Source organism: Bradyrhizobium sp. Ai1a-2, assembly GCF_000426245.1.
In the GTDB taxonomy this organism is placed as follows: Bacteria; Pseudomonadota; Alphaproteobacteria; order Rhizobiales; family Xanthobacteraceae; genus Bradyrhizobium.
In genome coordinates this window covers 1-45,188 of sequence record NZ_AUEZ01000067.1, presented here as the reverse complement: position 1 = coordinate 45,188, position 45,188 = coordinate 1, and the positions used below count along the sequence as shown (strand labels likewise).

At 63.3% G+C, this 45,188-nt stretch carries 50 protein-coding genes and 1 tRNA gene; 5 read left to right on the top strand and 46 right to left on the bottom strand.

The window, feature by feature from the left end:
- Together K288_RS51015 and K288_RS47175 are read left to right on the top strand one after the other, a co-directional pair.
- Window positions 1-222: ATP-binding protein (locus K288_RS51015; RefSeq protein ID WP_027583277.1), on the top strand; the 222-nt coding region annotated here is incomplete at its 5' end.
- Between the two features lie 56 nt (window positions 223-278).
- Window positions 279-1,643: a HAMP domain-containing methyl-accepting chemotaxis protein gene (locus tag K288_RS47175; RefSeq protein ID WP_084799865.1), complete on the top strand. Its 1,365-nt coding sequence runs from the start codon at window positions 279-281 to the stop codon at window positions 1,641-1,643.
- Between the two features lie 95 nt (window positions 1,644-1,738).
- Here the strand turns inward: K288_RS47175 and rplQ are convergent, their stop codons facing one another.
- The 31 genes from rplQ to rpsL all read right to left on the bottom strand — a co-directional run bounded on the left by rplQ (window position 1,739) and on the right by rpsL (window position 20,744).
- Window positions 1,739-2,155: a 50S ribosomal protein L17 gene (gene rplQ, locus K288_RS0132325; RefSeq protein ID WP_027583276.1), complete on the bottom strand. Its 417-nt coding sequence runs from the start codon at window positions 2,153-2,155 to the stop codon at window positions 1,739-1,741.
- Window positions 2,156-2,303: 148 nt separating this feature from the next.
- Window positions 2,304-3,347, bottom strand: a complete 1,044-nt coding sequence (locus tag K288_RS0132320; RefSeq protein WP_201449754.1) for a DNA-directed RNA polymerase subunit alpha — start codon at window positions 3,345-3,347, stop codon at window positions 2,304-2,306.
- A gap of 99 nt (window positions 3,348-3,446) precedes the next feature.
- Complete coding sequence (gene rpsK, locus K288_RS0132315; protein WP_006021048.1) at window positions 3,447-3,836, bottom strand: 30S ribosomal protein S11; 390 nt, start codon at window positions 3,834-3,836, stop codon at window positions 3,447-3,449.
- A gap of 125 nt (window positions 3,837-3,961) precedes the next feature.
- Complete coding sequence (rpsM, locus tag K288_RS0132310; protein WP_027583274.1) at window positions 3,962-4,330, bottom strand: 30S ribosomal protein S13; 369 nt, start codon at window positions 4,328-4,330, stop codon at window positions 3,962-3,964.
- A gap of 186 nt (window positions 4,331-4,516) precedes the next feature.
- On the bottom strand, window positions 4,517-5,377 hold the full coding sequence (locus tag K288_RS0132305; RefSeq protein ID WP_027583273.1) for an adenylate kinase: 861 nt from the start codon (window positions 5,375-5,377) through the stop codon (window positions 4,517-4,519).
- Window positions 5,378-5,456: 79 nt separating this feature from the next.
- Window positions 5,457-6,788 (bottom strand): preprotein translocase subunit SecY, encoded by a 1,332-nt coding sequence (secY, locus tag K288_RS0132300; protein ID WP_027583272.1) that lies wholly within the window; start codon window positions 6,786-6,788, stop codon window positions 5,457-5,459.
- A 141-nt stretch (window positions 6,789-6,929) separates the two neighbouring features.
- Entirely contained in the window at window positions 6,930-7,418 is a 489-nt protein-coding gene (gene rplO, locus K288_RS0132295; protein ID WP_027583271.1) for a 50S ribosomal protein L15, read from the bottom strand.
- Between the two features lie 20 nt (window positions 7,419-7,438).
- Window positions 7,439-7,633: a 50S ribosomal protein L30 gene (gene rpmD / locus K288_RS0132290; protein ID WP_027583270.1), complete on the bottom strand. Its 195-nt coding sequence runs from the start codon at window positions 7,631-7,633 to the stop codon at window positions 7,439-7,441.
- Window positions 7,634-7,671: 38 nt separating this feature from the next.
- On the bottom strand, window positions 7,672-8,244 hold the full coding sequence (rpsE, locus tag K288_RS0132285) for a 30S ribosomal protein S5 (protein WP_027583269.1): 573 nt from the start codon (window positions 8,242-8,244) through the stop codon (window positions 7,672-7,674).
- A gap of 60 nt (window positions 8,245-8,304) precedes the next feature.
- Window positions 8,305-8,664: a 50S ribosomal protein L18 gene (gene rplR / locus K288_RS0132280; protein ID WP_027583268.1), complete on the bottom strand. Its 360-nt coding sequence runs from the start codon at window positions 8,662-8,664 to the stop codon at window positions 8,305-8,307.
- Window positions 8,665-8,675: 11 nt separating this feature from the next.
- Window positions 8,676-9,209, bottom strand: a complete 534-nt coding sequence (rplF, locus tag K288_RS0132275; RefSeq protein WP_027583267.1) for a 50S ribosomal protein L6 — start codon at window positions 9,207-9,209, stop codon at window positions 8,676-8,678.
- 14 nt (window positions 9,210-9,223) lie between these two features.
- The gene (gene rpsH / locus K288_RS0132270) at window positions 9,224-9,622 is read right to left on the bottom strand and encodes a 30S ribosomal protein S8 (protein ID WP_027583266.1); all 399 of its coding nucleotides are present in this window, start codon (window positions 9,620-9,622) and stop codon (window positions 9,224-9,226) included.
- A gap of 13 nt (window positions 9,623-9,635) precedes the next feature.
- The gene (gene rpsN, locus K288_RS0132265) at window positions 9,636-9,941 is read right to left on the bottom strand and encodes a 30S ribosomal protein S14 (RefSeq protein WP_027583265.1); all 306 of its coding nucleotides are present in this window, start codon (window positions 9,939-9,941) and stop codon (window positions 9,636-9,638) included.
- A gap of 47 nt (window positions 9,942-9,988) precedes the next feature.
- Complete coding sequence (rplE, locus tag K288_RS0132260; RefSeq protein WP_043161296.1) at window positions 9,989-10,546, bottom strand: 50S ribosomal protein L5; 558 nt, start codon at window positions 10,544-10,546, stop codon at window positions 9,989-9,991.
- A complete protein-coding gene (rplX, locus tag K288_RS0132255) occupies window positions 10,539-10,853 on the bottom strand; it encodes a 50S ribosomal protein L24 (protein ID WP_027583263.1) in 315 nt (104 codons plus the stop codon). The genes rplE and rplX overlap by 8 nt, the downstream gene beginning before the upstream one ends.
- A complete protein-coding gene (gene rplN / locus K288_RS0132250) occupies window positions 10,853-11,221 on the bottom strand; it encodes a 50S ribosomal protein L14 (RefSeq protein ID WP_027583262.1) in 369 nt (122 codons plus the stop codon). Before rplN ends, rplX begins: the two co-directional genes overlap by 1 nt.
- A gap of 81 nt (window positions 11,222-11,302) precedes the next feature.
- Window positions 11,303-11,551, bottom strand: a complete 249-nt coding sequence (gene rpsQ / locus K288_RS0132245) for a 30S ribosomal protein S17 (protein WP_027583261.1) — start codon at window positions 11,549-11,551, stop codon at window positions 11,303-11,305.
- 10 nt (window positions 11,552-11,561) lie between these two features.
- Window positions 11,562-11,768 carry a 50S ribosomal protein L29 gene (rpmC, locus tag K288_RS0132240; RefSeq protein ID WP_027583260.1) on the bottom strand — a complete coding sequence of 69 codons (207 nt, stop codon included), beginning with the start codon at window positions 11,766-11,768 and terminating at the stop codon, window positions 11,562-11,564.
- 5 nt (window positions 11,769-11,773) lie between these two features.
- Window positions 11,774-12,187 carry a 50S ribosomal protein L16 gene (rplP, locus tag K288_RS0132235; RefSeq protein WP_027583259.1) on the bottom strand — a complete coding sequence of 138 codons (414 nt, stop codon included), beginning with the start codon at window positions 12,185-12,187 and terminating at the stop codon, window positions 11,774-11,776.
- Window positions 12,188-12,217: 30 nt separating this feature from the next.
- Window positions 12,218-12,916: a 30S ribosomal protein S3 gene (gene rpsC / locus K288_RS0132230; protein ID WP_027583258.1), complete on the bottom strand. Its 699-nt coding sequence runs from the start codon at window positions 12,914-12,916 to the stop codon at window positions 12,218-12,220.
- A gap of 18 nt (window positions 12,917-12,934) precedes the next feature.
- The gene (rplV, locus tag K288_RS0132225) at window positions 12,935-13,321 is read right to left on the bottom strand and encodes a 50S ribosomal protein L22 (RefSeq protein WP_028168159.1); all 387 of its coding nucleotides are present in this window, start codon (window positions 13,319-13,321) and stop codon (window positions 12,935-12,937) included.
- A gap of 10 nt (window positions 13,322-13,331) precedes the next feature.
- The gene (gene rpsS, locus K288_RS0132220; RefSeq protein WP_027583256.1) at window positions 13,332-13,610 is read right to left on the bottom strand and encodes a 30S ribosomal protein S19; all 279 of its coding nucleotides are present in this window, start codon (window positions 13,608-13,610) and stop codon (window positions 13,332-13,334) included.
- A gap of 12 nt (window positions 13,611-13,622) precedes the next feature.
- Window positions 13,623-14,456, bottom strand: coding sequence for a 50S ribosomal protein L2 (gene rplB / locus K288_RS0132215; RefSeq protein WP_027583255.1), 834 nt, complete (start codon window positions 14,454-14,456; stop codon window positions 13,623-13,625).
- A 13-nt stretch (window positions 14,457-14,469) separates the two neighbouring features.
- Window positions 14,470-14,769 (bottom strand): 50S ribosomal protein L23, encoded by a 300-nt coding sequence (locus tag K288_RS0132210; RefSeq protein ID WP_027583254.1) that lies wholly within the window; start codon window positions 14,767-14,769, stop codon window positions 14,470-14,472.
- Complete coding sequence (rplD, locus tag K288_RS0132205) at window positions 14,766-15,386, bottom strand: 50S ribosomal protein L4 (protein WP_027583253.1); 621 nt, start codon at window positions 15,384-15,386, stop codon at window positions 14,766-14,768. Before rplD ends, K288_RS0132210 begins: the two co-directional genes overlap by 4 nt.
- Window position 15,387: 1 nt before the next feature.
- Window positions 15,388-16,107 (bottom strand): 50S ribosomal protein L3, encoded by a 720-nt coding sequence (rplC, locus tag K288_RS0132200; RefSeq protein WP_027583252.1) that lies wholly within the window; start codon window positions 16,105-16,107, stop codon window positions 15,388-15,390.
- A 52-nt stretch (window positions 16,108-16,159) separates the two neighbouring features.
- Window positions 16,160-16,468 (bottom strand): 30S ribosomal protein S10, encoded by a 309-nt coding sequence (rpsJ, locus tag K288_RS0132195; RefSeq protein ID WP_002712302.1) that lies wholly within the window; start codon window positions 16,466-16,468, stop codon window positions 16,160-16,162.
- An 84-nt stretch (window positions 16,469-16,552) separates the two neighbouring features.
- Window positions 16,553-17,743 (bottom strand): elongation factor Tu, encoded by a 1,191-nt coding sequence (tuf, locus tag K288_RS0132190; RefSeq protein ID WP_027583251.1) that lies wholly within the window; start codon window positions 17,741-17,743, stop codon window positions 16,553-16,555.
- Between the two features lie 40 nt (window positions 17,744-17,783).
- Window positions 17,784-19,856, bottom strand: coding sequence for an elongation factor G (gene fusA / locus K288_RS0132185; RefSeq protein WP_027583250.1), 2,073 nt, complete (start codon window positions 19,854-19,856; stop codon window positions 17,784-17,786).
- A 30-nt stretch (window positions 19,857-19,886) separates the two neighbouring features.
- Window positions 19,887-20,357, bottom strand: a complete 471-nt coding sequence (gene rpsG, locus K288_RS0132180; protein ID WP_027583249.1) for a 30S ribosomal protein S7 — start codon at window positions 20,355-20,357, stop codon at window positions 19,887-19,889.
- A gap of 15 nt (window positions 20,358-20,372) precedes the next feature.
- Window positions 20,373-20,744: a 30S ribosomal protein S12 gene (gene rpsL, locus K288_RS0132175; RefSeq protein ID WP_006611834.1), complete on the bottom strand. Its 372-nt coding sequence runs from the start codon at window positions 20,742-20,744 to the stop codon at window positions 20,373-20,375.
- A 671-nt stretch (window positions 20,745-21,415) separates the two neighbouring features.
- Here rpsL and K288_RS47170 point away from each other — a divergent pair.
- Window positions 21,416-22,603 carry an NAD(P)/FAD-dependent oxidoreductase gene (locus K288_RS47170; RefSeq protein WP_152535770.1) on the top strand — a complete coding sequence of 396 codons (1,188 nt, stop codon included), beginning with the start codon at window positions 21,416-21,418 and terminating at the stop codon, window positions 22,601-22,603.
- 3 nt (window positions 22,604-22,606) lie between these two features.
- On the opposite strand, the gene K288_RS0132165 is transcribed toward K288_RS47170, so the two are convergent.
- From K288_RS0132165 to K288_RS0132110, 12 genes are all read right to left on the bottom strand, one after another.
- Window positions 22,607-24,637 (bottom strand): ABC transporter ATP-binding protein, encoded by a 2,031-nt coding sequence (locus K288_RS0132165; RefSeq protein WP_027583248.1) that lies wholly within the window; start codon window positions 24,635-24,637, stop codon window positions 22,607-22,609.
- A gap of 141 nt (window positions 24,638-24,778) precedes the next feature.
- On the bottom strand, window positions 24,779-26,833 hold the full coding sequence (locus K288_RS0132160; RefSeq protein ID WP_027583247.1) for an FAD-dependent oxidoreductase: 2,055 nt from the start codon (window positions 26,831-26,833) through the stop codon (window positions 24,779-24,781).
- A gap of 178 nt (window positions 26,834-27,011) precedes the next feature.
- On the bottom strand, window positions 27,012-31,217 hold the full coding sequence (rpoC, locus tag K288_RS0132155; RefSeq protein WP_027583246.1) for a DNA-directed RNA polymerase subunit beta': 4,206 nt from the start codon (window positions 31,215-31,217) through the stop codon (window positions 27,012-27,014).
- 126 nt (window positions 31,218-31,343) lie between these two features.
- Window positions 31,344-35,462, bottom strand: a complete 4,119-nt coding sequence (gene rpoB, locus K288_RS0132150; RefSeq protein WP_027583245.1) for a DNA-directed RNA polymerase subunit beta — start codon at window positions 35,460-35,462, stop codon at window positions 31,344-31,346.
- 501 nt (window positions 35,463-35,963) lie between these two features.
- Window positions 35,964-36,344 carry a 50S ribosomal protein L7/L12 gene (gene rplL / locus K288_RS0132145; protein WP_027583244.1) on the bottom strand — a complete coding sequence of 127 codons (381 nt, stop codon included), beginning with the start codon at window positions 36,342-36,344 and terminating at the stop codon, window positions 35,964-35,966.
- 56 nt (window positions 36,345-36,400) lie between these two features.
- Entirely contained in the window at window positions 36,401-36,919 is a 519-nt protein-coding gene (rplJ, locus tag K288_RS0132140) for a 50S ribosomal protein L10 (protein WP_027583243.1), read from the bottom strand.
- A 537-nt stretch (window positions 36,920-37,456) separates the two neighbouring features.
- On the bottom strand, window positions 37,457-38,413 hold the full coding sequence (locus K288_RS0132135; protein ID WP_027583242.1) for a 2-hydroxyacid dehydrogenase: 957 nt from the start codon (window positions 38,411-38,413) through the stop codon (window positions 37,457-37,459).
- A 98-nt stretch (window positions 38,414-38,511) separates the two neighbouring features.
- Window positions 38,512-39,204, bottom strand: a complete 693-nt coding sequence (gene rplA / locus K288_RS0132130) for a 50S ribosomal protein L1 (RefSeq protein WP_043161285.1) — start codon at window positions 39,202-39,204, stop codon at window positions 38,512-38,514.
- Between the two features lie 6 nt (window positions 39,205-39,210).
- Window positions 39,211-39,639 carry a 50S ribosomal protein L11 gene (gene rplK / locus K288_RS0132125; protein ID WP_027583240.1) on the bottom strand — a complete coding sequence of 143 codons (429 nt, stop codon included), beginning with the start codon at window positions 39,637-39,639 and terminating at the stop codon, window positions 39,211-39,213.
- A gap of 102 nt (window positions 39,640-39,741) precedes the next feature.
- Window positions 39,742-40,293 (bottom strand): transcription termination/antitermination protein NusG, encoded by a 552-nt coding sequence (gene nusG / locus K288_RS0132120; protein WP_027583239.1) that lies wholly within the window; start codon window positions 40,291-40,293, stop codon window positions 39,742-39,744.
- On the bottom strand, window positions 40,293-40,484 hold the full coding sequence (gene secE, locus K288_RS0132115; protein WP_016840554.1) for a preprotein translocase subunit SecE: 192 nt from the start codon (window positions 40,482-40,484) through the stop codon (window positions 40,293-40,295). Before secE ends, nusG begins: the two co-directional genes overlap by 1 nt.
- A 217-nt stretch (window positions 40,485-40,701) precedes the next feature.
- A tRNA-Trp gene (locus K288_RS0132110) sits at window positions 40,702-40,777 on the bottom strand.
- A 153-nt stretch (window positions 40,778-40,930) separates the two neighbouring features.
- On the opposite strand from K288_RS0132110, the gene K288_RS0132105 reads away from it, so the two are divergent.
- Window positions 40,931-42,151, top strand: a complete 1,221-nt coding sequence (locus tag K288_RS0132105; RefSeq protein WP_027583238.1) for a serine hydrolase domain-containing protein — start codon at window positions 40,931-40,933, stop codon at window positions 42,149-42,151.
- Between the two features lie 143 nt (window positions 42,152-42,294).
- On the opposite strand, the gene K288_RS0132100 is transcribed toward K288_RS0132105, so the two are convergent.
- Together K288_RS0132100 and K288_RS0132095 are read right to left on the bottom strand one after the other, a co-directional pair.
- Window positions 42,295-43,062 carry an SDR family oxidoreductase gene (locus tag K288_RS0132100; RefSeq protein ID WP_027583237.1) on the bottom strand — a complete coding sequence of 256 codons (768 nt, stop codon included), beginning with the start codon at window positions 43,060-43,062 and terminating at the stop codon, window positions 42,295-42,297.
- A gap of 73 nt (window positions 43,063-43,135) precedes the next feature.
- Window positions 43,136-43,843: a histidine phosphatase family protein gene (locus K288_RS0132095; protein ID WP_027583236.1), complete on the bottom strand. Its 708-nt coding sequence runs from the start codon at window positions 43,841-43,843 to the stop codon at window positions 43,136-43,138.
- A gap of 151 nt (window positions 43,844-43,994) precedes the next feature.
- Here K288_RS0132095 and K288_RS0132090 point away from each other — a divergent pair, with 151 nt between their 5' ends.
- Window positions 43,995-44,780: an SDR family oxidoreductase gene (locus K288_RS0132090; protein WP_027583235.1), complete on the top strand. Its 786-nt coding sequence runs from the start codon at window positions 43,995-43,997 to the stop codon at window positions 44,778-44,780.
- Between the two features lie 92 nt (window positions 44,781-44,872).
- Here the strand turns inward: K288_RS0132090 and K288_RS0132085 are convergent.
- The coding region (locus tag K288_RS0132085) for a transposase (RefSeq protein ID WP_027583234.1) at window positions 44,873-45,188 on the bottom strand (316 nt) is incomplete at its 5' end.

The window sequence follows — 45,188 nt, the reverse complement described above, 5'->3', positions numbered from 1 at the left end:
GATCTACTGGAAATCCTCGAGGACCGCCATGGCCGTGCCTCCACCATCATAACCAGCCAACTCCCCGTGGACACATGGCACGAAGTTATCGGAGATCCCACGCTCGCCGACGCCATTCTGGATCGCCTCGTCCACAACGCTCACCGCCTCGAGCTTGCCGGCGAAAGCATGCGAAAACGCAACGCCAAAACCATCACCCTTGACGAGCAGCCGAAACGCTGACCCTATCACCGCCTCGGCCGGAGCGAGTTGCTCACGATCGTCTGAATTCAGCGCTCATGATCGCGCGAAATCGCTGCTCATCATCAGTGAAATATGCAGCCAAGTCCGAAATCCTTGCGCTTGTGCGTGCCTACAAATTGGCCTTCGCCGGATTCCTCGTCGCGCGACAGACGCTTGACGATCAAGTGGAAGACCTTGGTCAGATCTACGATCGCACCCGCCCAAGCCTGGTCAAGGCGGCCGATGCCGCCAATGCGCGGTCCGAACTCGCAGAGCGGAGGGCTTCCGACTTCCGTCAGATGCTGACCTGGCTGACGGGGCTTGCCGCATTCACGCTCGCCCTTCTTGCCATCGTGTTCGGACGACGCGTGGCTGGCCTGATCAGCCGGATGAGCGCCGCTATGCGTGAGTTGGCGGCAGGTCGCTTTGATGTCGTTCTGCCCGGCCTCGATCGAGCGGACGAAATCGGTGAGATGGCGCAGGCCATCGAGACATTCAAGCTCAAGGCAAAAGAGAAGGCTCAATTCGAGCTCGAGGCAAAGCTGGAGGAAGATCGCCGCGCGGCCGATCGACACAGGGCTGAGCTCGCGAGGCTCGCCGGCGCATTTGAAGCTGCCGCAGGCAGCGTGATCGATGCGGTTTCATCCGCATCGGAAGAATTGACCGCGTCAGCCCACAGTCTGAGCAACACCGCGCACCAGACAAGGGAATTGTCGGCCAATGCTGCCGCAGCTTCCGAGGAGGCTTCTGCAAATGTGCAACTGGTTGCTGCCGCGACCGAACAGATGATCGCTTCCGCCGCCGAGACTGGGCGCCAGGTGGAGGAATCGGCCGGCATAGCCAGGCACGCCGTGCATCAAGCCAAGCAGACCGACGATCGCATGGCACGATTGGCGTCCGCGGCTGACCGCATCGGCAACGTCGTTCAGCTCATTGCAACGATCGCCCAGCAAACCAATCTGCTCGCGCTCAACGCGACGATTGAAGCCGCCCGAGCCGGACAGGCAGGCGCCGGTTTTGCGGTGGTCGCGCAGGAGGTAAAAACGCTCGCCAAGCAGACCGCTGACGCAACTGACGAAATCCGCGGGCAGATCGCCGGCATTCAGACCGCAACGCGGGAATCCGTCGATTCGATCTGTGAGATCGTCGATATCATCGGTCGCATCTCCCACATCGCATCGACGGTTGCGACCGCGATTGAACAGCAAGGCAGCGCAACCCGCAGCATCGCCCAGAACATCCAGGGCGCCTCCGAGCGCACGTCCCAGGTCGCCATCAGTATCGGCGAGGTGGCGAACGGCGCCTCCAAAACCGGTAGCGCATCCTCCCAGGTCCTGCAGTCGGCAAGACTGCTTTCAGACGGAAACAACCGCCTCAAGCAGGAACTGGACAAATTCCTCGCCACCATCCGCGCTGCCTGAGACGGGCAAGCGGATCATCCGGGCGGAAGTGCGCCCAAAGAAAAAGCGGCGCCCGATGGCGCCGCTTCCATAAACCTTCGAGGTCGAAAAGCGAATTACGCCGCCTCGGCTTCCTTTTCCTGCACCGGGCCGGAGTCCTGGCCCTTGGCGTCGACGTCGCGGTCGACGAACTCGATCACGGCCATCGCGGCATTGTCGCCATAGCGGAAGCCGGCCTTGATGATGCGGGTGTAGCCGCCCTGGCGGTCCTTGTAGCGGGGCGCCAGAGTGTCGAACAGCTTCTTGACCATGTCGACGTCGCGCAGCTCCGAGATCGCCTGGCGGCGTAGCGCCAGCCCGCCCTTCTTGCCGAGCGTGACGAGCTTCTCGACGATCGGACGCAGCTCCTTGGCCTTGGGCAGCGTGGTGACGATCTGCTCGTGCTTGATTAGGGCTGCCGCCATGTTGGCGAACATCGCGCGCCGATGTTCGGCCGTGCGATTGAGCTTCCGATGAACCTTTCCGTGACGCATGATCTATTCCTTTTCGATTGTCACGACGGTTCGTCGGACATGTTTCTCAGGTGGGCTTCCTGCGTTCGCCCAGGATGGCAAGCAGCGAATAGTGAGAGTCTTGTATTCGCTATTCGCCGCTCCCTATTCGCTCAGTAATGATCCCGGATCAGTAATGATCCTCGAAGCGCTTGGCGAGCTCGTCGATGTTCTCCGGCGGCCAGCCCGGCACTTCCATGCCGAGATGCAGCCCCATCTGGGCCAGCACTTCCTTGATCTCGTTCAGCGACTTGCGGCCGAAGTTCGGGGTGCGGAGCATTTCCGCTTCCGACTTCTGCACGAGGTCGCCGATATAGACGATGTTGTCGTTCTTCAGGCAGTTGGCCGAACGCACCGACAGTTCGAGCTCGTCGACCTTCTTGAGGAACGCCGGGTTGAAGGCGAGATCGGGGATGATCTCCTGCGCGACTTCCTTGCGCGGCTCTTCGAAGTTGACGAACACGTTGAGCTGGTCCTGCAGGATGCGTGCCGCATAGGCCACCGCATCCTCCGGCGTGATCGCGCCGTTGGTCTCGATCGTCATGGTCAGCTTGTCGTAGTCGAGGATCTGGCCCTCGCGGGTGTTCTCGACCTTGTAGGAGACCTTGCGGACCGGCGAGAACAGGCTGTCGACCGGGATCAGTCCGATCGGCGCGTCCTCGGGACGGTTGCGCTCGGCGGGCACATAGCCCTTGCCGGTCGAGACCGTGAACTCCATGCGGATCTCGGCGCCGTCGTCCAGCGTGCAGAGCACGAGATCCGGATTGAGCACCACGACGTCGCCGACGGTCTGGATGTCGCCGGCGGTGACGACGCCCGGCCCCTGCTTCTTCACGACCATGCGCTTGGGGCCTTCGCCCTGCATCTTGATCGAGATGTCCTTGATGTTGAGGACGATGTCGGTGACGTCCTCACGGACGCCTGCAATCGAGGAGAACTCGTGCAGCACGCCGTCGATATGCACCGACTGCACCGCCGCGCCTTGCAGCGAGGACAACAGGATGCGGCGCAGCGCGTTGCCGAGCGTCTGGCCGAAGCCGCGCTCCAGCGGCTCGGCCACGATGGTCGCAAAGCGGGTCGCATCGCCGCCCGGCGTCACCTGCAGCTTGTTCGGTCGAATAAGTTCCTGCCAATTTTTCTGGATCGTCACTGTCTCACCCGTGGTGAAGTCGATTTGGGCCAGTCGACATCAACTTACTGGCGTCGCGGATTAGCCCGCGCGGTCAATTCCAAAGACAATCGCGAGACGGCAATGCCGCCCCGCGACCAACCATCAGACGCGCCGCCGCTTGCGCGGACGGCAGCCATTGTGCGGGATCGTCGTCACGTCGCGGATCGAGGTGACGGTGAAGCCCGCAGCCTGCAGCGCGCGGAGCGCCGACTCGCGGCCCGAACCGGGACCGGCGACCTCGACTTCCAGCGTGCGCATGCCATGTTCCTGCGCCTTCTTGGAAACGTCCTCCGCCGCGACCTGCGCAGCATACGGGGTCGACTTGCGTGACCCCTTGAAACCCATCGTACCGGCGGAAGACCAGGCAATGGTGTTGCCCTGCGCGTCGGTGATGGTGATCGTGGTGTTGTTGAACGACGAATTCACATGCGCGATGCCGGAGGCGATGTTCTTGCGTTCGCGGCGGCGTACGCGGGTGGCTTCCTTGCCCATTCCAAACCTTTCCTATGATCTCAACGCCGCCGTAATGCCAGCGGCTACACCGAAAAGCGAATAGTGAGTAGCGAATGGCGAATGGTTGGTCCCTATTCGCTATTCGCCATTCCCTATTCGCCAAATTACTTCTTCTTGCCGGCGATCGCCTTGGCCGGCCCCTTGCGCGTACGCGCATTGGTGTGGGTGCGCTGGCCGCGTACCGGCAGGCCACGGCGATGGCGCAGGCCGCGATAGCAGCCGAGGTCCATCAGCCGCTTGATGTTGATACCGACCTCGCGACGAAGATCGCCTTCGACGACATAGTCGCGGTCGATCACTTCGCGAATCTGCAGCACTTCCTGGTCGCTCAGCTGGCTGACGCGACGCTCCAGCGGGATCTTGACCTTCTCCATGATGTCGGCTGCATTCTTCTGGCCGATGCCATGGATGTACTGAAGCGCGATCAGCACGCGCTTGTTGGTTGGGATATTCACGCCGGCAATACGAGCCACGGCCTTCTCTCCTGTCGCCGATCCCTGGGATCGGTGCTTCCTAGATCTCTGCTATCTCGGGCAGGTGTCCACAAACGCGAACACGACGCCCTGCCCTCGTTCCTTCGGGGCCCGGCATCGTCATAAAACTATCCGACTTGGATGCGGGGCTTATTAAAGGATTCATGTCGGTTTCGTCAACCGCTCCTAACGCTTAGCTCGCTTTTTCGTGAGCTTTTTTGCGGGCCGTTTGGCAGCCTGCCTTACAGTCTTCTTGGCCTTGCCGACGCCCCTCGCCTTTGCGGCCTTGGATACCGTTTTGCGGGCCTTCCGGGCAGAGGTGGTGGCCTCTTTGGTTCCCTTGCTCGTCCCCTTGGCCTTGGCGGCCGCTTTCCTGCCGGGCGCCTTGGTTCCCTTTCGAGCGGTTCCGGATCCAGAGCGCTTCGCAGGGGCAGCCCGCCGTGCCGCCCTGGGTTCCGTCGCGCCGAGCGCCTCCAGGATCCGGTTGATCTCGCGCGTGACGTGTTCGATGGTCATCATGCCATCTACGGTCAGCAGCTTCCGGCGTTCGGAATAGTAGTGGATCAGCGGCTCGGTCTGCGACCGGTAGCTCGCCAGCCGCTTGGTCAGCACTTCCGGCGTATCGTCGGCGCGCACTTCCTCGCCGCGCGCCCGTGTCTCGCCGGCCCGCTTCTCGACCCGATCGAGCAGCGCGCTTTCATTGACGCGAAGCTCGACCACGGCGTCGAGCTTCAGGTGCTTCTTCTTCAGGAGTTCATCCAGCGCCTCGGCCTGCGGGACCGTGCGCGGAAAGCCGTCGAGGATGAACCCCTTCTTGGCGTCGGGCTCGTCGATTCGGTCGGAGATGATACCGACCACGATCTCGTCCGGCACCAGCCCGCCCGCAGCCATGATGTCCTTGGCCTGCAGGCCGACCGGCGTACCCGCGGCGACCGCGGCGCGCAGCATCTCGCCGGTCGAGAGCTGGACAATGCCGTGTTTCTGAACCAGCCGCTGGGCCTGGGTCCCCTTGCCCGAGCCAGGCGGTCCCAAAAGGATCAATCTCATGATTTTTCGCCCCCCGGCTTGGTGAGCGCGATCCGCACACCACTTGGTTTTGACTTTTGCGCCGCCCGAATGCCGCTTGTCAGCGGCGGCGACCCCTGAGCTTGGACTTTCTGATCAGCCCCTCATACTGATGGGCAAGCAGATAGCCCTGAACCTGTGCCACCGTATCCATGGTCACGCTGACCACGATCAGAAGCGAGGTACCGCCAAAGTAGAACGGCACAGAGGCGTAGGAAATCAGAATCTCCGGGATGAGACATACGATCGCAAGATAGATCGCGCCGACTACCGTGATGCGCGACAGCACATAGTCGATATATTCGGCGGTGCGCTCGCCGGGCCTGATGCCCGGGATGAAGCCGCCATGCTTCTTCAGGTTGTCGGCGGTCTCGGTCGGGTTGAACACGATCGCCGTGTAGAAGAAGGCAAAGAACACGATCAGGGCGAGGTAGAGAATCAGGAACAGCGGCCGGCCGTGGCTGAGCTGTGTGGTGATCCATTGCATCCATTCCGGGCCCTTGCCGGCGTTGAAGTTCGCTACCGTGGTCGGCAGCAGCAGCAGCGAGGACGCGAAGATCGGCGGAATCACGCCGGAGGTGTTGAGTTTGAGCGGCAGATGCGAGGACTGGCCCTCGAACATCTTGTTGCCGACCTGGCGCTTCGGATACTGGATCAGGAGCCGGCGCTGCGCCCGCTCCATGAACACGATGAAGGCGATCACGGCGACCGCCATCACGATCACGACCAGGATCAGCCCAGTCGACATCGCGCCCTGGCGGCCGAGTTCGAGCATGTTGGCGAGCGCCGCTGGCAGTTCCGCGACGATGCCGGACAGGATGATCAGCGAGATACCGTTACCGATGCCGCGCGAGGTGATCTGCTCGCCCAGCCACATCAGGAACATGGTCCCGCCAGTCAGCGTGATCGCTGTCGAGAGGCGGAAGAACATGCCGGGGTCGGTGACGACGTTGCCGGCGCCCTCGAGACCCACCGCGATGCCGTAGGACTGGAACGCGGCCAGGATCACGGTGAGATAGCGCGTGTACTGGTTCAGCGTCTTGCGGCCGGCCTCGCCTTCCTTCTTCAGCGCCTCGAGCTGCGGCGAGACGGTGGTCAGGAGCTGGATGATGATCGATGCCGAGATGTACGGCATGATGTTCAGCGCGAAGATCGCCATGCGGTGGATGCCGCCGCCGGCGAACATGTTGAACATGCCGAGGATACCGCCGGCCTGGGAGCGGAACACCTGCTCCCAGATATTGGGGTCGATGCCGGGCAGCGGGATGTAAGTGCCGAGCCGATAAACAAGCAGCGCACCCAGCGTGAACCAGATGCGCTTCTTCAGCTCTTCGGCTTTGCCGAGCGCTGCGAAATTGAGGTTGGCCGCAAGTTGTTCCGCTGCTGAGACCATGTTTCGGCTTTCTCCCGGAGCCCCCGCCGACGTCCCCCTCGGGACCACCGGCGGACACCGGACATTATTTGGTGCTCGGCTTCGATAAGTCCAACGTTCTCTGCCGTCCTCGCCTGCGCGAGCCAGGCAATGACGCAGATGTTACGCCGCCTCGCCTTCTTCCTTCTTGGCGGGCGCCAGGACCTTCACCGTGCCGCCGGCCTTCTCCACCGCGGCGACCGCGGACTTGGAGGCGCCATGCACCTCGATGTTGAGCTTGGCGGTGAGCTCGCCTCGGCCGAGCAGCCGCACACCGTCCTTGGCGCGGCGCAGCACGCCCGCCTTCACCAGCGCTTCCGCGTTCACGACCACACCAGTGTCGAGCTGCTTGGCATCGACCGCCTGCTGCAGGCGATCGAGATTGATTTCCGCAAACTCGAGCCTGAAGATGTTGTTGAACCCGCGCTTGGGCAGGCGGCGATGCAGCGGCATCTGGCCGCCTTCAAAGCCCTTGATGCGCACGCCGGTACGCGCGGTCTGGCCCTTGCCGCCACGCCCGCCGGTCTTGCCCTTGCCTGAACCGATGCCGCGGCCGATGCGCATGCGCTTCTTGCGCGAGCCGGGATTGTCGGCGATCTCGCTGAGCTTCATCGCCCTTCTCCTTGTCTGTCTTAACCCTCGCCGACGATGCGGACGAGGTGTTGAACCTTGGTGATCATGCCGCGAACCTCAGGGGTATCCTGATGCTCGGCAACCCGGCCGATCTTGTTGAGCTTGAGGCCGATCAGCGTCGAACGCTGCGAATGATGGCGGCGAATCGGGCTGCCGATCTGCTCGACCTTGATCGTCTTTGCGGCCTGGGCCATCTCTTAAAACTCCAGATAGCGCGCTGCATTAGCGCGAGTTATTCAGCCACCACTTCGGCATCGCCGCCGACGCGGCGGGCCTGCAGCGTGGACACCTTGATGTTGCGGCGCGCAGCGACCGAGCGCGGCGAATCCTGGTTCTTGAGCGCGTCGAAGGTGGCGCGGACCATGTTGTACGGATTCGACGAACCGATCGACTTCGCCACCACGTCCTGGATGCCGAGCGTCTCGAAAACCGCGCGCATCGGGCCACCGGCGATGATGCCGGTACCGGCCGGCGCTGCACGCAGGTAGACGCGGCCGGCGCCGTGACGGCCGGCGATGTCGTGATGCAGCGTGCGGCCTTCGCGCAGCGCCACGCGGGTCAGGTTACGCTTGGCGGATTCGGTCGCCTTGCGGATCGCTTCCGGCACTTCGCGCGCCTTGCCGTGGCCGAAACCGACCCGACCCTTCTGGTCGCCGATCACGACCAGCGCCGCAAAGCCGAAGCGCTTACCGCCCTTGACGACCTTCGCCACGCGATTGATGTGCACAAGCTTGTCGACGAACTCGCTGTCGCGCTCTTCGCGCTCCCTGCTCCGTTCGCGTCCGCCGCGTTCGCGTTCTGCCATGGTGTTTTCCAATCTCTAGAAAGGCTTATGCCTCAGTCCTAATATCCGCTCGAAACTTGCTCAGAAGCTCAGTCCGCCTTCGCGGGCCGCATCGGCAAGCGCCTTGACGCGCCCGTGATAGAGATAGGCGCCGCGGTCGAACACGACTTCCTTGACGCCCTTCTGCGTGGCGCGCTCGGCGAGCAGCTTGCCGACGGCCTTGGCTGCATCGATATTCGCACCCGTGTTGCCGCCATCGCGCATCGACTTCTCCAGCGACGAGGCCGACGCCAGCGTCTCGCCCTTCTGATCGTCGATCACCTGGGCGTAGATGTGCTTGGACGAGCGGAACACCGACAGACGCGGACGGCCGCCCCCGGAACGGCGCAGCGCCAACCGCACGCGTTGCTTGCGCCGGGCATTGGTAACCTTGAGTGACATGACCGGCTCCGTTACTTCTTCTTGCCTTCCTTGCGGAAGATGAATTCGTTGGCGTACTTCACCCCCTTGCCCTTGTAGGGCTCCGGCGGACGATAGGCGCGGATCTCGGCCGCGACCTGGCCAACGCGTTGCGGATCGATGCCCGAGACCGTGATTTCGGTCGGCTTCGGCACCGCGATCGAGATACCCTCCGGGATCGCGTAGACGACGTCGTGGCTGTAGCCGAGCGCGAGCTGCAGGTTCTTGCCCTGCATCGCGGCGCGGTAGCCGACGCCGGTGATCTCGAGCTTCTTCTCAAAACCCTTGGTGACGCCTTCAACGAGGTTGGCGACCTGGGCGCGCGCAGTGCCGTACATCGCCTGCGCGCGATTGGTCTTCGCGCGAGGAGCGACCTTGACCTGCCCGTTCTCGAACTTCACTTCGACATCATCATGCACAACGAACTGAAGCTGGCCCTTCGGCCCCTTCACCTTCACCGTCTGCCCGTCGACAGTCGCCGTCACACCCGACGGGATCGCCACAGGCCGCTTGCCAATACGTGACATGGCTCAATCCTTCCTCAGAACACCGTGAAGAGAACTTCGCCGCCGACATTCGCTTCACGCGCGTCGTGGTCGGCCATGATTCCCTTCGGTGTCGACAAGACACAGACGCCGAGACCGTTGTTCACCCGCGGCAGGTTCTTCACCGAGGTGTAGACCCGCCGGCCCGGCTTCGACACGCGCTCGATCTCGCGGATGACCGGCTCGCCGTCGAAATATTTCAATTCGATCTCGAGCTCGCTGCGGCCGGACGAATGCTCGACGCTGGCGTAGCCGCGGATGTAGCCTTCCGCCTTCAGCACCTCGAGCACGTTCTGGCGCATCTTCGAGCCCGGACTCGTGACCTTGGACTTCGAGCGCATCTGCGCGTTGCGGATGCGGGTGATGAGATCGCTGATCGGATCGTGCGTTGACATCTTCCGACCCTCCTTACCAGCTCGACTTCACGAGGCCCGGGATCAGGCCCTTGGAGCCGAGCTCGCGCAGCGCGATACGGGACAGCTTGTTCTTCCGATAGTTCGAGCGCGGACGGCCCGTGAGCTCGCAACGGTTGCGGATCCGGGTCGGCGACGAATTGCGCGGCATTTCCGCAAGCTTCAGGGTCGCCGCGAAACGCTCTTCCATCGGCTTGGTCTTGTCGGCGATGATCGCCTTCAACCGGGCGCGGCCGGCGGCGGCGTTCTTGGCCATCCGCTTGCGCCGGTTGTTCTTCTCGACTGCACTCTTCTTTGCCATGCGTGGCTCCTTACGTTTCCGCGTTTGAGAGGCTGTTCGTCAGCGTCTCACTGCCGGAACGGGAAATTGAAAGCGGTCAACAAGGCGCGAGCCTCGTCGTCGGTCTTGGCCGTGGTACACACGGTAATGTCCATGCCCCGCGCTTCCGAGACCTTGTCGAAGTCGATCTCGGGGAAAATGATGTGCTCCTTGATGCCGAGCGAATAGTTGCCGCGGCCATCGAAGCTCTTCGGGTTCAGCCCGCGGAAGTCGCGCACGCGCGGCAGCGCAACGTTCACCAGGCGATCGATGAACTCGTACATGCGAGCCTTGCGCAGCGTGACCTTGCAGCCGATCGGCTGGTTCTCACGCAGCTTGAAGGTCGCGATCGCAACTCGCGAATAGGTCACGATCGCCTTCTGGCCGGCGATCTGCGACAGCTCGGCGGCAGCGGTCTCGGCCTTCTTGCGGTCGTTGACGGAATCGCCGACGCCCATGTTGAGCACGACCTTGTCCAGCCGCGGCACCTGCATCGCGTTCTCGTAGCCGAACTTCTCGGTCAGCTGGCCGCGAATCTTCCTGTCATATTCCGTGCGCAAACGCGGCACATAAGCGATCTCAGCCATCGATCTCTGCTCCCGAGCTCTTGGCAATGCGAACCTTCTTGCCATCAGCCTGAATCTTGAACCCGACGCGGGTCGGCTTTCCGTCCTTGCCGACATACGCGACGTTGGAGAGGTGGATCGGCGCCTCCTTGGAGATGATGCCGCCCTCCTGGTTCTGGGTCTGCTTCTGGTGACGCTTCACCATGTTGACGCCGCGCACCAGCGCGGTGTGCTCAGCCGGACGCACCTCGAACACTTCGCCGGTACGGCCCTTGTCGCGGCCGGTTAGCACGATGACCCTGTCACCCTTGCGGATCTTGGCAGCCATCACAGCACCTCCGGCGCAAGCGAGATGATCTTCATGTGGTTCTTGGCGCGCAGCTCGCGCGGCACCGGCCCGAAGATACGGGTGCCGACCGGCTCGGACTGGTTGTTGACCAGCACGGCGGCGTTGCGGTCGAAGCGGATGATCGAGCCGTCGGGGCGGCGAATGTCCTTGCGGACCCGCACCACGACTGCCTTCATCACGTCGCCCTTCTTCACCTTGCCACGCGGAATGGCTTCCTTGATCGACACAACGATAATGTCGCCCACGGTGGCATAGCGGCGCTTGGAGCCCCCAAGCACCTTGATGCACATGACACGGCGTGCGCCTGAATTATCGGCCACGTCGAGGTTGGTCTGCATCTGAATCATTGATGCACCTCGTCCTCTTTCTGCGCTTCACTTGCGCTCAAAATTTCCCTGACATCCTCCGGCTTCGAAGCCGGATGCGCGTCAGGCCGTTTGCTTCTGCTCGCCCCGGATCACGATCCAGCGCTTCAACTTCGAGATCGGCTTGCTTTCCTCGATCCACACCGTGTCGCCCGGCTTGAACTGGTCGCTCTCGTCGTGCGCGTGATAGTTCTTCGAGCGGCGGATCGTCTTCTTGTAGATCGGATGGGTGAAGCGGCGATCGACGCGCACCACCACCGTCTTGGCTTGCTTGTCGCTGACGACCACGCCCTGCAGCGTACGTTTCGGCATATCCGGCCTCTTACTTCTTCTTCGCGCGCTGCTGCGCGGCGATGGTCTTGATACGAGCGATGTCGCGGCGCGCTTCCTTCAGCCGCGAGGTGTTCTCGAGCTGGCCGGTGGCGCGCTGGAAACGCAGGTTGAACCGCTCCTTCTTCAGATTGAGGATCGCGTCCTCCCTCTGGTCCTCGCTCATCGCGCGGATATCCTCGATTTTCATCTGGGCCATCTCGGTTACTCCGCGATGCGCGCGACGAAGCGCGTCTTGATCGGCAGCTTGGCGGCGGCCAGGGTGAGCGCCTCGCGCGCGACCTGGTTGGTAACGCCGTCGATCTCGAACAGCACACGACCGGGCTTGACACGGGCCACCCACAATTCCGGCGCGCCCTTGCCCGAGCCCATGCGCACTTCGGCGGGCTTCTTCGACACCGGCACGTCGGGGAAGACGCGAATCCAGACGCGGCCGGCGCGCTTCATGTGGCGGGTCAGCGCGCGACGAGCGGCCTCGATCTGGCGCGCGGTGACGCGTTCCGGCTCGAGTGCCTTCAGGCCGAACTGGCCGAAGGACAACGTCGCGCCCGAAGTCGCAACGCCGTGGATACGGCCCTTATGCGCCTTCCGGAACTTCGTTTTCTTTGGTTGCATCATGGCGTTAAGCCCTCAAACTCTCATATGCCTTTAGGCGGCGTCGCGACGGGACCGCGGGCTATCGCCTTCAGCCATCCGCTTGTCCTGGGCCATCGGATCGTGCTCGAGGATCTCGCCCTTGAAGATCCAGACCTTGACGCCGCAGGTGCCGAAGGTCGTGAACGCGGTGGCAACGCCGTAGTCGACGTCGGCGCGCAGCGTGTGCAGCGGCACCCGGCCCTCGCGGTACCATTCCATGCGCGCGATTTCAGCGCCGCCGAGCCGACCCGAGCAGTTGATGCGGATGCCCTCGGCGCCAAGACGCATCGCCGACTGCACCGCGCGCTTCATGGCGCGGCGGAACGCGACGCGGCGCTCGAGCTGCTGCGCGATCGATTCAGCGACCAGCGTGGCATCGAGCTCCGGCTTGCGGATCTCGACGATGTTGATGACGACGTCGGAAGCCGTGATGTCAGCGACCTTCTTGCGCAGCTTGTCGATGTCGGCGCCCTTCTTGCCGATCACGACGCCCGGACGCGCCGAGTGGATCGTCACCCGGCACTTCTTGTGCGGGCGCTCGATCACGATGCGCGCCACCGCGGCCTGCTTGAGCTCCTTGTGCAGGATCTCGCGAATCTTGACGTCCTCGTGCAGCAGCTTGCCGTATTCGGCCTTGCCAGCGAACCAACGCGAATCCCAGGTTCGGTTGATGCCGAGACGCAGCCCGATCGGATTGATCTTTTGACCCATCTTGTTCTCCCGCGCTCTTTAAGCGCTCGCCTCGGCCTCGACCTCACGAACCACGATCGTGAGATGCGAGAACGGTTTGTAGACACGACCCGAACGGCCACGGCCGCGCGGGGCAAAACGCTTCATGACGAGGCCATTGCCGACATGGGCCTCGGCGACGACGAGATCGTCGACCTCGAGGTCATGGTTGTTTTCGGCATTGGCAATCGCCGATTCCAGGCACTTCTTGACGTCGACCGCGATCCGCTTGCGCGAGAACTGCAGGTCGGCAAGCGCCGCGGAAGCCTTGCGGCCGCGGATCATCTGCGCCACCAGGTTCAGCTTCTGCGGGCTGACGCGCAGCATCCGGGCGACGGCCTTGGCCTCATTGTCCGCGAGGACACGTTCGCGCTTTGGTTTGCTCATCGCTTAATCCTCAAGCCCTCTTGGCTTTCTTGTCGCCAGAGTGGCCGTGGAAGGTACGGGTCGGCGAGAACTCGCCGAACTTGTGACCAACCATTTCCTCGTTCACCGAAACCGGCACGTGCTTCTGACCGTTGTAGACGCCGAAGGTCAGGCCCACGAACTGCGGCAGGATGGTCGAGCGGCGACTCCAGATCTTGATGACGTCGTGACGGCCGGACGCGCGCGCAGCATCTGCCTTCTTGAGCAGCGATGCCTCGACGAACGGGCCTTTCCAGACTGAACGAACCATGTCCGGCGTTCCTTACTTCTTCCGCTTGTGGCGGCTTAGGAGAATGAATTTGTTGGTCGACTTGTTCGACCGTGTCTTCTTGCCCTTGGTCGGCTTCCCCCACGGGGTTACCGGGTGGCGGCCGCCCGAGGTGCGGCCTTCGCCGCCGCCGTGCGGGTGGTCGATCGGGTTCATGACGACGCCGCGGTTGTGCGGGCGCCAGCCGAGCCAGCGGGTGCGGCCCGCCTTGCCGATCGAGATGTTCATGTGATCGGGGTTCGACACCGCGCCGATGGCGCCGCGGCAACGGCCGTGCACCAGGCGCTGCTCGCCCGAGTTCAGGCGGATGATGACGTAGTCCTGGTCGCGGCCGACGATCTGGGCATAGGTGCCGGCGGAGCGCGCAAGCTGGCCGCCCTTGCCGATCTTCAGCTCGATGTTGTGCACGATGGTGCCGACCGGCATGTTGCCGAGCGGCATCACGTTGCCCGGCTTGACGTCGACATAGCTGCCGGCCACGACCGTATCGCCCGCGGCGAGCCGCTGCGGCGCCAGGATGTAGGCCTGCTCGCCGTCCTGATACTTGATCAGCGCGATGAAGGCGGTGCGGTTCGGATCATATTCCAGCCGCTCGACGACCGCCGGCACATCCACCTTGTCGCGGCGGAAGTCGACATTGCGATAGGCCTTCTTGTGGCCGCCGCCGCGGAAGCGCACGGTGATACGGCCGGTGTTGTTGCGGCCACCGTTCGACTGCTTGCCCTCGGTGAGCGCCTTGACCGGCTTGCCCTTGTAGAGCGCCGAACGATCGACCATCACCAGCTGGCGCTGGCCCGGCGTCGTTGGGTTGTAGGTTTTCAATGCCATCGTCGTTACGCCCTTATAGTCCGGTAGTCACGTCGATGCGGTGACCCTCTTCCAGGGTCACGATCGCGCGCTTGGTGTCCGACTGCGAACCGAAATTGCCGCGGAACACCTTGGTCTTGCCCTTGCGCACCAGCGTGTTCACGCTCTTGACCTTGACGTCGAAGAGCTTCTCGACCGCTTCCTTGATCTGCGGCTTCGTCGCCTTGGCGGCAACCTTGAACAGCACCTTGTTGTACTCGGAGGCGAGCGTCGCCTTTTCGGTCACAACCGGCGCGACGATCACGTCGTAGTGGCGCGGATCGATATTCTTCATTTGAAGCGCGCCTCCAGCGCATCGACGGCCGCCTTGGTCAGGACCAGCTTCTGGCGGCGCAGGATGTCGTAGACGTTGATGCCCTGGATCGGCAGCACGTCGATATTCGGAATGTTGCGGGCCGCACTCGCGAATCCGTTGTTTAGCTCGGCGCCATCGATGATCAGCGCATTGGTGAGCCCCAGGCCGGAGAAGTGACCGACCAGCGCCTTGGTCTTGGCTTCCTTGATGTCGGCGCTGTCGAGCACGACCAGGCCGCCGTCCTTGGCCTTGGCCGACAGAGCATGCTTGAGCGCGAGCGCACGCACCTTCTTCGGCAGGTCGGTCGCATGCGAGCGAACCACCGGACCGAAGGCGCGGCCGCCGCCACGGAACTGCGGCACGCGGGCCGAGCCGTGACGGGCACCGCCGGTGCCCTTCTGCTTGTACATCTTCTTGCCGGTGCGCCAGATCTCGGCGCGGCCCTTGGCCTTGTGCGTGCCGGCCTGGCGCTTGTTGAGCTGCCACTGCACGCAGCGCTGAATGATGTCGGCGCGCGGCTCGAGGCCGAAAATGGCGTCGGAAAGCTGGACCGAGCCGGCTTCCTTGCCCTCAAGGGTTGTGACTTTCAGTTCCATCTCACGCCCCTTCCTGCTCGGCCGGCGCCTCGGCAGCCTGCTCGCCCGCGACCTTGAACTTGCCGGGCTTCGGAGCTTCCTTCGGCAGCGGCTTCTTGACGGCGTCGCGCACCCTGATCCAGCCGCCCTTGGAGCCGGGGACGGCGCCTTCGACGAGGATCAGGCCACGCTCGACATCGGTCTGCACGACGCGAAGGTTGAGCGTGGTGATGCGATCGACACCCATGTGGCCGGGCATCTTCTTGTTCTTCCAGGTCTTGCCGGGATCCTGACGGCCACCGGTCGAACCGATCGAACGGTGCGAGATCGACACGCCGTGGGTGGCGCGCAGACCGCCGAAATTCCAGCGCTTCATGCCGCCGGCGAAGCCCTTGCCGATCGAAGTGCCAGTGACGTCGACGAACTGTCCGACCACGAAGTGATCGGCCTGGATCTCCGCGCCGACCGGGATCAGCGCATCCTCGGAGACGCGGAATTCCGCGACCTTGCGCTTTGGCTCGACCTTGGCGACGGCGAACTGCCCGCGCTCGGCCTTCGGCATGTACACGGTCTTGCGCGAGCCCGAGCCGAGCTGCAGCGCGACATAACCGTTCTGTTCGGTGGTGCGGTGGCCCAGCACCTGGCAGTTGCCGAGCTTCAGCACGGTCACGGGGATATGTTCGCCGGCCTCTGTAAAGACCCGCGTCATCCCGACCTTTTGTGCGATCACTCCGGAGCGCATCGGCGTGGTTCCTGTTCTCTTTCGTCCACTCGCGTGGACTTCAATCCAAAACTTAGAGCTTGATCTCGACGTCGACGCCGGCGGCCAGATCGAGCTTCATGAGAGCATCGACGGTCTGCGGGGTCGGATCGACGATGTCGAGAAGGCGCTTGTGGGTGCGCATCTCGAACTGCTCGCGGCTCTTCTTGTCGACGTGCGGCGAACGGTTGACGGTGAACTTCTCGATGCGGGTCGGCAGCGGAATAGGACCGCGAACCTGAGCACCGGTGCGTTTCGCCGTGTTCACGATCTCGCGGGTCGACGTATCGAGAATACGATGGTCGAACGCCTTAAGACGGATGCGGATATTCTGGCCGTTCATTGCCGTACTTTCTTTGGTGAGTGGCGAGTAGCGAGTAGCGAATAGAAATTCCTATCCACCACTCGCCATTCCCTATTCGCTTCTTTACTCGAGGATCGAGGCGACGACGCCGGCGCCGACGGTACGGCCACCCTCGCGGATCGCGAACCGCAGCTTCTCCTCCATCGCGATCGGCACGATCAGGTGCACTTCCATCGCGATGTTGTCACCCGGCATCACCATCTCGGTGCCCTCAGGCAGATGCACGACACCGGTCACGTCGGTGGTGCGGAAGTAGAACTGCGGGCGGTAGTTGGTGAAGAACGGGGTGTGGCGGCCGCCCTCTTCCTTGGTGAGGATGTACGCCTCGGCCTTGAACTTGGTGTGCGGCTTGACCGAACCCGGCTTGCACAGCACCTGGCCACGCTCGACTTCCTCGCGCTTGGTACCGCGAAGCAGCGCACCGATGTTGTCGCCCGCCTGGCCCTGATCGAGCAGCTTGCGGAACATTTCGACGCCGGTGACGGTGGTCTTCTGGGTGTCGCGCAGACCGACGATCTCGATTTCGTCGCCGACCTTCACGATGCCGCGCTCGACACGGCCGGTCACCACGGTGCCGCGACCCGAGATCGAGAACACGTCTTCGACCGGCATCAGGAACGGCTGGTCGATCGGACGCTCCGGCTGCGGAATGTACTCGTCGACATTGCGCATCAGCTCGAGAACCGCGTCATGGCCGAGCTTCTTGTCGCTGTCTTCGAGAGCGGCCAGCGCCGAACCCTTGACGATCGGGATCTTGTCGCCGGGGAAGTCGTACTTCGAGAGCAGCTCACGCACTTCGAGCTCGACGAGCTCGAGCAGCTCCGGATCGTCGACCATGTCGCACTTGTTGAGGAACACGACGAGCGCGGGAACGCCGACCTGGCGGGCGAGCAGGATGTGCTCGCGGGTCTGCGGCATCGGGCCGTCGGCAGCCGACACGACGAGGATCGCACCGTCCATCTGGGCGGCGCCGGTGATCATGTTCTTCACGTAGTCGGCGTGGCCGGGGCAATCGACGTGGGCGTAGTGGCGGTTCTTGGTCTCGTACTCGACGTGAGCGGTCGAGATCGTGATGCCGCGCGCCTTCTCTTCCGGGGCCTTGTCGATCTGGTCGTAGGCGGTGAACGTCGCACCGCCGGTTTCCGCCAGGATCTTGGTGATCGCGGCGGTCAGCGAGGTCTTGCCATGGTCGACGTGACCAATGGTGCCGATGTTGCAGTGCGGTTTGTTACGCTCAAATTTTGCTTTGGCCATTTGACTCTCCGTTCAATCGTTAGCTGCCAACCAACGATAATCAGGCAAACTTCTTCTGGACTTCAGCCGACACGTTCGCCGGCGCTTCGGCGTAGTGATCGAACTGCATGGTGAAGGTCGCGCGACCCTGGCTCATCGAGCGCAGATTGTTCACGTAACCGAACATGTTCATGAGCGGCACCATCGCGTTGATGACGTTGGCGTTGCCGCGCATGTCTTGGCCCTGGATCTGGCCGCGCCGGGAGTTCAGGTCGCCGATGACGGAGCCGGTGTAGTCTTCCGGCGTCACCACCTCGACCTTCATGATCGGCTCGAGCAGAACCGACTTGCCCTTCTGCAACGCTTCGCGGAACGCTGCGCGCGACGCGATCTCGAAGGCGAGCGCCGACGAGTCGACGTCGTGGTACTTGCCGTCGACCAGCGCCACCTTGACGTCCACCACCGGGAAGCCGGCGACCACGCCAGAGCCCAGCACGCTCTCGATGCCCTTCTCGACGCCGGGGATGTATTCCTTCGGCACCGCGCCGCCGACGATCTTCGATTCGAACTCGTAGCCCTTGCCGGGCTCGTTCGGCTCGACCACGAGGCTGACGGCTGCGAACTGACCCGTACCGCCGGTCTGCTTCTTGTGGGTGTAGTCCACATTGGCCGGCTTGGTGATACGCTCACGGAACGCCACCTGCGGCGCGCCGATATTCGCATCGACCTTGTAAGTGCGCTTCAGGATGTCGACCTTGATGTCGAGATGCAGTTCACCCATGCCCTTCAGGATGGTCTGGCCGGACTCGTGATCGGTCGTCACCCGGAACGACGGATCTTCCGCCGCCAGCTTCGCCAGCGCGACGCCGAGCTTCTCCTGGTCGGCCTTCGACTTCGGCTCGATCGCGATCTCGATCACCGGCTCCGGGAATTCCATCTTCTCCAGAATCACCTGATGGTTCGGATCGCACAGTGTGTCACCGGTGCGCGCTTCCTTCAGGCCGGCCAGCGCGACAATGTCGCCCGCATAGGCTTCCTTGATGTCCTCGCGGTTGTTCGCATGCATCAAGAGCATGCGCCCGATCCGCTCCTTCTTCTCGCGGGTCGAGTTCACCACGCCAGTACCGGAGGTCAGGATGCCCGAATAGATGCGGCAGAAGGTGATGGTGCCGACGAAGGGGTCGTCCATGATCTTGAACGCGAGCAGCGCGAGAGGCTCCTTGTCGTCAGCCTTGCGCACGACCTCGTTGCCCTTGTCGTCGGTTCCCTTGATCGCGGGCACATCGAGCGGCGACGGCAGATAGTCGACCACGGCGTCGAGCAGCGGCTGCACGCCCTTGTTCTTGAAGGCCGAGCCACACAGCACCGGATAGAACGCACCCGACAGCACGGCCTTGCGGATCAGCCTCTTCAGCGTCGCCTCATCCGGCTCCTTGCCGTCGAGATAGGCAGCCATGGCATCGTCGTCGAGCTCGACGGCGGCTTCCACCAGCTTCTCGCGGTACTCCTTGGCCTGGTCGGCGAGATCTGCGGGAATATCGATATAGTCGAACTTCGCGCCGAGCGCCTCGTCATTCCAGATGACGCCCTGCATCTTCACGAGGTCGACGAGACCCTTGAAGTTGTTTTCGGCGCCGATCGGGAGCTGGATCGCCACCGGCTTGGCGCCGAGGCGGTCGACGATGTCGGACAGGCACTTGAAGAAGTCGGCGCCGGTCTTGTCCATCTTGTTGGCGAAGACGATGCGCGGAACCTTGTACTTGTCGCCCTGGCGCCAGACGGTCTCGGTCTGCGGCTCAACGCCCTGGTTGGAGTCGAGCACGCAAACGGCGCCGTCGAGCACGCGCAGCGAACGCTCGACTTCGATGGTGAAGTCGACGTGGCCGGGAGTGTCGATGATGTTCAGACGCTTGCCGTTCCAGAACGCGGTGGTGGCGGCGGAGGTGATGGTGATGCCACGCTCCTGCTCCTGCTCCATCCAGTCCATCGTCGCAGCACCTTCGTGCACTTCGCCGATCTTATGGCTCTTGCCGGTGTAATAGAGGATGCGCTCGGTCGTCGTGGTCTTGCCGGCGTCGATATGCGCCATGATACCGAAGTTGCGATAGTCCTCGATGGCATGTTGGCGGGGCATGGGGCTGTTCCTTAAATTCCGTTGTTCGCCTTACCAGCGATAGTGCGAGAAGGCGCGGTTGGCTTCCGCCATCCGGTGCACGTCTTCACGCTTCTTGACGGCGTTCCCCCGGTTGTTCGACGCATCGAGCAGCTCCGCCGAGAGCCGCTCCGTCATGGTCTTCTCGTTACGCTCGCGCGCGGCCGAAATCAGCCAGCGGATGCCGAGCGCCTGCCGGCGCACCGACCGGACTTCCACCGGCACCTGATAGGTCGCACCACCGACGCGGCGGGAACGCACTTCGATCGTCGGCATGACGTTCTCGAGCGCCTGCTCGAACACGCCGAGCGGATTCTGCTTAGTCTTGGCCTCGATCATGGTGAGCGCGCCATAGACGATGTTCTCGGCGACCGACTTCTTGCCGGCGTACATGACCGAGTTCATGAACTTTGTGATGACGATGTTTCCGAACTTCGGGTCCGGAAGCACTTCACGCTTTTCTGCAGAGTGACGACGCGACATCTTACCTGTTCCCGCTTACTTCGGACGCTTGGCGCCGTACTTCGAACGACGCTGCTTACGGTTCTTGACGCCCTGGGTATCCAGCACGCCGCGGAGGATGTGGTAGCGCACGCCCGGCAAGTCTTTGACGCGGCCGCCGCGGATCATGACCACCGAGTGCTCCTGAAGGTTATGACCCTCACCCGGGATGTAGCCGATCACCTCGAACCCATTGGTCAGGCGCACCTTGGCGACCTTGCGAAGCGCCGAGTTCGGCTTCTTCGGGGTCGTCGTGTAGACGCGCGTGCACACGCCGCGCTTCTGCGGCGACTGCTGCAGCGCCGGCACCTTCTTGCGCGACTTCTGCACTTCCCGTGGATTTGCGATCAGCTGGTTGATCGTCGGCATGTCAGCCTTCACCCTTCAAGTTCGCGCGGAACCTCACTGGCCCCGCAAATTCTTCTCGGGAACGAGCCGCCCGTCCGGCCGCCTCACACGAAAACCATTCGCGCAAAACGAAATCGCGCCCACCACTCATTGCTGAGCGGAAGCGCTTGACGCCACAGAGGACCGCGATCCCGACCGATCAGCACTCGCTGTCCGGTTGAAAACCGAGGTCATGCATCCGAGTTTACTCTCAAGAGAACGCGCTCAAGAGAACAAAAATCGTCCTGGCATTGCCTAGCTATCATCGACAGCGTTTGAGCGGCATTCGTCGAGGTTGGTGCCCGCCTCAGTCCAAGTAGGCCTGATAGGGTGTTCCGTTCCGACGCTGGCGTAGCTCACCGCCTGTCGTTAAGTGCGCGCCTTGTATAAGCGGTAGATAGTGAAGTCAAGCAAAACGACAATACGAGAAACGCCTCTGCCGCCAGTAGATTTGGCACTTTCGCGCAGTCAGCGCGAGTGAAAATCGCAAGGCCTGCCGCCCTCCTCTGGACGAGTCGGCCGATTATTTTTACCCGGGCAAAAATATCCTAAAACGGCCTTTGCGCGGCTCGTATCGGGAGAAATCGCGCGAAATAAGCCTTTGTTTGCCATTGCGGGCGCAAAGAACCTGCCTGGAGGCTGCTGATTTCCCCATGCGCTATACCGACATCGCGATCATCGGCGGGGGACTGGCTGGCTCCACGGCAGCCGCCATGCTGGGCCGCGCCGGCATTCCGACCGTCCTGATCGATCCGCACGATGTCTATCCGTTCGATTTTCGTGTCGAGAAGCTGGGCGGCGGTGTGCAGATCGCGCGATTCGCGAGGACCGGATTGGCCGAGGTGGTGCTTCCGGGCGCGACTCACGCGCGCGAAAACTGGATCGCCCGTTTCGGCCGTCTGCTCGACAGGGCGCCGGTCGACCAATACGGCATCATGTACGACGAACTCGTCAACGCGATCCGAGCCGAGATCGCCTCCCCGGCCGAGTTCATTTGCGGCAAGGTCACCAACGTTGCGATAAGCGCCGAGCGGCAGCAGGTGACGCTCGGCGGCGGCGAGACGATCTCGGCCCGGCTGGTTGTGCTTGCCAACGGGCTGAATGTGAGCTTGCGCCGCATGATCGGTATCGAGCGGGAGATCACCAGCCCCTGCCATTCGATCTCGCTCGGCTTCGACCTTGTCCCCGTCGGGCGGCCGGCATTCCCGTTCCCGGCGCTGACCTATTTCTCGGAGCGGCCGAGCGACCGCGTTCCCTATCTGACGCTGTTTCCGGTCGGAGAGCGGCGGATGCGCGCCAACCTGTTCGTCTATCGCCAGGCCGACGACCCCTGGCTGCGCGAGATGCGGGTGAACCCGGTCAGAACGCTCGATGCCGCGCTGCCCAGACTTTCCCGGATCACCGGCGAATTCGCCGTCGCCGGCGACATCAAGGTGCGTCCGGCCGATCTCTCTGTCAGCACCAATTATCGGCGACCGGGCATCGTCCTGGTCGGCGATGCCTTCTCAGTCACCTGCCCGGTCACCGGTACCGGCACCGACAAGGTGTTCACGGACGTCGCCCAGCTCTGCAATGTCCATATCCCGGCGTGGCTTGCCAGCGAAGGCATGGGCGAGGACAAGATCGCCGCGTACTATGATGATCCCGTCAAGACGGCTTGCGACGCGTGGTCAATGGCCAAGGCCTTCGACTTCCGCCGGGTGTCGATGGACACCGGCCTTTACTGGCGCGCGCAGCGCGGCGCCCGTTTCCTGTCGTGGCTTGGCCGAGGTGCGCTGCGGCGCCTCGGTGGCCGACGGCGCCGGACAACCATTCAGGGCGCGCTGCCGCAGACGCCTTAGCGATCACTCCTCGTCGTCGTCCTCATCATCGTCTTCGTCCTCGTCGGCCTGCGCGGAGGCATTGTGCGCGACATGACCCTGATCGTCCCAGAGCTTGCGATAGACTCCGTTCGCCGCGAGCAGCTCGGCATGCGTGCCGCGCTCGATCGCCTTGCCGCCGGAGATCACGATGATCTCGTCCATGTCGACCACCGACGTCAGCCGGTGCGTCGACCAGATCATGGTGCGGCCCGCGGCAACCCTGAACAGCGTACGGTTGATCGCGGCCTCCGTGGTCTGGTCGAGGGCCGAGGTGGCTTCGTCGAGCAGCAGCACGGACGGATTGCGGATGATGGCGCGCGCGATCGCGATACGCTGGCGCTGGCCGCCTGACAGCGTATCGCCGCGTTCGCCGACCACGGTGTCGTATTTCTGCGGCAGGCTCATGATGAAACGATGGATCTCGGCCTTGCGCGCGGCGTCCACGACTTCCTCGTCGCTCGCGCCTTCCTTGCCGAGGCGGATGTTCTCCCGGATCGACATGTTGAACAGCATGTTCTCCTGGAACACGACCGCCATGCTCCGCCTGAGCGATTCGCGCGTCACCTTGCGGATATCGACACCGTCGATGGTGACGCGGCCCTCGTCGGGCACGTAAAGCCGCAGGATCAGGTTGAGCAGCGTGCTCTTGCCGGAGCCGGAGGGGCCGACGATCGCGATGCGCTGGCCGACCTTGAGCTTGAGGCTGAAATTGTCCAGCAGCGGCGCCTGGCTGCCCTCGTACTGGAAGGTCACGCGCTCGAAGGTGATGTCATTGGAGATGCGCGGCAGGTCCGGCGCGCCGGGCCGGTCGGCGCCGCGCGTCGGCTCGTCCAGGAGCTCCTGGATGTGGTGCACCGCCGCCGCCGACTGGATCGATACCGGAATGAAGTGCATGAGGTGCGCGATATTGTAGGACACCTCCCAGAATGCGCTTTCGAAGGTGACGAAGGTGCCGATGGTGATCTGGCCCTTGGTGGCGAGATAGGCGCCGAGCGCGAGCACCACGAGGTGCAACAGCAGCACCGCGATGGTGACGGTGCGCTCGACCATGGTCGACAGGAACATGGCCGAGGCCGCCTTGAGCCGCACATCGTTGTTGCGCATCGTGAACCAGCCGAGCGCGCGGCGCTGCAAATTGAACGCCTTTACCACGGCCTGGGCTGCGACATTCTCCTGCACGGTGCCGAGCAGCGCGGCCTCGTTCAGCTTCTGCTCGTAGTTGGCCTGTACCGCTTTCGGGGTCAGGATCCGTGGTCCGATCAGGGTGATCGGAAACACCAATAGCGCGACTGCGGCGAGCTGCCAGCTCAGGAACAGCATCAGGATGATGCCGGCAATCAGCTCCAGGAACGGCAACGCGGCGCTGTTGGCGAAGCTCTTGACCGAGCCTTCGAAGGCCGAAAGGTCGATCGAGAAGCGCGACAGGATCTCGCCGCGCTTGGTGCGGGCGAAATAGGACGACGGCAGGTTCTGGACGTGCCCGAACAATCCGGTCCGCACGTCGGAAATGATGCAGGCGGCAAGCCGCGCGTCCCAGCGCTCGTACCAGACCGCGATGATGGAGGTGATGATCCCGGCGGCGGCGAGCACGCCGAGGATCTTGTAGAGGGCCTGAAAATCTTCCTCGCCGAGCGCATCGTCGATCAGGAATTTCAGGCTGAGCGGCATGATGACGTTGAACAACGTCTCGACCACGACGCCGAAGCTGACGAAGACCAGCATCCGCTTGTAGTTGACGAGATACGGCTTGACGAAGCCGTAGATCGTGGCGAGCGCGCCGGCGGCTTCCTTCGCGGTGAAGACGACGAGGTCCTCGTCCTCATCATCGTCCTCAAGCTCGACCTCGTTCTCGTCGTCGGCTTCGTCATCATCATCGGCAGGCGGCGTCGACGAAGGCTTCCCGCCGGGTCTGGGCGCAGCGGGATCGGCATTCACCCCGAGCTTCTTTTTCAGCTCGAGTTCATCCGTCGCAACGGGATTGTGACCGTCAGATGATGAGGGCTTCGATGCCATGAAACCAACCGATACTGCACGGTCGGCATGACCGCAAATCGAGAGCGACAGCGCGACAGACGCTATGCCAACGATTCTATGCGATCAGCAAGGATTGGGCAAAGCAATTGAACCGGCCGGTTAGGGCGGTCAATCACCGGATCAATCCTCGTCCTCGACCTTGTCGAAGAACGAATAGCGCAACGCGTCGGAGTCGCCGTACCAGTGGCCGGGCCCCTTGTTGGCGGCGCGCGCCGCGGTCCACAGCGCCTCGGTGCAGTCGTGACGGTGGGCGGCGAGATCAAAACCGTTGCCGAAGAACAGTTCCGACCATTCCCACCAGGTGGCGAGCTTCTTTACGCCGCGCAACAGATCATAGCGGTCGATCAGGCCGGGCGCGAGGTCCGAGGTCACCGAGCCGAACACGAGGCCGGTCCTGACCACGCGATGCATTTCGCGCGCCGCGCGCACCACCTGCTTGCCGCCGAGATGGCAGAGGCTGGTCTCGAACACGAAGTCGAATTCGTTGTCCTTGAACGGCAGGTCGAGGACCGAACCGAGCTTGTTGTACGTCTGCAGCGCCTTCGGCGTCTTGCCGTGGATGAAGCGGTTGTTCTCCACGCCCCAGGCGTCAACCCCGCGCTCGCGGAGCGCGCCGACCAGTTCGCCGCTTGCCGAGCCCGCCACTAGGAGCTTGTAGCCCTTCGCCTCGCCCCAGACGATCTGGATCATCTCCATCAGCAGCGCGGGATCGGTGAAGTGGCGCCACGCTTCGCTGTACGGACCCAGCCCGCGATAATTCTCGAAATAATTGCGGTCGATCTTGTCCGACAGCGGCTGGTCGGCCTGGGCGCGGGCGCGACGCAGGCGGACCATCTCGGTCAGGATGATGTCGGTCGCGGCATCGGAGGAATCGAGCAGACCGTTCAGCGTGGAATCGAACAGGTAGTCGCCGACCACGACGATGCCGGGATGCTCCTTCGGCTCGGGACGATGGTTGGTCAGGACGTCGCGCGCCAGCGGGCCGCCGGGCAGCGCGTTCACCGAGCTCAGCCAGCGGTGGATCTTGCCCTCGAGGAAATGCTCGCGCGCCTTGCCGAAGGAAGCCGGCAGCGACTTCAAGGCGGCGTCGATCAGTTCCTGGTCGCTCAGATTGGCGAAGGCCAGCGCGTCCGAACCCGCGATCAGCCAGTTCAGGACGCCGTGCCTGCCAACGTCGTGGCGCGAGCCTTCGTTATAGACACAGCAGCCGCCGAACGCCTCCGACATGAACCAGGAGCCCGGGATCTTCTCGCCCCAGAACGGCTCGTCGAACAGGATCGAGACGCGCAGATAGTGCGCCGGGCGGTCGAAATAGGCGATGTGCTTGACCATCGACTGGCGCAGCTCCTCGCCATCCCAGCCGAGCGTGGTGAGCCAGGAATGCGGCAGGCAGACCAGCACGAGGTCGAAGTCGCGCGTCTCCGGCCCCTTCCCGTTCATCATGTTGAGGCGGTAGCGGCCGTTGCCGGCCTTGCCGACCTTCAGCACCCGGTGATTGAGCTGGATGTCGGCATCGACCTCCGAGCGCAGGCACTCGATGAGCTGCTCATTGCCGTTCTGGATCGAGTACAGGCCGATATAGCCGTCGATATCCATCACGAAATTCTTCAGCGCGTTGAGCCCGTTGGTGTTGTGGCTCTCGGTCGCGATGTCGGAGCGCGCCATCACCTTGAAGAAGCGCTTGGCGGTCGGGTCGTCGACCTCCTCGTCGAGCAGTTGCTCGCAGGTCTTGTGGGCCCAGGGATGCTCGTTGTCGTGCGCGCCGACGCCCTCATAATATTCGACCGGCGAGATCATCTCGGTGCAGCGCTTGCGGAACGCTTCGATCGCATCGGCAGTCTTCGCACCGTATTTGCGGCGCATGCCCGGCACGTCGTTCAGGAGCTCGCCGTCGAGCTGGACCTGCTCGGCATCCATCGGGATGGTCTGCAGGCCGAAATGCTGGATCAGCTCGCGCAGCGGATCCGGGCCCGTCATCGAATAATCGTAGATCTCGGCGACGCCGGCCTCGTAGGTCGCGGGCGCGGAAGCGAATTTGCGCGTGACGATCTTGCCGCCGAGCCGGTCCGACGCCTCGTAAATGGTGACGCGGCAGAGCTCGCCAAGCTTCCGCTTCAGGTACCAGGCGCTCATCAGGCCGCCGGGGCCGCCGCCAACGATTGCGAGATCAAGCATGGGGATTCCGTTCTTCCGGGCGGGCGAAGCACCCGGCTCAGCCGCTCCTAGCAGAAGCGCTTTTCTGTCTGAAGGAAAGATGAACAAAGCGCATTCCTGCAGCGCAGCACAAGAGGAGAACAGCAAAAAGGCCGGCAAAAAGCCGGCCTTTTCGTGAGTACCGTAGTTTTGCGGAGTGTTACTCCGCGGGCGGCAGCGGCAGCGCCAGCGGCTCCGCTTCGGGCGCGGACGGCACGATCGCCGCCTGCTTCTCGCGCTCGTCGAGGATCAGCTTGTCGCGCTTCATGGCGACTTCGCGGATCCGCGCCATCGAGGCGCCCGTGCCTGCCGGGATCAGCCGGCCGACAATGACGTTCTCCTTGAGGCCTTCCAGCGGGTCCACCTTGCCGTTGACGGCGGCTTCGGTGAGCACGCGGGTGGTCTCCTGGAACGACGCCGCCGAGAAGAACGAGCGTGTCTGCAGGCTCGCCTTGGTGATGCCGAGCAGCACCGGCGTTCCGGTCGCGGGCTTCTTGCCCTCTTCCTTGGCCTTGGTGTTGAGCGCGTCGAACTCGATCTTGTCGACCTGCTCACCCGAGATCATGTCGGTGTCGCCCTGATCGGTGACCTCCACCTTCTGCAGCATCTGACGGACAATCACCTCGATGTGCTTGTCGTTGATGAGCACGCCCTGCAGCCGGTAGACCTCCTGGATTTCGTTGACCAGGTAGGCAGCGAGTTCCTCGATGCCCTTGATCGCCAGGATGTCGTGCGGCGCCGGATTGCCTTCGACGATGAAGTCGCCCTTTTCGACGATATCGCCGTCCTGAAGGTGGATGTGCTTGCCCTTCGGGATCAGGTACTCGCGCGGCTCCTCGGTCTTGTCGGTCGGCTCGATCGAGATGCGGCGCTTGTTCTTGTAGTCGCGGCCGAAGCGGATGGTGCCCGCCACTTCCGCGATGATCGCCGCATCCTTCGGCTTGCGCGCCTCGAACAGTTCGGCCACGCGCGGCAGACCGCCCGTGATGTCGCGGGTCTTGGCGCTCTCGGTGGAGATACGCGCCAGGATGTCGCCCGGCTTGACCTGCGAGCCGACGTCGACCGACAGGATCGCATCGACCGACAGCATGTAGCGGGCATCGCCGCCACGCGCGAGCTTCATCACCTTGCCGTCCTTGCCCTTGACCACGATGGCCGGGCGCAGATCCGCGCCGCCGCGCGACGACCGCCAATCGATGACGACGCGCTTGGCGATACCGGTGGATTCGTCCAGCGTCTCCGAGATCGACTGGCCCTCGACCAGGTCCTCGAACCCGATCGTACCCTCGACTTCGGTCAGCACCGGACGGGTGTACGGATCCCACTCGGCGATGCGCTGGCCGCGCTTGACCATATCGCCCTCGTCGACATGCATGCGCGAGCCGTACTGGATGCGATGGGTCGCACGCTCGGTGCCGTCGGCATCGACGATCGCAACCACCATGTTGCGGACCATCGCGATCAGGTGGCCTTCGCTGTTGCGGGCGATCGCCTTGTTCCTGATCACGATCTTGCCGTCGAAGTTCGACTCCACGAACGACTGCTCGTTGATCTGCGCCGCGCCGCCGATGTGGAACGTGCGCATCGTCAACTGCGTGCCCGGCTCGCCGATCGACTGCGCGGCGATCACGCCGACCGCCTCGCCGTGGTTGACCGGGGTGCCGCGGGCGAGATCGCGCCCGTAGCACTTCGCGCAGATGCCGTTGATGAGCTCGCAGGTCAGCGCCGAACGGATCTTCACCTCCTGGATGCCCGCCTTGTGGATGGCGTCCACATGGGACTCCTCCATCAGCGTTCCGCGCGCGACCAGGACATCGTTGCTCGTGGGATCACGCACGTCATCGCAGGCCACGCGGCCCAGGATGCGCGAGCCGAGCGAGGCGACCACCGTGCCGGCATCGATGATGGCGCGCATCTTGATGCCGAGATGGGTGCCGCAGTCGCTGGACGTGATGATGCAGTCCTGCGCCACGTCGACCAGGCGGCGGGTCAGGTAACCGGAGTTCGCGGTCTTCAACGCGGTGTCCGCGAGGCCCTTGCGGGCGCCGTGGGTCGAGTTGAAGTATTCGAGCACCGAGAGGCCTTCCTTGAAGTTGGAAATGATCGGCGTCTCGATGATCTCGCCCGACGGCTTCGCCATCAGGCCGCGCATGCCCGCGAGCTGACGCATCTGCGCCGGCGAACCGCGCGCACCGGAATGGGCCATCATGTAGATCGAGTTGATGTCGGCATCCGCTCCGGCGGCCGTCTTCTTGGTCGAGGAGATCTCCTTCATCATCGCCTTGGCGACTTCTTCGCCGGCCTTCGACCAGGCGTCGACGACCTTGTTGTACTTCTCGCCATGGGTGATCAGACCGTCATTGTACTGCTGCTCGAAATCCTTCGCCAGCGTACGGGTCTGGTCGACGATCTTCCACTTCGACGCCGGCACGACCATGTCGTCCTTGCCGAACGAGATGCCGGCCTTGAAGGCGTTGTAGAAGCCGAGCGCCATGATGCGGTCGCAGAAGATCACCGTCTCCTTCTGACCGCAGTGCCGGTAGACCTGGTCGATCACGCCGGAGATCTCGCGCTTGGTCATCAGCTTGTTGATGATGTCGTACGAAATCCGCTGGTGCTTCGGCAGCAGATTGCCGAGCATGACGCGGCCCGCGGTGGTTTCGATCCAGCGCTTGCTCTTCTTGCCCTCTTCGTCGGTGCCCTCCCACCGGTACTTGATCTTGGTGTGGAGGTGGATGACCTTCGAGTGCAGGGCATGCTCGAGCTCGGCCATGTCGCCGAACACCTTGCCCTCGCCGGGCAGGCCTTCGCGCATGATCGAGACGTAGTAGAGGCCGAGCACGATGTCCTGCGACGGCACGATGATCGGCTGACCGTTCGCGGGGTGCAGGATGTTGTTGGTCGACATCATCAGGACGCGCGCTTCCAGCTGCGCTTCGAGCGACAGCGGAACGTGCACGGCCATCTGGTCGCCGTCGAAGTCGGCGTTGAACGCGGCGCAGACCAGCGGGTGAAGCTGGATCGCCTTGCCCTCGATCAGCACCGGCTCGAACGCCTGGATGCCCAGACGATGCAGCGTCGGCGCGCGGTTGAGCAGCACCGGATGCTCGCGGATCACCTCGTCCAGGATATCCCAGACCTCGGGCCGCTCCTTCTCGACCAGCTTCTTGGCCTGCTTCACGGTCGTCGACAGGCCCTTGGCGTCAAGCCGCGAATAGATGAACGGCTTGAACAATTCGAGCGCCATCTTCTTCGGCAGGCCGCACTGATGCAGGCGCAGCTCGGGACCGACCACGATCACCGAACGGCCGGAATAGTCGACGCGCTTGCCGAGCAGGTTCTGGCGGAAGCGGCCCTGCTTGCCCTTGAGCATGTCGGCGAGCGACTTCAGCGGGCGCTTGTTGGCGCCCGTGATGACGCGGCCGCGGCGGCCGTTGTCGAACAGCGCGTCGACGGCCTCCTGCAGCATGCGCTTCTCGTTGCGGATGATGATGTCGGGCGCGCGCAGCTCCATCAGCCGCTTCAAGCGATTGTTGCGGTTGATGACGCGGCGGTAGAGGTCGTTGAGGTCCGACGTCGCGAAGCGGCCGCCATCGAGCGGCACCAGCGGGCGCAGGTCCGGCGGGATCACCGGAATGACCGTCATGATCATCCATTCCGGCTTGTTGCCGGAGACGCGGAAGGCCTCGACGATCTTCAGCCGCTTGGCGAGCTTCTTGTGCTTGATGTCGGAGTCGGTCTCCTGCATCTCGGCGCGCAGCGAGAGCTCGAGCTTCTCCAGCTCGAGGCCCTTCAGCAATTCGCGGATCGCCTCTGCGCCGATCATGGCGGTGAAGCTGTCCTGGCCGTATTCGTCCTGCGCCTTCAGATATTCATCTTCCGACAGGAGCTGACGGTCCTTGAGCGCGGTCAGACCCGGCTCGAGCACGACGTAGTACTCGAAGTACAGGATGCGCTCGAGATCCTTCAGCGTCATGTCGAGCAGAAGGCCGATGCGCGACGGCAGCGACTTCAGGAACCAGATGTGGGCAACGGGCGCCGCGAGCTCGATATGGCCCATGCGCTCGCGCCGGACGCGCGACAGCGTCACCTCGACCGAGCACTTTTCGCAGATGATGCCCTTGTACTTCATGCGCTTGTACTTGCCGCACAAGCACTCGTAGTCCTTGATCGGCCCGAAGATGCGGGCGCAGAACAGCCCGTCCCGCTCCGGCTTGAAGGTGCGGTAGTTGATGGTCTCCGGCTTCTTGATCTCGCCGTAGGACCAGGACAGAATCTTCTCCGGGGACGCGATCGAAATCCGGATCTGGTCGAAGACCTGGGCCGGCGTCGTCGGATTGAAAAGATTCATAATCTCTTGGTTCATGGTCTTCTCCTCGCATGCCGGTCCAAAGCCAGCAGCAAATTCCGAAACTCTGCTCACCGAGCGCCCTGCTCGCACGTAGCTGCAGGGCGCGGATGCCCGGTTTGAAACCGGGCATCATGTGTCGTGTTACTCGGCCGCTTCCGACGTCGGCGCCGGTCCCACCTTGGAATTGTGCAGGTCGACGTTGAGGCCGAGCGAGCGCATTTCCTTGACCAGCACGTTGAACGACTCGGGGATACCAGCCTCGAACGTGTCGTCGCCGCGCACGATCGCCTCGTACACCTTGGTACGGCCGGCGACGTCGTCCGACTTCACGGTCAGCATCTCCTGCAGCGTGTAGGCCGCGCCATAGGCTTCAAGCGCCCACACCTCCATTTCGCCGAAGCGCTGGCCGCCGAACTGCGCCTTGCCGCCCAACGGCTGCTGGGTGACCAGCGAGTACGGGCCGATCGAGCGGGCGTGGATCTTGTCGTCCACCAGATGGTGCAGCTTCAGCATGTAGATGTAGCCCACCGTCACCTTGCGATCGAAGGGATCGCCGGTGCGGCCGTCATAGACGGTCGACTGTCCGGAGGCGTCGAAGCCGGCAAGCTTCAGCATCTCCTCGATGTCGGCCTCCTTGGCGCCGTCGAACACCGGGGTTGCGATCGGCACGCCATGGCTCAGATTGCGGCCAAGCTCGATCAGCTCGTTGTCGTTCAGCGAGCGGATCGTTTCATCGTCGCCATAGATCCTCTTCAGGGTCTCGCGCAGCGGCTTGAGATCCTGCCTCTGGTAGTAGGCGTCGATGGTCTGGCCGATGCGCCTGCCGAGGCCGGCGCAGGCCCAGCCGAGATGCGTCTCGAGGATCTGGCCGACGTTCATGCGCGAGGGCACGCCGAGCGGGTTCAGCACGATGTCCGCATGCGTACCATCCTCGAGGAACGGCATGTCCTCGATCGGCACGATCTTGGACACCACGCCCTTGTTGCCGTGGCGGCCGGCCATCTTGTCGCCGGGCTGGATCTTGCGCTTCACCGCGACGAAGACCTTGACCATCTTCATCACGCCCGGCGGCAGTTCGTCGCCGCGCTGCAGCTTTTCGACCTTGTCGAGGAAGCGCTGCTCGAGCCCCTTCTTCGACTCGTCGTACTGCTTACGCATCGCCTCGATCTCGGCCATCAGCTTGTCGTTGGGCGAGGCGAACAGCCACCACTGCGACTTCGGATACTCATCGAGTACCGCGCGGGTGATCTTGGTGTCCTTCTTGAAGCCCTTCGGACCGGAGATGCCCTGGCGGTTCTCCAGGAGCTCGGCGAGACGGTTGTAGACGTTGCGGTCGAGGATCGCCTGCTCGTCGTCGCGGTCCTTGGCAAGACGCTCGATCTCCTCGCGCTCGATCGCCAGCGCACGCTCGTCCTTGTCGACGCCGTGGCGATTGAACACGCGGACTTCCACGATCGTGCCCTGCACGCCCGGGGGCACGCGGAGCGAGGTGTCGCGGACGTCGGAGGCCTTTTCGCCGAAGATGGCGCGGAGCAGCTTCTCTTCCGGCGTCATCGGGCTTTCGCCCTTCGGCGTGATCTTGCCGACCAGGATGTCGCCGGCGCGCACTTCCGCGCCGATATAGACGATGCCGGCTTCGTCGAGGTTCTTCAGCGCTTCTTCCGAAACGTTCGGAATGTCGCGCGTGATTTCCTCCGGACCCAGCTTGGTGTCGCGCGCCATCACCTCGAACTCCTCGATGTGGATCGAGGTGAAGACGTCGTCCTTCACGATCCGCTCGGAGAGCAGGATCGAGTCTTCGAAGTTGTAGCCGTTCCACGGCATGAACGCGACCAGCACGTTGCGGCCGAGCGCAAGCTCGCCGAGATCGGTCGACGGACCGTCAGCGATGATGTCGCCCTTCTTGACGATATCACCCACCTTCACCAGCGGACGCTGATTGATGCAGGTCGACTGGTTGGAGCGCTGGTACTTCATCAAGCGGTAGATATCGACGCCCGACTTGGTCGGATCGAGATCCTCGGTGGCGCGGATGACGACGCGGGTGGCGTCGATCTGGTCGATCACGCCCGAGCGGCGGGCCGCGATCGCAGCGCCCGAGTCACGGGCAACCACGCCTTCCATGCCAGTGCCGACGAACGGCGCCTCGGCGCGAACCAGCGGCACCGCCTGGCGCTGCATGTTCGAGCCCATCAGCGCGCGGTTGGCGTCGTCGTTCTCGAGGAACGGGATCAGCGCCGCGGCCACCGAAACGAGCTGCTTCGGCGACACATCCATGTAGTCGACCTTGTCAGGCGTCACCGGCAACACTTCGCCGGCGTGACGGCAGACCACGAGGTCCTCGGTGAAGCGGCCCTTCGGATCGAGCGGCACGTTGGCCTGCGCGACGCGGTAGCGGCCCTCCTCCATCGCCGACAGGTACACCACCTCGTCGGTGACGCGGCCGTCCTTGATCTTGCGGTAGGGCGTCTCGACGAAGCCGTACTTGTTCACGCGCGCAAACGTCGCGAGCGAGTTGATCAGGCCGATGTTCGGACCTTCCGGCGTCTCGATCGGGCAGATACGGCCGTAATGCGTCGGGTGCACGTCGCGCACCTCGAAGCCGGCGCGCTCGCGGGTCAGACCGCCCGGGCCAAGCGCCGACAGGCGCCGCTTGTGGGTGATCTCCGAGAGCGGGTTGGTCTGGTCCATGAACTGCGAGAGCTGCGAGGAACCGAAGAATTCGCGCACGGCAGCCGCCGCAGGCTTCGCGTTGATCAGGTCCTGCGGCATGACGGTGTCGATATCGACGCTCGACATGCGCTCCTTGATCGCGCGCTCCATGCGGAGCAGACCGATGCGGTACTGGTTCTCCATGAGCTCGCCGACCGAGCGCACGCGGCGGTTGCCGAGATGGTCGATGTCGTCGATCTCGCCCTTGCCGTCGCGCAGGTCGACCAGCGTCTTGATGACGGCCAGGATGTCTTCCTTGCGCAGCGTGCGATGGGTGTCGGGCGCATCGAGTTCGAGGCGCATGTTCATCTTGACGCGGCCGACCGCCGAGAGGTCGTAGCGCTCGGAATCGAAGAACAGCGACTGGAACATGGCCTGCGCCGAATCCAGCGTCGGCGGCTCGCCCGGACGCATCACGCGGTAGATGTCGAACAGCGCGTCCTCGCGCGTCATGTTCTTGTCCGCCGACAGGGTGTTGCGGATATAGGCGCCGACATTGACGTGGTCGATGTCGAGCAGTGGCAGGTCCTTGTAGCCCTGCTCGTTGAGCGACTTCAAAAGCTTCTCGGTGATCTCCTCGCCGGCTTCGGCGTAGATCTCGCCGGTCTTCGGATTGACGAGGTCCTCGGCGAGGTAATTGCCGACCAGTTCCTCATCCGACAGACGCAACGCCTTGAGGCCCTTCTCCTGCAGCAGGCGGGCCTGGCGCACGGTGAGCTTCTTGCCGGCCTCGAGCACGACCTTGCCGGTGTCGGCGTCGATCAGGTCGTTGACCGTCGAATAGCCGCGGAAACGGTTGGCGTCGAACGGGACGCGCCAGCCTTCCTTGGTGCGCTTGTAGCTGATCTTCTTGTAGAAGGTCGAAAGGATCTGTTCGCCGTCCAGACCGAGCGCGTACATCAGCGAGGTCACGGGAAGCTTGCGGCGGCGATCGATGCGCGCGAACACGATGTCCTTGGCGTCGAACTCGATGTCGAGCCAGGAGCCGCGATAGGGGATCACGCGCGCCGCGAACAGGAGCTTGCCCGAGGAATGGGTCTTGCCCTTGTCGTGGTCGAAGAACACGCCCGGCGAGCGGTGCATCTGGGAGACGATCACGCGCTCGGTGCCGTTCACGACGAAGGTGCCGTTCATCGTCATGAGCGGGATATCGCCCATGTAGACGTCCTGCTCCTTGATGTCCTTGACCGACTTGGCGCCGGTCTCCTCGTCGATATCGAACACGATGAGGCGCAGCGTCACCTTGAGCGGCGCAGCGAAGGTCATGCCGCGCTGGCGGCACTCGTCGACGTCATATTTCGGCGGCTCGAACTCATAGCGCACGAACTCCAGCATCGAGGTGCCGGAGAAATCGGAGATCGGGAATACCGAACGGAACACGGCCTGCAGGCCCTCGTCCGGCCGCCCACCCTGGGGCTCATCGACCATCAGAAACTGGTCATAAGATGCCTTTTGAACCTCAATGAGGTTCGGCATCTCCGCCACTTCCTTGATGTGACCGAAGAACTTGCGTACGCGTTTCCGACCGGTGAATGTCTGCTGCGCCATCGGGGCCTCTCATTTTCGCCGCCCTTTTGGGGCGTACCTTCCGGAGCGCAGCTGCCACCGCGCCCGGGTTGAATTTCGATTCGTTTTGAAAGGAACAAGGGCCAAATTCAGGAAATAAATCCTCAATTCGTTCTTGTGACTTTCAAAACGCAAAAGGACGCGCGGGGCGCTTGACGCACCCGCCCGTCAAAAGTCGTCGCTTCACGGACTGAAAAAGCCCGAAATCTGCCTGTCTCCCAACGGTTCTCGTCGGGAACCCTGCCGCCCCCGCCGCCAACCGTGTTTTCCGCTGCCACCCCGATATGGGACGGCGATCATGGAGATTCGAGGGTTAAACCCACGAATCCCCACACTTTTTTGTGTACCACGCGTAGCGCGACAACCCGCCGCACATATTTTGCATGGCCTGCCCCGGATCGTGCTCGGCTGCGCCGCGCCCTGTCCGGGACTGCATCCCGGGCTTGCTGCGCTCGCCCGGGACGTTCGCTCAGTAACTCGCGGTTACTTGAGCTCGACCTTCGCGCCAGCCTTCTCGAGCTGGGCCTTGATCTTGTCGGCTTCTTCCTTGTTGACGCCTTCCTTGACGGGCTTCGGAGCGCCTTCGACGAGGTCCTTGGCTTCCTTCAGGCCCAGGCCGGTGATGGCGCGGACTTCCTTGATGACCTCGATCTTCTTGTCGCCGGCAGCAGCCAGAACGACCGTGAACTCGGTCTTCTCTTCAGCCGGAGCGGCGGCAGCGCCACCGCCACCTGCCGGACCGGCCACCGCCACCGCGGCGGCAGCGGACACGCCCCACTTCTCTTCCAGGAGCTTTGCGAGCTCGGCCGCTTCGAGCACGGTCAGGCTCGAGAGGTCGTCGACGATTTTCTGCAAGTCAGCCATTGATCTGTTTCCTTAAACGTTTGGTTCGAACCAGGGTTTGAGTTTTGCGAAGGGCGTCAGGCCGCTTCGCCCTTTGAGGCATGAGCCTGAATGACGCGCGCGAGCTTGGCCGCGGGCGCATTGGACAGCTGGGCGAGCTTGGTCGCCGGGGCCACGATGAGGCCGACGATCTTGCCGCGCAGTTCGTCCAGCGACGGCAGCGAGGCAAGCGCCTTGACGCCATCGACATTCAGGACGGTTTTACCCATCGAGCCGCCGAGGATGACGAACTTCTCGTTCGCCTTGGCGAAATCGATGGCAACCTTTGGCGCCGCAACCGGATCGTTTGAGGTAGCGATCACGGTCGGCCCCTTCAGAAGGGTGCCGATGGCAGCGACGTCAGTGCCTTCAAGAGCAATTTTGGCGAGACGGTTCTTCGAGACCTTCACCGACGCACCCGCCTGCTTCATCTGCTTGCGCAGCGTCTGCATCTGGGCGACGGTGAGGCCGGAATAGTGAGCAACGATCGCCACGCTCGTGGTCTTGAAGACCTCGTTGAGCTGGTCGACCGCCTCTTTCTTTGCCGCTCGTTCCACAGCAAGCTCTCTCCGGTTGGCGGTCTTTTGCTTGCGCGAGGACCGCCGGGTTGCACCCGTCGTCCCGCCCAAACCTTATTCCTCGGGACCGAAGTCCGAGGGACACGCCGGGCAAGACGACATTCTTTGAAGCCTGCCCTCCCGTCGACCTTCCGGCCGCGGGCTGTCGAGGTTCGAACCAAACCGGCTTCCGCAAGGCCCGCTTAAGGCGTGCGCGAAGCAAATCCGATTTTCACCCGTCTATGCAGGCCATGCGATTAAGCCGTTGAAAAACCGAAGTTTGTCGCGGGCGCCTGCAGTCTCGGACAGGATCGAGGCTGACGACTAAGCCGAAGCCCCTGCCCTCATCCCGACCGGGCCGACGGGTTCGCTTCCTTTCGAGCAATCCAAGTGGATGCCTGGAAGGAAAACTCTCCTATCGAGCCAAGTTTTCGGAATGCGAGCACAAGCGTGCCAGCGATCGCCAGCACGCCCGGAAACGGCTATTTAGCGGCTCGGCCCTCGCTTGCCAAGAGCAAAATTCGGGCCGCGAACAGATCAGGCGAGCCGAACCTGATAAGGCAGCGGTTTGCCGGCGAAAAATGCTTCGAGATTGGCCAGCACGCAGTCCTGCATCGCCACATGCGATTCCAGAGTGTGGCCGCCGATATGTGGCGTCAGCACGACGTTGGGCAACGCGGTAAGCGCATCCGGTGCATGCGGCTCGGTCGCATAGACGTCGAGGCCGGCGCCGGCAATCGTCTGCCCGGACAGCGCCGCAACCAGCGCGCCCTCGTCGATCACGGAACCGCGCGAGATGTTGACGACGAAACCGTCGCTGCCGAGCCGGCGGAGGATATCGGCATTGACGGCGTGGTTGTTGTCCGGGCCGGCCCGCACCGCGATCATCAGGATGCTGCACCAGTCGGCCAGCGCCTCGAGGCTCGAGAAATATTGGTACGGCACCTCGTGCCGGCTGCGGCTGAAATAGCCGACCTCGGTCTCGAAGGCGGCGACGCGCGCGGCGATCTTGCGGCCGATCTCGCCCATGCCGTAGACGCCGACCTTGCGGCCGCGCATGCCCGCCTGCGGCCGCATCATCGGCGACGGTTTTGCTCCCGCCCAGTCGCCGCTCCGCACATAATTGTCCGCGACCGGCAGCCGGCGGACCGCCGCCAGCATCAGCGTCACCGCAATGTCGGCCACTGAGGCCGCATTGGCGCCGGGGCTGTTGCCAACCGCAATGTTACGCTTGGCGGCGGCAGCGAGATCGATGCCGTCATAGCCCGTGCCATAGCAGATGATCGCGCCGAGCTTGGGCATCATGTCCATGGCGTCGCCCGCGAGCCGTCCACTACCGCCGGCGGTGATCAGCGCCCGGATGTCGGCGAGTTCGTTGGCCGAGAACGCCTCGTCCGGCCGCTTGCCGGCCGCGTTGAGCAGCTCATAGCGCTCGCCGAAGCGCTGGAGTTGGGCTTTGGGAAAGCGCGAATAGATCAGGACTTTATCGGGCATTGTTGTTGTTTCCTGCAAGCTGCGCCACGCCTTAAAGCGAAGGGCGGAACCGGCTGCCCGATCCCGCCCTCTTTGATACTTATACGCCCTGCCAGCGGTTAGCCGAGCAGCGTGCCCGGCTCTACCTTCACGCCCGGGCCCATGGTGGACGAAACCGCCACGCGCTGGACGTAGGTGCCCTTGGCGCCGGCCGGCTTGGCCTTCACCACGGCATCCGCGAGCGCCTTGATGTTCTCGACCAGCTTGTCCTCGGAGAACGAGGCCTTGCCGACGCCGGCCTGGATGATACCGGCCTTCTCGACGCGGAACTCGACCGAGCCGCCCTTGGCGCCCTTCACGGCGCCGGTGACGTCCATGGTCACGGTGCCGATCTTCGGGTTCGGCATCATGCCGCGCGGACCGAGCACCTTACCGAGACGGCCGACCAGCGGCATCATGTCGGGGGTGGCGATGCAGCGGTCGAAGTCGATATTTCCGGCCTGCACCTTCTCGACCAGGTCTTCGGCGCCGACGACGTCGGCACCTGCCGCCTTGGCCTCATCCGCCTTGGCGCCGCGGGCGAACACGCCGACGCGGAGCGTGCGGCCGGTGCCGTTCGGCAGGGTCACCACGCCGCGCACCATCTGGTCGGCATGACGCGGGTCGACGCCGAGATTGATCGCGACCTCGATGGTCTCGTCGAATTTCGACTTGGCCCGTTCCTTGACCAGCTTGATGGCGTCCGCGAGCGGATAAAGCTTTTCGCGGTCAATACCTTCGCGGGCCTTTTTCAAACGCTTTCCGATTGTCATGGCGCCTTACCCCGCAACTTCCAGACCCATCGAACGGGCGGAGCCCTCGACCATCTTCATGGCCGCTTCGACGGTGTCGCAATTGAGATCCTTCATCTTCTTCTCGGCGATCTCGCGCACCTGCGCCTTGGTCACCTGGCCGGCCTTGTCGCGGCCCGGCGCCTTCGAGCCGGACTGGATCTTGGCCGCCTGCTTCAAGAAGTAGGACATCGGCGGCGTCTTCATCTCGAAGGTGAAGGAACGGTCCGCGTAGATCGTGATGATCACCGGGATCGGGGTGTTCTTCTCTTCCTTCTGCGTCTGGGCGTTGAACGCCTTGCAGAATTCCATGATGTTGAGACCGCGCTGACCGAGCGCGGGACCGATCGGTGGCGACGGGTTCGCCGCACCGGCCGGGACCTGAAGCTTCAGGTATCCGGTCACTTTCTTTGCCATGTATCACTCCTGTTGTGCCGGGCGCCGCCCGGCGGGTTCAGGTTCCGTGGTTCGGATCAGAGCGGCTGGCGACCGCCCCGTTCCTCCCACGTCCTCTTCAAATCAGACCTTCTCGACCTGACCGAATTCCAGTTCGACCGGGGTAGCGCGGCCGAAGATCGACACCGCCACCTTCAGGCGCGAGCGCGCCTCGTCGATTTCTTCCACCACGCCCGAGAACGAGGCGAACGGCCCGTCGGCCACCCGCACATTCTCGCCGATCTCGAACGACACCGTGGCCTTCGGCCGTTCCACGCCCTCCTGCACCTGCTGCAGGATGTGCATGGCCTCGGCCTCCGAGATCGGCATCGGCTTGTTTTCTGCGCCGAGGAAACCCGTCACCTTCGGGGTGTTCTTGATCAGATGGAAGGCTTCGTCGGTGAGCTTCATCTTCACCAGCACGTAGCCGGGGAAGAACTTGCGCTCGGCATCGATCTTGCGGCCGCGGCGCACCTCGGTGACCTTCTCGGTCGGCACCAGCACCTGCTCGAACAGTTCCTCCAGCCCGCGCTGCTTGGCCTGTTCGCGGATCGATTCAGCCACCTTCTTCTCGAAGTTCGAGTAGGCGTGGACGATGTACCAGCGCTTGTCGGTTGATTGCGTTAGCGTGCTCATCAGTGGATGCCCAGGATGAGGGTAATAAGATAGCGGATGATTTGGTCCGCGGCGAAGAAGAAGATCGACGCCAGCGCGACCATCACGAACACCATGATCGTGGTGATCGTCGTCTCACGACGGGTCGGCCAGGTGACCTTGGCGGTCTCCGAGCGCACTTCCTGCAGGAATTTGAACGGGCTGAAAGCCATTCTTTAAAGTCCGCGTCCGTCGTCAGACGATTCAAGTGTTTCAGGAATCCGAACAGTCCTTGAGCGCCCAGCCCTCTCGCGAAGGATGAGCCGGTAAACAGGCTCGATTGTTCGGGGGATTTAAAGCCGCGCCGGATATCCGCCTTTTAAACGCGGGCCGGCAGCAGGTGGCGGGTATGTACTGCGGGAGCGGTGAAACGTCAAGATATGCGCACGCTGGCAGGAGTGGCAGGGCTCGAACCTGCGACCCCCGGTTTTGGAGACCGGTGCTCTACCAATTGAGCTACACTCCTAAGGAACCGCGGCGTCGCCGCCGGTTCGCGCCGTTTGAAGCACAGGGCATGCCCCGAATGCAAGGGTGAAGCAGTAAACGCCCTGTTCAAGATCACACTTCTCGGCCAGACTTCGCCCCGTCGCCGCGACAACAAGAAGCAACGGGAGAGACCATGACCGCGCAAACCGCCACCAGGCCGACATCCGCCCCGCAAACGCCACCCCTGCCCTCCGCCAAGCCGGAGCAGCTTGGCCTGTCCAGCGTCCGGCTGCAGCGGATGTCCGACACCTTCAAGCGCGAGGTCGACAAGGGAACCATCCCCGGCGCCACCGTGCTGGTGGCCCGCCGCGGCCAGATCGGCTGGTTCGACACCATCGGCCGGCAGGCTCCGGAGGGGGCGCCAATGGCGCATGACACCCTCTTCCGCATCTTCTCGATGACCAAGCCGATCGTCTCGGTCGGCATCATGATGCTGCTGGAGGACGGCCACTTCCTGCTCAGCGATCCCGTCGCGAAATTCATCCCGGAATTCGCCGAGACCAAGGTCGGCGTCGAGCGCGACGGCAAGCTCGAATTGGTGCCGGCCAACCGCCCGATGACGATCCAGGACCTGCTCCGCCACACCTCGGGCCTGACCTACGACCACACCGGCAACGGCCTGGTGCAGCAGCTCTACCAGCAATCGCGGCTGCGCAGCCGCAAGATCACCAACGCCGAGCACGCGACCCTGCTCGCGAGCATGCCGCTGATCTGCCAGCCCGGCGCCGAGTTCAACTACAGCCGCTCCACCGACATCCTCGGTCGCATCATCGAAGTCGTCAGCGGCAAGACGCTCGGCGCCTTCCTGACCGAACGCATCCTGGCGCCGCTGCAGATGACCGAGACCGGCTTCTACACCGGCGAGGAGAATGCTACCCGGCTTGCCGAGGCGTTTCCGACCGATCCGTGGAACGGCGAGAAGGTGCAGCTGTTCAACATGCTGGAGAAGCCGGCGATGGAATCCGGCGGCGGCGGGCTGGTCTCCACCACGATGGACTATGCCCGCTTCTCGCAGATGCTGCTCAATGGCGGCACGCTCGACGGCAACAGGATCATCGGCCGCAAGACGCTGCAGCTGATGGCGTCGAACCATCTCGGCCCCGAGGTCAAGACCCAGGGCACGCTGGTCCCGGCCGGCCATGGCTTCGGCCTCGGCTTTGCGGTGCGCACGCATCAGGGCATCGCGCCATTTCCGGGCTCACTCGGCCAGTTCTTCTGGAGCGGCGTCGCCGGCACCTTTTTCTGGATCGATCCGGTCGAGGAGCTGTTCGCGGTGTTCATGTCGCAGGGCCCGGGCCAGCGCGACTATACGCGCACGCTGGTTCGAAACGGCGTCTACGCCGCGCTGGACTAACGCACCACTCGCGGTCATGCCCCGCGACGGCGGGGCATCCAGTATGCACCGGCGCTCGTCGGAATCGAGACGCCGGTGGTTACTGGATCGCCCGCCTGAGCGGGCGATGACAGGAGAGTATGTCGATCGAGCGCGCATACACCTCAACTGATCGTCGCGCCGCCGTCGATCACCACCGTCTGGCCGGTCATGAAGTCGCCGGCCTTCGATCCCATCAGCACCGCGCAGCCCGCGATCTCGTCGGGGATGCCGATGCGCTGCAGCGGCGAGCGCGCGGTCGAGGCCTTCAGGTTCTCCGGATTGTCCCACAGCGCCTTGGCAAAGTCGGTCTTGATCAGGCCGGGCGCGATGCAATTCACGCGGATATTGTGCTTGCCGTATTCGCAGGCGAGGTTGCGCGCGAGCTGCATGTCGGCCGCCTTCGAGATCGCGTAGGCGCCGAGAATGGTCGAGCCCTTCAGGCCGCCGATCGAGGACACGATGATGATCGAGCCATCTTTGCGCTCGATCATCTGCGGCACCACCATCGAGATCAGCCAGTTGTTGGCGACGATGTTGTTCTCGAGGATCTTGCGGAACTGATCGTCGGAGATGCCGGCCAGCGGACCGTAATAGGGATTCGATGCCGCGTTGCAGACGAGAACATCGATCTTGCCGAAGGCGCGGTTGCTTTCGTCGACGAGGCTCTGAAGGTTTTCCTTGCTCGAGATGTTCGCCGGGATCGCAACAGCAGTGCCCTTCCCGAACTTGTCGTTGATCTCTTTCGCCACCTGGTCGCAGACATCGGCCTTGCGCGATGAGATCACCACCTTGGCGCCATGCTCTGCCATGCGCTCGGCAATGGCGAGGCCGATGCCGCGTGTCGAGCCGGTGATGACGGCCACTTTTCCCTTCATGTCGAACAAGCTCATGTTTCTCTCCCACATATGAGGTCTTGATATTGGTCCCGAGCCAAGCAGCGCTTGCCGCCGTTTGACGGCCGCGTCAGGCGAGCTTGTTCTCCGGCACGACTTCCGGTCCGGCCGGCTGATGCATCGCGGCATGCTTTGCGTCCGCGATCCATGGTTGCTGGTTCACCATCGGCAACCGCCAGAGGCTGGTGTCCACGCTAGCGATATGATCGAGCCGCGTCACCGAACAATTGTCGATGTCGAAGGCAAGTCCCCTCTCCGGCTGGCCGCCGAGCGCCAGTCCGACGGCGGCCTTGATGGTGCCGCCATGGCCGACGGCAATCACGTCCTTGCCGGCTTCTGCGGCATTGATCCGCACGATCGCGCGGCAGACGCGGGTATAGAGGTCCATGAAGCTCTCGCCATCGGGCGCGGGCTCGTTGATGTCGGCGAACCAGTGGCTGCCGACCGGACGGCTGGCGAGGAACGCGGCGCGGTTCATGCCCTGCCACCGGCCGAGATGCTGTTCGGCGAAGGCGGCTTCTTTCGTCATGCCAACCGGCTTCGGAAAGCCGGCTGCCCAGATCGCCTCCGCGGTCTGATGCGTGCGCATCAGGTTGCTTGCGTACCAGACCGCGGTGCGCGGCAGGATCTTCGCGACCGCGTCGAACACTTCGCGATCGCCGGTGTCGCATTCAATGTCCTTCTGGCCGTAGATGTTGCCGCCATCGCTGCGCACCGGCGCATGCCGCACCCACCACCACCGCGTCGTGACCACCTTTGACTTGTCGGCATTGGACATCAGAAGGCTCCCTAGAATAGTGTCGGCGTGTCCTACGTCAGAGCACATAACGGCTCAAGTGACTTGTCTGAAGTGACTCGGGCGTTTGAAATCTTGTTTGAATTCCGCGAAGCGGCAAGCGCCGACAAGCAAAGCTACCAGGGAGAAAGACATGGGCCGCCTCGAAGGCAAATCCGTCATCATTACCGGCGCGGGAAGCGGCATCGGGCGCGCTGCCTCTCTGTTGTTCACCAAGGAAGGCGCAAAGCTGATCGCGGTCGACCGCACCGAGGGCGTGCACGAGACCGCAAAGCTCGTCCGCGATGCCGGCGGCACCGTCGAAGCCGTGATGGCGGATGCGGGCTCCGAAGCCGATGTGAAGGGCTTCATCGACAAGGCCGTGTCGAAACATGGAAAGCTCGACGCGATCTGGGCCAACGCCGGCATCAGCGGCGGCCTGGTGCCGCTCGCCGACCAGACGGTCGAGCACTGGCAGGAGGTGCTGCGCATCAACCTGATCGGACCGTTCCTCGCGATCAAGCATTCGATCCCGCACATGACCAGGCAGGGATATGGCTCGATCATCTGCACCGCGTCGGTCGCGGGTTTGAAGGCCGGCGCCAGCGGACATCCATACGGCGCCAGCAAGGCCGGCGTCATCAGCCTGGTGCAGACCACGGCCTATTCGCTGTCCGGCACCGGCGTGCGCATCAACGCGGTCTGCCCCGGCCTGATCGAGACCGGCATGACCAAGCCGGTGTTCGACCGCGCCAAGGAGCGCGGCACCTCCGACAAGATCGGCCAGCTCAATCCGCTCAAGCGCGCCGGCCAGCCGCACGAGCTCGCCGCGATGGGACTGTTCCTTGCAAGCGATGAGGCGTCTTACGTCAATGGCCAGGCGATCCCTGTCGACGGCGGTCTCACGGCGTCGATGCCGTATGCGGGCAAGCCGATTTAAGTTGCGTAGGTGACGCGCGTTCTTCCCTTCTCCCCTTGTGGGAGAAGGTGGCGCGCATGAAATGCGCGACGGATGAGCGACTATCTGGATTGTCAAGTTGCATTGGCGTATTGGATGCGCGCATCGCGTGCTTTTGCGTTGAGGATGACGAGCAGTTTGCGGGCGAGGGCGATGCGGACCACCATTTTTTCCTTGCCGGCCTTGAGCAGCCTATCGCGGAAGGCTTGCAGCTTCCGATCGTAGCGGGCGGCAATAGCGGCGACCAGGAAGAGGATCGAGCGGACGCCGGCGCGGCCTCCGCGGGTGGGTCGCTTGCCCTTTCGCTTGCCACTGTCATTGGCGGTCGGAGCGAGGCCGACGAGCTTGGCAATGGCTTTGTTGGAGATGACGCCGATCTCCGGCAGCTCG

Coding starts and splice junctions, on each gene's coding strand:
- rpsE (WP_027583269.1), bottom strand. CDS start 8,244: ATGGCAGAACGCGAACGCGGCGGACGCGAACGGAGCAGGGAGCGCGAA.
- nusG (WP_027583239.1), bottom strand. CDS start 40,293: ATGAGCACGCTAACGCAATCAACCGACAAGCGCTGGTACATCGTCCAC.
- rplB (WP_027583255.1), bottom strand. CDS start 14,456: ATGGCATTGAAAACCTACAACCCAACGACGCCGGGCCAGCGCCAGCTG.
- K288_RS0132165 (WP_027583248.1), bottom strand. CDS start 24,637: ATGGCATCGAAGCCCTCATCATCTGACGGTCACAATCCCGTTGCGACG.
- rpsH (WP_027583266.1), bottom strand. CDS start 9,622: ATGTCAACGCACGATCCGATCAGCGATCTCATCACCCGCATCCGCAAC.
- rpmD (WP_027583270.1), bottom strand. CDS start 7,633: ATGGCCCAGGCCGCAAAGACGATCAAGGTCGAGCAGATCGGCAGCCCG.
- rplD (WP_027583253.1), bottom strand. CDS start 15,386: ATGGAACTGAAAGTCACAACCCTTGAGGGCAAGGAAGCCGGCTCGGTC.
- rpsN (WP_027583265.1), bottom strand. CDS start 9,941: ATGGCAAAGAAGAGTGCAGTCGAGAAGAACAACCGGCGCAAGCGGATG.
- rpsJ (WP_002712302.1), bottom strand. CDS start 16,468: ATGAACGGCCAGAATATCCGCATCCGTCTTAAGGCGTTCGACCATCGT.
- rplK (WP_027583240.1), bottom strand. CDS start 39,639: ATGGCAAAGAAAGTGACCGGATACCTGAAGCTTCAGGTCCCGGCCGGT.
- K288_RS0132090 (WP_027583235.1), top strand. CDS start 43,995: ATGGGCCGCCTCGAAGGCAAATCCGTCATCATTACCGGCGCGGGAAGC.
- fusA (WP_027583250.1), bottom strand. CDS start 19,856: ATGCCCCGCCAACATGCCATCGAGGACTATCGCAACTTCGGTATCATG.
- rpsC (WP_027583258.1), bottom strand. CDS start 12,916: ATGGGTCAAAAGATCAATCCGATCGGGCTGCGTCTCGGCATCAACCGA.
- rpsQ (WP_027583261.1), bottom strand. CDS start 11,551: ATGCCGAAACGTACGCTGCAGGGCGTGGTCGTCAGCGACAAGCAAGCC.
- rplL (WP_027583244.1), bottom strand. CDS start 36,344: ATGGCTGACTTGCAGAAAATCGTCGACGACCTCTCGAGCCTGACCGTG.
- rplR (WP_027583268.1), bottom strand. CDS start 8,664: ATGTCACTCAAGGTTACCAATGCCCGGCGCAAGCAACGCGTGCGGTTG.
- rpoB (WP_027583245.1), bottom strand. CDS start 35,462: ATGGCGCAGCAGACATTCACCGGTCGGAAACGCGTACGCAAGTTCTTC.
- rpsL (WP_006611834.1), bottom strand. CDS start 20,744: ATGCCGACGATCAACCAGCTGATCGCAAATCCACGGGAAGTGCAGAAG.
- rpoC (WP_027583246.1), bottom strand. CDS start 31,217: ATGAACCAAGAGATTATGAATCTTTTCAATCCGACGACGCCGGCCCAG.
- K288_RS0132100 (WP_027583237.1), bottom strand. CDS start 43,062: ATGAGCTTGTTCGACATGAAGGGAAAAGTGGCCGTCATCACCGGCTCG.
- K288_RS47170 (WP_152535770.1), top strand. CDS start 21,416: ATGCGCTATACCGACATCGCGATCATCGGCGGGGGACTGGCTGGCTCC.
- rplV (WP_028168159.1), bottom strand. CDS start 13,321: ATGAGCAAACCAAAGCGCGAACGTGTCCTCGCGGACAATGAGGCCAAG.
- rplP (WP_027583259.1), bottom strand. CDS start 12,187: ATGATGCAACCAAAGAAAACGAAGTTCCGGAAGGCGCATAAGGGCCGT.
- K288_RS0132105 (WP_027583238.1), top strand. CDS start 40,931: ATGACCGCGCAAACCGCCACCAGGCCGACATCCGCCCCGCAAACGCCA.
- rplQ (WP_027583276.1), bottom strand. CDS start 2,155: ATGCGTCACGGAAAGGTTCATCGGAAGCTCAATCGCACGGCCGAACAT.
- rplX (WP_027583263.1), bottom strand. CDS start 10,853: ATGGCTGCCAAGATCCGCAAGGGTGACAGGGTCATCGTGCTAACCGGC.
- rplF (WP_027583267.1), bottom strand. CDS start 9,209: ATGTCACGTATTGGCAAGCGGCCTGTGGCGATCCCGTCGGGTGTGACG.
- secY (WP_027583272.1), bottom strand. CDS start 6,788: ATGGTCTCAGCAGCGGAACAACTTGCGGCCAACCTCAATTTCGCAGCG.
- K288_RS0132135 (WP_027583242.1), bottom strand. CDS start 38,413: ATGCCCGATAAAGTCCTGATCTATTCGCGCTTTCCCAAAGCCCAACTC.
- rplE (WP_043161296.1), bottom strand. CDS start 10,546: ATGGCTGAGATCGCTTATGTGCCGCGTTTGCGCACGGAATATGACAGG.
- rpsK (WP_006021048.1), bottom strand. CDS start 3,836: ATGGGCAAGGAAGCCACCCGCGTACGCCGCCGCGAACGCAAGAACATC.
- rplA (WP_043161285.1), bottom strand. CDS start 39,204: ATGACAATCGGAAAGCGTTTGAAAAAGGCCCGCGAAGGTATTGACCGC.
- rpmC (WP_027583260.1), bottom strand. CDS start 11,768: ATGGCCCAGATGAAAATCGAGGATATCCGCGCGATGAGCGAGGACCAG.
- K288_RS0132305 (WP_027583273.1), bottom strand. CDS start 5,377: ATGAGATTGATCCTTTTGGGACCGCCTGGCTCGGGCAAGGGGACCCAG.
- secE (WP_016840554.1), bottom strand. CDS start 40,484: ATGGCTTTCAGCCCGTTCAAATTCCTGCAGGAAGTGCGCTCGGAGACC.
- rpsS (WP_027583256.1), bottom strand. CDS start 13,610: ATGGTTCGTTCAGTCTGGAAAGGCCCGTTCGTCGAGGCATCGCTGCTC.
- K288_RS0132160 (WP_027583247.1), bottom strand. CDS start 26,833: ATGCTTGATCTCGCAATCGTTGGCGGCGGCCCCGGCGGCCTGATGAGC.
- K288_RS0132095 (WP_027583236.1), bottom strand. CDS start 43,843: ATGTCCAATGCCGACAAGTCAAAGGTGGTCACGACGCGGTGGTGGTGG.
- rpsG (WP_027583249.1), bottom strand. CDS start 20,357: ATGTCGCGTCGTCACTCTGCAGAAAAGCGTGAAGTGCTTCCGGACCCG.
- K288_RS47175 (WP_084799865.1), top strand. CDS start 279: ATGATCGCGCGAAATCGCTGCTCATCATCAGTGAAATATGCAGCCAAG.
- rplC (WP_027583252.1), bottom strand. CDS start 16,107: ATGCGCTCCGGAGTGATCGCACAAAAGGTCGGGATGACGCGGGTCTTT.
- rplN (WP_027583262.1), bottom strand. CDS start 11,221: ATGATTCAGATGCAGACCAACCTCGACGTGGCCGATAATTCAGGCGCA.
- K288_RS0132210 (WP_027583254.1), bottom strand. CDS start 14,769: ATGAAGAATATCGATCCGCGCCACTACGACGTGATCGTCGCGCCGGTT.
- tuf (WP_027583251.1), bottom strand. CDS start 17,743: ATGGCCAAAGCAAAATTTGAGCGTAACAAACCGCACTGCAACATCGGC.
- rplO (WP_027583271.1), bottom strand. CDS start 7,418: ATGAAGCTCAGCGAGATCGCCGACAATCCCGGCTCGCGCAAGAAGCGC.